Origin of the sequence: Sulfitobacter albidus (assembly GCF_018200035.1) — a bacterium.
In the GTDB taxonomy this organism is placed as follows: Bacteria; Pseudomonadota; Alphaproteobacteria; order Rhodobacterales; family Rhodobacteraceae; genus Sulfitobacter; species Sulfitobacter albidus.
This window is the reverse complement of record NZ_CP073581.1, coordinates 2164662-2220451: the sequence shown is the minus strand read 5'-3', so window position 1 is coordinate 2220451 and position 55790 is coordinate 2164662. Positions and strand designations below refer to the sequence as shown.

Sequence of the window (55790 nt, the reverse complement as noted above, 5' to 3'; positions counted from 1 at the left end):
CGGGTCGACCGGGCTGTGAATTCAAACCGCGCGGAAGGCCCCGAATTGATCGAACCCTTCGATCCGCCAGAGCCCTAAACGCCTGGCTTAGCCGTCGAGACCGATTTCCGGGGGCGCGTCAAACGTCAGTGCGCCGACAAAAACGTCGATTTCATCGGCTTCGGCATTCTCGTCGAAAACGTTATCGTTCGTCAGGTCGCCGTCCGTGCCGTAACCGACCTGATCCGTGTCCGCGCCGCCGCCATTGCCGCGCTGTTTGGCGACGAATTCGACGCTCATCTCGTCGCTAACCAGCATCGAGATTTCGATCCCGTCCTTAAACATGCCGGTGTCCCAGCTTTTGTCGAGCGCCGTCACCCGAGTGGGTTTGCCAGAGAGGTTGACGAAGGTGACTGTATCGCCTTCCTGGACATAGGTCGTTTCGGGGAAGAAAGCGTTGTCCATCAGCAGGATCTGGTAGCTTTCGGCGCTCACCGGGGCGGCGGCGAACGTCAGAAGGGCGGCCGCGGCCGCCGCGCGTGCGCGAAATGTCTTAAGCATCGTATGCTCCTCGTGTCGGCCCCACCCGGTCACTGCAAGGGTCACTAGCGCGCGATTGTGGCCGAAGTTTGGCGCGGGGGCCGGCGTTAACCAATTTTATGACCGTTCAACGATCCTGTGTCTGCGGGCGCAGCCAGTCACAAAAGGCGACAAGCGCGGCGGGGGGCGGGCGGTCGTCGGGCCAGACCAGAAAATAGCTGCCGATGCTCTCGTTTGTCTTGTCGGAGGCGAGCGTCAGCTGTCCGCCCTTGAGGTAGGGATCGGCCACGAATGTCGGCAGCAGGGCGATGCCCAGCCCATGCACCGCCGCCTGCGCCATTGTCGCGAATTGGTCAAACACCATGCCCTGCGGCGGCTCGCCCCCGTGGCCCACGCCGTCAAACCAGCGCGCCCAGGCGCGCGGGCGTGTCTCAAGATGCAGCAGCGGATGGGAGAGCAGGGCGCCCGCGTCCTCGAACGGGGCGCCGGGCAGATCGGGGGCGCAGACCGGCACCACGATTTCCGGCATCAAGGGCAAGTAATGCACGCCGGGCCAATCCTCGTGGCCGAAGTGGATCGCGGCGTCAAAAGGCGAGGGCCCAAGTGAGAAGGGGCGCAGCCGGGTGGACAGGTTCACCGTGATCTCCGGGTGCGCGGCAGAGAAATCCGATAGGCGCGGCGCCAGCCAATGCATCCCGAACGCAGGCAGGATCGCCAGCGTCAACTCGCCCGATTGGCGTTCCGTCGCCGCGTTGATCGAGGCTTGCGCCAATCGGCCCAGCACCTCGCGCACTTCGCGCACGTATTCCGTTCCTGCCTGCGTCAGCACCAGCTGGCGGCCCTGCCGTGACATCAGTTGCGCGCCCAGCTGCGTCTCCAGCGCCTTGATCTGGCGGCTGATGGCGGATTGCGTCAGCGACAGCTCTGTCGCCGCGCGTGTGGCCGATCCCAACCGCGCGCAAGCCTCGAACGCCACAAGGGCGGAAACAGAGGGCAGATACCGACGCGGTGCGATCATGTATGAGTTTTTCTCATGGGTTGAGGATTATCCATCGTTAGAATCTTTGCCACCGTTGTGCAATAGTGCCTACAAGCCAATGCAACCTCCGCATGAAAGGATTCTGCCATGAACGCCGAAGCCCCCATTCTCAAAGCAAAAGACGCCCCCGATCTGGGCACCTTCCAGTGGGATGACCCGCTGCGCCTAAACGATCAGCTGCACGAAGACGAGCGCATGATCATGGAGAGCGCCCGCGCCTACGCGCAGGAAAAGCTGCAGCCGCGCGTCATCAGCGCCTACGAGAACGAAGAGACCGACGCGGGCATCTTCCGCGAAATGGGCGAAATGGGCCTGCTCGGCGTGACCGTGCCCGAGGAATACGGCGGGCTTGGCGGCTCTTATGTGTCCTACGGGCTGGTCGCGCGCGAAGTGGAGCGGGTCGACAGCGGCTATCGCTCGATGATGTCGGTGCAGTCGTCGCTGGTGATGTACCCGATCTACGCCTACGGCTCCGAAGCGCAGCGCAAGAAATATCTGCCCAAACTGGCGAGCGGTGAGTTTATCGGTTGCTTTGGCCTGACCGAACCCGATGCGGGCTCTGACCCGGCGGGCATGAAAACCCGTGCGGTCAAGACGGCCAATGGCTATAAGCTCACTGGCTCGAAAATGTGGATCTCGAATGCGCCCATCGCGGATGTGTTCGTTGTCTGGGCCAAGAGCGAAGAGCACGGCGGCAAGATCCGCGGCTTTATCCTCGAAAAAGGCATGAAGGGTCTGAGCGCGCCGAAGGTCGGCAACAAGCTGAGCTTGCGCGCCTCGATCACCGGCGAGATTGTCATGGACAACGTCGAAGTGGGGGAGGACGCGTTGCTGCCAAACGTGCAGGGGCTGAAAGGTCCGTTCGGTTGCCTCAATCGCGCACGCTACGGCATCAGCTGGGGCGTGATGGGCTCGGCCGAGTTCTGCTGGCACGCCGCGCGCCAGTACGGACTGGACCGTCACCAGTTCAACAAGCCGCTGGCGCAAACGCAGCTGTTCCAGAAAAAGCTGGCCGATATGATGACCGAGATCACGCTGGGCCTACAGGCTTCGCTGCAGGTGGGCCGTTTGATGGATGAGGCAAACGCCGCACCCGAGATGGTCAGCATCGTCAAGCGCAACAACTGCGGCAAGGCGCTGGATATCGCGCGCCACGCCCGTGACATGCACGGTGGCAACGGCATCTCCGGTGAATTCCAGGTGATCCGCCACATGATGAACCTTGAGACGGTGAACACCTACGAGGGCACGCATGACGTGCACGCGCTGATCCTCGGCCGCGCCCAGACCGGTTTGCAGGCGTTCTTTTGATCCGCTGACGCTTCGGCGTCCCGCTCTATGAACCCGACCCGCGCGCCATCCGGTGCGCGGGTTTCTTTATGCAGCGGCTCAGGCCAGGTGACGGTGCGGCCAGAGGCGCACCACGGCCAACAGCCCCACGGCGACAAAGGGCAGCCCGGCGATAAAGATCCAGCGCGCCGCCGCTTCGGGCTGACCGTCGGCTAGTCCCGCCATATTCGCGACGATGCCAAGGAAGGCGGCCCCGACCGCGTAGCCCGTGCGCTGCACCGTGGGCACGGCGGCGGCGACGACTGCCTGATCCTGCGGGTGGCACAGCCGCGTGGCCATGCGCGGCATGAACGTGAAGGCCGCGCCAAATCCGATCCCCTGCGCCGCCGCCGAGGCCGCGATCAGCCAGATCGGACCACTGGCCACTGACAGCGCGAAGCCCACGATGCTCAGCCCCACAAGGCTGAGGCCGAGGGCGATGTTGCGCGCATCCTCCCGCTCGGGCCTGCCGGAGATCAGCGCGGCAGTTGTCGCCCAGAGGATCGCCTCAAGTGCGACGAGCGATCCGGCGGCGAGCGCGCTGAACCCATGCAGCACCGTCAGGAAATAGGGGGCAAAGGTGCCCACCGCGATGCCCGTCGCGGCGAAGAAAAAGATCATCGCCATGATCGCCGACACCCCGTCGCGCAGCAGCGGGTCAAAGCGCGGCAGCAGGCGGGTCGCGGGCGTCTGCGCGTCGCGCCACAGGAAGGCGGCCAGCAGCGCGATACCGCCCGCGATCAGCAGCGGTGTGGTGACCGGCGACAGATGTTCGCCCCCGTAGGCGATCATCATGATCGCCCCCAGCAGCAGGGCAAGGCGGGTGACGGGAAAGCGCGCCTCGCCCGCGTCATCGCCGCCCAGATCGGCGGGGATGCGCGTCCAGAGCCACAACGCGAGCAGCAACGCGACCGCGGTAAAGCTGAAGAACGCCGCGCGCCAGGTCGCGAACTCGACAAAGGCGCCGCCGATGAGCGGGCCCAGAAACGCGCTCGCCGCCCAGACGGTAGACAGCGCGCCGATGACGCGCGCGCGCAGATGCGGCGCAAACAGCAGCGTGAGTGCCACAAAGGCCATCGCCATCAGCCCGCCGCCGCCCAATCCCTGCAGCACGCGGCCCGCCAGCAGCACCGGCATTGTCGACGCCACGCCTGACACCAGACACCCCAGCGCAAACACGATCGCCGCCAGTGTCATCGGACCGCGCAGCCCGCGCCGGGCGATCAGCAGCCCGCAGGCCGCGCCCATCACGATGGACCCTACCTCATAAAGCATGACAACCCATGAAATCAGCCGCAGCCCGCCGATATCCTCCACGATCGTGGGCAGCATCGTCGCCGTGAGCAGCCCGTCGGCGGCGTGCAGAAAGACCGCCAGACAGGTGATCGCCAGCGGCGCTGCATTGGCGCGCGTCAACACATCGGACCAACGGGCAGTGGGGGCGGGGGTGTGGGTCATGAAGGCTCCGAGCGGTTCTGGTGCAACGTGCGGCGTGGCGCCGCGCAGGACAAGGGGTGAGTCGCGTGAGGACCGGACAATGGTCGGGCCGACCAGTCACACGCAGAACGACAGCCGCATGTGCAAAGGCCTTGAAATGAGGCGTATCCGGGGGGTGATATGGGTTATTTGCACACGTGTGCAAAAAATCATTGCCAAATGCGGCGGCCCGCCCCTACGCTACGATGATAAGCACCGGGGGACAGATATGGCCGAGATCCAACTGCGCAACGTGAACAAGCGTTGGGGCGATTTTGTCGGAGTTGAGAATTTCAACCTCACCATCGCCGACGAGGAGTTTCTGGTGCTGCTGGGTCCTTCGGGCTGCGGCAAAACCACGACCATGCGGATGATTGCGGGTCTTGAGGACGTGACCGAGGGCGAGATCGCCATCGACGGGCGCGTCATCAATGATCTCGACCCCAAGGACCGCGATGTGGCGATGGTCTTCCAAAGCTACGGCCTTTATCCGCACATGAATGTCTACGACAACATCCGCTTTCCGTTGAAGGTGCGCAAGGTCGACCCCGCGACCCACGACGAGCGGGTGCGCCGCGCCTCTGCCATGGTGGAGCTCGATGATTTCCTGCACCGCAAGCCCGCGGAATTGTCGGGCGGCCAGCGCCAGCGCGTGGCCCTTGCCCGTGCCATCGTGCGCGAGCCCAATGTGTTTTTGATGGACGAGCCGCTGTCGAACCTCGACGCAAAACTGCGAGTCTCCACCCGTGCGCAGATCAAGAACCTGTCCCACGAATTGAAGGTCACCACCGTCTACGTGACGCACGACCAGATCGAGGCGATGACGCTCGCCGACCGGGTCGTGGTGATGAAGCAGGGCCGCGTGCAGCAGGTCGGCACCCCGACCGAGATCTACGACAACCCCGCCAACACCTTTGTCGCAAGCTTTATCGGCTCTCCGGCGATGAACCTGATGGACGGCACGATCAAAGACGGCACGTTTGAGGGCAAACATGTGCGCATCGAAGGCTTGCAGGCCGCCGACGGTGCCGTCACGCTGGGCTTTCGCGCCGAGGATGCGTCCGTCACGCCCGCGGGCCAGACCGGCCAGATCACCGCGCCGATCTACACGGTCGAGCTGTTGGGCGATGCGGTTATGCTGGCGGTGCGCGCGGGCGGTCAACTGGTGTCGGTCAAGGCGCCAAAGGATTTCCGCGCGGAGATCGGGGAGGAGATCAGCTTTTCCGTGCCGACCGATATCTGCCACATCTTCGACCAGTCCACGGGCGAGCGCGTCTGAGACCATTGGTCCAATCCATCCCCGGCAAACCGGGGTTTCACCAGGGTGCAGGCTTGCAAGATGCACCCACCAAAATAAGCAAAACAGGGAGTTTGCACATGTTCAAGAAGTTCCTCCTCGCGGGTGTCGTGTCCTTGATGGGCAGCACGGCATTTGCCGCGTGTTCCTACGAGAACGAGACCGAGGTCAAAATGCTCTCCGCCGGGTTTGAAGCCTGGAAAGCAGTGACCGATGCCATGGCCGAGTGCGGCAATTTCCAGGCCGAGCTGGATCAGGAATTCCGCACCAAGCAGCCAGCGGCGTTTGAGGCGAACCCATCGCTTTACCACCTCGGTGGCGTGTCCAACGGCACGATCACGCCTTTGCTGAACGCGGGCACGATCCGTCCCCTCGATGATCTGGTCGAGAAATACGGTCAGAACCTCAAGCCAAACCAGCTGATCCGCATCAACGGTCAGATCATGGCCGTGGCGATGATGGTCAATACCCAGCACCTGATGTACCGCGAGGACGTTCTGTCGGATCTCGGCATCGAGACTCCCACGACATGGGACGAAATGCTGGCAGCGGCGGCCAAGATCGAAGAGGCCGGCGTGGTCGATCACGCGCTGGGCGCCACGCTGAAATCCGGCTGGAACCTCGCTCAGGATTTCAACAACATGTACGTCGGCTTTGGCGGTGAGTTCTTTAATGAGGACAACACCACAGCCGTCAACGGCGAAGCGGGCATGAAGGCGCTGGAGATGATCAAGGCGTCCATGGAATACATGGATCCCGAAGTTCTGGTCAGCGACAGCACCTACGTTCAGCAGCAGTTCCAGCAGGGCAAGATCGCCATGGCGAACCTCTGGGCCAGCCGCGCCGCCGCGATGAACGATGAGGCCGAAAGCCAGGTCGTCGGTAAGGTCAAGATGGCCGCAGCCCCCGCCGCGATGGAAGGCGGCATCCCCGCGACCACGCTGTGGTGGGACGGGATCGTCGTCGCCGCCAACATCTCTGACGAAGAGGCCGATGCCGCCTTCCGTCTGGCGATGGAGGGCATCGACAGCGAAACGGTCAAGGCCAACAACGACGCGGCCATTTGGCTGATCGAGGGCTATGAACCCACCGATCTGGCGGCTGGTGCGATTGCCACGGCGACGGCCCAGCCCGCACCGCCTGCCTATCCCTCGACCTCGCAGATGGGTCTGCTGCACACGGTTCTGGGCAACGAAGTGCCCGCGTTCCTGACCGGTGAGCGGGATGCGGCGGCGACGCTGGTCGCCATCGAGGAAGGCTACACCACCGCCGCGAAAGAAGCCGGCGTTCTGGAATAAGACCACCGGGGCCTGCGGCGGATGTCGCGGGCCCCAATCCGACAGGGGCGTTTTTCGCCGGGGGCACGGGCCCCTCGCCAAGACCGCCAGAGCCACCCTTGCCATCCTTGAGCGGGAGAGAGACCATGAAATTCAAGACATTCGCGGCCTTTGTCGGCCCTTCGGTCTTTATGATGATCCTGTTCATCGCGCTGCCGCTGGTGTCGGTGCTGATCCAGAGCTTTCAGATCACCCAGCCGGTGATGGAACGGATCGAGGTCGAGACCTGCACACCGGGATTTCTCACCCAGACCTGCGTAACCGAAATCAAGACCGTGCCGATCATCGGTGACGATGGCAAGACCGTGACCACAACCGAGTGGACCGGTTTTGAAAGCTACCGAAATGTCCTGCAGATGGATAAGTTCTGGGCGGCGATTTCGAACGGGACGCCGGGCGAGATCCTGCAGATCGATTTCTGGAAGGCGCTGCGCTTTACGCTGATGTTCACGCTGGTGACGCTGCCGCTGGTGATCGGCGTCGGGCTGCTGATCGCGTTGACGGTCAATAATGCCGTGCGTGCGGTGCGCGGGCCGGTCATCTTCATCTCGCTGTTGCCCTTCATCATCACGCCGGTCATCGGGTCGCTGTCGATTTACTGGCTGTTTGTCGGCGACGGCATCCTGACATCCATGATGGAGCGTTGGTCGGGGCAGAACATCTCGATGTTTGCGCAGGCCTGGACGGTCGAATTGCTGATGTACTTCTACCGGGTCTGGCACGTGGCGCCCTTTGCCTTTGTCATCTTCTACGCCGGGCTCCAGTCGGTGAACATGGACACGTTGGAGAGCGCCGTGATCGACGGAGCCAGCCGGTTTGAGCGATTGCGCCACGTGGTCATCCCGCATCTGATGCCGCTGATCATCTTCATCTCGCTGATCCACCTGATGGATTGCTACCGGGTGTTCGAAGAGATCGTGGGCTTTCGCGCCGAAGCGCATGTCAAATCGCTGCAATGGCTGACCTATGATTTCCTGCGCCCTGACGATGCGGGCAACCGCGCGATCAGCCGGGCCTCGGCCAGCGCGATGCTGACCATGATCGGGATCGTCTTTTTGCTGATCCTGCCGCTGCGCCGCACCTGGCGCGACCACAAGGGGGGATCGCACTGATGCAGCTTTATCCATTGAGCGGAGCACGGACATGAGCGCCACATCCAAGGCCATGCGGCAATCGTTGGGGCTGCGCCTCGCATCGGGCAGCTTTCTGGTGTTCTGGTGTATCCTCGCCGCCTTCCCGATCTTCTGGATCACGGTAATGAGCTTCAAATCCCCCGTGGATGCTTTTGCCGACAGCCCGCTTGATGTCATCATGGGGCCGGTGACGCGGGCGGGGGGCAACGGCCTGTCGATCATTGACATCCTGCTGGGCGGGGCGGTGACCTTTTTCGCGCTGCGCTGGGCCTTCACGCGGCTGCCGGGCCTTGTGGCGCGCCTGTCGCCTCCGGGGCTGATCGTGCTGGGCTGGCTGATTGGCGCGGCGGCCTATGCGGTTGTGTTCCTGACGGTGTTTTTTGGCGTGCTGCCGCTGATCCTGGGACCGTTGAACGCGGTTCTTGGCCCGCTGGGCGAGCCCGTGTTGGGCCTGACCACACAGCACTATGTCTCGGTATGGCGGGACAATGAATTCTATCGCAACTTCGGCAATTCGATGCTGGTGACGGCGGGAGTCGTGACCATCTCACTGACGGTCGGCACGCTCGCGGGGTACGGGCTTGCGCGCTCGGGCTCCGATCTGGCGTTCTGGCTGTTGATCCTTGCGCTGATCTTTCGCGCGCTGCCGCATTCGGTGCTGGTGGCGGGCTATCTGCCGTGGTTCATCAACTCCGCCGAGATCCTGCGCCCGATCTTTGGCGAGATTTCTCCCACGCTCTACGGCCAGCCTTGGGCGGTGATCGCGGTGCTGGTGTCGATCAACCAGCCGTTCACGATCTGGATGCTGCGCTCGTTCTTCCAGAACATCCCGAGCGAGCTGGACGAGGCGGCGCGCGTCGACGGCTGTTCGCATTTTCAGGCGTTCCGCCGCGTGATCATGCCGGTGATGTGGCCGGGGGTGATCACCACGGGGCTGTTCTCATTCCTGCTGGGCTATAACGACTTTCTCGTGACGTCGCTGCTGCTGGATGCGCAGAACCAGACGATGGTGCCGGCCATCGCGGGCTACTTCAACCGCGAGACGACGACGACCGATCAGGTCGAAGCGGTCGCGGCCGCCGTGTCGATCACCGCACCGCTGTTCCTGCTGGTGATGGTGTTCCAGCGCCAGATCGTCAGCGGCCTGACAGCGGGAGCGGTAAAGGGATGAGCCGCAACGCGCGCACCGGGGCCACGGCCCGGCATCCGGCGCTGAACCGGATGCCGCGCGATTTCATATCGGGCGGGGGTGCACGTGTTTCCCCCCAATATTTCCCGATTTGAAAGGAGCGATCCCATGAAAGGATCCAGACCAGAACAGGCCGTGCTGACCCGCGACACGGACATGAGCAAAACCGACGACACCCGCGCCGTGATCGAAAACATGGTCGACGGGCTCAATGACCATGCCATCGACGGGATCGGCGCGTTCTTTAACGAAAATTTCCGCTGGCTCGGCAATCAGGGCTGCGGGACCAAGAACGGGCTGACCGAGTTCCAGAACAACTGGCAACGCCCGTTTCAGGCGGCCTTTTCCGACAAGGTCTGCGTGGATGAGGCGCGCCTGTACATGGGCGAATGGGCCGCGGCCTTTGGCCGGCAAGAGGCCGTGCATTCCGGCCCCTTCATGGGCATCGCCCCCACCGGTAAGCGGGTCGAGATCCGGTACATGGATTTCTGGAAGGTCAGCGATGGCAAGATCGAGGATAACTGGGTGATGGTGGATTTCCCGCACGTGCTCGCGCAGCTGGGCGTGGACGTGTTCGGCGGCGAAGGCTGGGAGGCTTTTGACCGCGGCGAAAAGACGCCTCCACGCCCCGATGGAGGAGAAACCGAATGACGATTGAATACCTCAAACGCGGCAAATCCGACGCAGAGCGCGGCGAGGACGATGCCAAGACACGTGGCGTGGTCGAGGCGACGCTCAAGGATATCGAGGCGCGCGGCGACACAGCCGTGCGCGAGCTGAGCGAGAAGTTCGACGGCTACAGCCCCGAGAGCTTTCGCCTCAGCGCGGCAGAGATCGAAGCACTGATCGCCAAGGTCTCCCCGCGCGAGATGGCCGATATCGAATACGCACAGGCCAACGTGCGCAAGTTCGCGCAGGCACAGCGCGACAGCATGCTCGATATCGAGGTCGAGATGCAGCCCGGCGTGATCTTGGGCCACAAGAATATCCCCGTGCAATCCGTCGGCTGCTACGTGCCGGGGGGCAAATTCCCCATGGTCGCCTCCGCGCATATGTCCGTGGCCACGGCCAGCGTGGCGGGCGTGCCGCGCATCATCGCCTGCACCCCGCCCTTCAACGGGGAGCCGAACCCGGCGGTGATCGCCGCCATGCATCTGGGCGGCGCGCATGAGATCTATGTGATGGGCGGCATTCAGGCCGTGGGCGCCATGGCCATAGGGACCGAGACGATCGACCCCGTGCACCTGCTTGTCGGGCCCGGCAACGCCTTTGTGGCAGAGGCCAAGCGCCAGCTTTTTGGTCGTGTGGGCATTGATCTGTTCGCGGGCCCGACCGAGACGATGGTTATCGCGGATGAAACCGTTGACGCCGAGATTTGTGCCACCGATCTGCTGGGGCAGGCCGAGCATGGCTATAACAGCCCCTGCGTGCTGCTGACCAATTCGCGCAAGCTGGCCGAGGAAACGATGGCCGAGATCGCGCGCCTGCTCGACATCCTGCCCACTGCGGGCACCGCGCGCGTCAGCTGGGAGGACTACGGCGAGGTGATCGTCTGCGACACCTACGACGAGATGTTGGCCGTCGCCGATGACATCGCCTCCGAGCACGTGCAGGTGATGACCGACCGCGACGACTGGTTCCTGGAGCATATGACCTGCTACGGCGCGCTGTTTCTGGGCGCGCGCACCAATGTGGCCAACGGCGACAAGGTCATCGGCACCAACCACACGCTGCCCACCAAAAAGGCCGGCCGCTATACCGGGGGCCTGTGGGTCGGCAAATATCTCAAGACGCACAGCTACCAGCGGATCACCACCGACGAGGCCGCGGCCGAGATGGGCGCCTACGGCTCGCGCCTGTGCATGCTCGAAGGGTTTGTGGGCCACGCGGAGCAGTGCAATGTGCGCGTGCGCCGTTACGGCGGCATCAATGTGCCCTACGGCGAAGGCGCGCCCGCACGCGACGCCGCGGAATAGGCGGGCAAGCCCGAAAGGCTGAGCATGGACATAAATCAGCAAAACAAGGCGACGGCGCGGGCCCTTTGGGCCGCCCTCGACGCGGATCCCGCGTCGGCGGTGCCCTTGCTGTCGCACGTCGCCCATTGGCAGGGGCCCGCGCCCGTTGGCCTCCAGACCAGCGGTGCGGCCATTGTCGAGCGGATGTTCGCGCCGTTCCATGCCGCCCTCGAGGGGCTGACGCGGCAGACGCATATCTTTACCGCCGGTGTCTCGCAGGCAAGCGAGGCGGGCACGGGCGACGGCGCCTATTGGGTGGCGGGCACGGGCTATTACACCGGGCGGGCCACCGCGCCGGTATTTGGCATCCCCGCCACCGACACGCCCCTGCGCATCCGCTGGGGGGAGTTTCTGCGCTTTGACGCGGAGGGCCGCATCACCCACGCGCAGACAATCTGGGATCTGGTCGACTGGCTGGACCAGATCGGTCATCCGGTGTTGCCACGCCCGCGCGGGGCGGCCCATGTCTTTCCCGCGGCCACTGCCTACGACGCGGTGCTGCACGATGTGCAGGACGCGGAGGAGACGGCGGCCTCCATGGCGCTGGGGCGCGGTCTGATCTTTGGGGGGCTCAACAGCTTTGACAAGGCGGACCTCAAGAGCATGGGCATGGCCGACTATTTCCACCCGAACCTCAAATGGTACGGGCCGGGAGGCATCGGCGCCTGCCTCAGCCTCGCGGAGTTCGAAACGCTGCACCAGCAGCCGTGGTTGATTGCCTTTCCCGACCGCAAGGTGATGCATCTCGAAAGCCTCTTTGCCGAAGGTCGCATCGTCGCGGCCTCGGGTCCGATGGGCGTGGTCGCGCATCAGACGGGGCCGTATCTGGGTCACGCGCCTTCGGGCAAGCCGGTCGACGTGTCGGGGCTGGATTTCTGGCTGCGCACCGGCGGGCAATTCACCGAGAATTGGGTGTTCGTCGATATGATCCATCTGTTCGCGCAGATGGGGGTGGATTTGCTGGCAAAGGTGGGCGCAGATGACTGACCGGCACAGCGGGCACAAGGCCCTGATCGCGCCGCTGCGCGCGGCACTGTATGACTTTGACCTCGAAGCCCTGCGCGCGGCCTTGCACGCGGCCTGCGCGCCGGAGGTGCAGTTCAACCTCAGCTTCCCGTTCGAGACGATCACCGGCGTGGACGCCTACGTTGACCGGGTCTTTGCCCCGCTCGCGCGCGCCTGGCCGGATATCGAGCGGCGCGACTACATCGTCATGGCCGGCCCCACGCCCGAGGGGCACGATTGGGTCGGCGCGGGCGGCACCTATCTGGGCAGCTTTACCGCGCCCTGGCTCGACATCCCGCCGACGGGTCATCCCGTGCACATGCGTTTTCACGAATTCTACCGCATCGTGGACGGCAGGATTGTCGAGATGCAGGCGCTGTGGGATATTCCCGAAGTCATGATGCAGGCGGATGCCTGGCCGCTGGCGCCATCGCTGGGCCGCGAATGGTTCGTGCCGGGACCGGCGCGCAACGACGGGATCGTGCCCACCCCCTATGATCCGGCAGAGGGGCAGGCGACGTGCCAGCACATCATCGACATGCTCGATCACATGAAGCGCCACCCCAGTCAGGGCGGCGAAGAGGTGATGGAGATGCCGCGCTTCTGGCATCCGCGCATGAACTGGTACGGGCCCGCGGGCATCGGCACCGGGCGCGGCATTCAGGGGTTCCGTAACTGGCACCAGATCCCGTTTCTCAGCGCCATGCCCGACCGCGGTCAGTACCTTGACGAGATCAACTATCATTTCTTCGGGGATCGCAACTACGCCGCCGTCACCGGCTGGCCCAACATGGTGCAGACACTGTCGCACGGCGGCTGGCTGGGCATCGCGCCTGCGGGGACCAAGATCACCATGCGCAGCCTCGATTTCTGGCGGCTCGAGGGGGGCTCATTCGCGAAAACTGGGTGCTGGTGGATCTGCTGCATATGTACGATCAGATCGGCGTGGACGTCTTTGCGCGCCTGCGTGAATTCAACAAGGCGCGCGTGGGCTTTGACCCTGACACGGGGAGGGCGCCATGAGCCTGCCGCGCACACCGTCGTTTGATCTGACCGGCAAGCGCGCGCTGGTAACGGGGGCCTCCTCCGGGATCGGACTGGCCTGCGCGGCAGCACTGGCGCAGGCGGGGGCGGCGGTCACGCTGGCCGCGCGCCGGGGCGATGTGCTGGCCGATTGCGTGGCCGAGATGCGCGCCGAGGGCTGGCAGGCCGAGGCGCTGACGTTCGATCAAAGCGACACCGGGGCCATCGACGCGGCCTTTGCCTCGCCCTTCGATATCGTCGTGAACTCCGCCGGGGTGGCGCGCCACGGGCTGGCGGTGGACGCGGCGCCCGATGATTTCGACACCGTGTTCGACCTTAACGTCAAGGGCGCCTATTTCCTCTCTGCCGCCGCTGCGCGCGCGCTGATGGCGGCGGGCAAGCCCGGCGCGATCATCCATATCTCCAGCCAGATGGGGCATGTGGGCGGGGTCGAGCGGTCGATGTATTGCGCCTCAAAACACGCGGTCGAGGGGATGGTCAAAGCGATGGCCATCGAATGGGGAAAATCCGGTGTGCGCATCAACACCGTCTGCCCCACCTTCATCCGCACCGCACTGACCGAGGCGACATTCGACAATCCCGAGCGGCTCGCCTGGATCCTCGACAAGATCAAACTGCCCCGCGTGGGCGAGGTAGAGGATATCATGGGCGCTGTGCTGTTTCTGGCCTCGGACGCGAGCGCGATGGTCACGGGCACGGCCATGATGATCGACGGCGGGTGGACGGCGGGATGAGCGGGCAGGTGACCTCTGCGCAGGTGGCGGCACACGCGGGCGTCAGCCGCTCGGCGGTGAGCCGGGTGTTCACGCCGGGCGCGTCGGTCAGCGCACAGACCGCGGCCAAGGTGCGCGCGGCGGCGCGCGAGCTGGGATATCGCCCCAATCCGTTGGCGCGCAGCCTCATCACCGGGCAAAGCCGGATCATCGGTCTGGTCGTGGCCTATCTGGAAAACCAATTCTACCCCGAGGCGGTCGAAAAGCTCTCGAAGGCGTTGCAGGAGCGCGGCTATCACGTGCTGATCTTCATGGCCGACAACGCCCGTGAAGCGTCGGCCAAGGTGATCGACGAGTTGATGGACTACCGTGTGGCGGGGATCGTCATGGCCTCGGTCAGCCTCAGCAACGATCTGACGCGCCGTTGCGAGGCGGCGGGCATTCCGGTGCTGCTGTTTAACCGACATCAGGACGACGCACATCTGTCCAGTGTGACCTCTGACAACCGCGCGGGTGGGGCTGCGCTGGCGGATTTCCTGCTCGACGCGCGGCACGCAAGAATTGGCCATATCGCCGGATGGGAAGGCGCATCGACCCAGCGTGAGCGCGAGGCGGGGTTTTGCGCGGCGTTGCAGGCACGGGGGACCACCTTGGCCGCGCGCACGGTTGGAAACTTTCACTACGCCGATGCGCAGGCCGCCGCGCGCGAGATGTTCGGCGGTGACGCCCCCCCCGATGCGGTGTTCGTGGCCAACGATCACATGGCCTTTGCGGTGATGGACACGTTACGGTTCGAGCTGGGGATCGACGTGCCGGGCGAGGTGTCGGTGGTGGGCTACGACGATGTGCCGCTCGCCGCCTGGCCGAGCTATGCGCTCACCACGATCCGCCAGCGCGCCAATCGCATGGTGTCCGAGACGGTCGAGATCCTGCTGGAACGGATCGAGACCCCCGAAATGTCGCCCCGCCACGCACGGCTGGACGCGCCCCTGATCATTCGCGGCTCTGCCCGCACAACCAAAGGACCAACACCATGAAGGGTTTCGACCCCAAGTTCGCCGATTTTCCCGATTATATCATCGGGATCACCAAGGAAATCTGGGAAGATCGCGGCATCGCCACGCTGCACCGGTACTACAGCGACGACATCGTCGTCCGCTCGCCCGGATCGGTGGTGACGGGCAACGTTGGCGTGATCGCGGCCACCATGGCGACGCTGGCCGAATTTCCCGATCGCAAGCTGCTGGGCGAGGATGTGATCTGGTCCGGCACGCCGGAAGAGGGGATGCTGTCGTCACATCGCATCCTGTCCACGGCGACGCATCTGGGGGACGGTATGTACGGGGCCGCCACGGGCAAAAAGCTGCAATACCGCATCCTTGCTGACTGCCACGCGATCAACAACCAGATCAACGACGAATGGCTGATCCGCGATCAGGGCGCCATCGTGCGCCAGATGGGATGGGAGCCGAAGGCTTACGCCGCCGACCTGATCGCGCGCGAAGGCGGCCCGGAGGCCTGCGTGCGCCCGATGACCCCCGCCAATGACCGTGAAGGCCCCTACAAGGGACGCGGCAACGACAACGAATGGGGCGCGAAATACGCCGACATCCTGACGCGGATGATGGGGGCGGATTTTGCCGTTGTGCCTGCGGAGTACGACCGCGCGGTGCAGGTCGCCTATCCCGGTGGGCACGATGGACACGGGCGCGGAGAAGTCGACAGCTTTTGGATGGGGCTGCGCGCGTCCTTCCCGAATGCCAAATTCACGGTCGAGCATGTGATCGGGCGTGATGACCCGCTGATGCCGCCGCGCGCCGCCGTGCGCTGGAGCCTGCACGGCACGCACGACGGATGGGGCAGTTTTGGCACGCCCACGGGCAAGGAGGTATATGTGCTGGGGATCAGCCACGCCGAATTCGGCCCCTGGGGGCTGCGCCGGGAATATACGATCTATGACGATGCGATGATCTGGAAACAGATCCTGCTGCAGACCGGATAGGTCACATCCGCCGGAGGGAAAGCATGACGAACTACGCCGATCTGATGTTTACCGATGCCGTGCTGGCCGAACAGGCGCGCGAGGGCAGCGCGGGGATGTACGACAGCCGCTACGACGCGCGCCCCTTTGACGGGTTGGGCGAGGCGGAGCGCGAATTTCTGGCCGCGCGTGACAGCATCTATATCGCGTCCGTCTCGCAGACGGGCTGGCCCTACATCCAGCACCGGGGCGGGCCGCGCGGCTTTCTCAAGGTGACGGCGCCCGACACGGTCGCCTTTGCCGACTACCGCGGCAATCGCCAGTTGATCACCAAGGGCAATCTGGCGGGCGAGGACCGCGTGTCGATCTTTGCGATGGATTACGCGCGCAAGGCCCGGCTCAAGCTTCAGGGCCACGGGCGCCTCATCGACGCGGACGATGATCCCGCGCTTGCGGACACCCTCGCGACCGACGGGCAGGGGCGTGTTCAGCGCCTGATGATCCTACGCATCGCGGGGTTTGACTGGAACTGCCCGCAATTCATCACCCCCCGTTTCACCACCGATGAGATGACCGCCCTCATCGGACCCGAACTCACCCGGTTGGAAGCCGAGAACGCGGCCCTGCGCGCGCAACTCGCAGACCGGAACGCCCCTTAGAAAGAGAGACAAACGCCATGACGACCCTGACCGACCGCATCGTGCGCTACGGAGAGCTTCAGCCCTGCAAGACCGCCTTTATCGACGCCCATACGCCGGGCAGCGATCAAAAGGAAAACTTTACCATCATCGGGGGCGGCGTGTCGGAATCGCCCGATCAGCACGTGCATATCGGCATCCCGCACGGCTTCAACATCGGGGCGGCGGGCCAGCCGCCCAAATGCCGCAACTCCCTGCACAGCCACCGCACGGCGGAGGTGTTTTTCGTCCTCTCGGGCCGCTGGCGCTTTTTTTGGGGCCGCTGGGGGGACGCGGGCGAGGTCGTGTTGGAGGAAGGCGACATCATCAATATCCCCACCGGCATGTTCCGGGGTTTCGAGAATATCGGCACCGATTACGGAATGATCATGGCGATCCTCGGCGGGGATGATGCGGGCGGCGGCGTGATCTGGGCACCGCAAGTCATCGAGGATGCGCAGGCGCACGGTCTGGTACTCGGCGAGGATGGCAAGCTGTATGACAGCAAGATCGGCGCACGGCCCCCGGAAGGGGTCGGCCCGATGAAGGTGCTGAGCGAAGAGCAGCTCAAGGATTTTCCCGAACCCACCGCGATGGAGGTCGTCGGCGGCTACGTGCGCCGCTACTGGGATATGGTCGCACTTGCCGACAAAACGCCCTGTAAGGTGATCGGGCAGACCGGCATCATCCGCGACAAGCCCGGATTTGAGGTCGATCTGGTCACGCGCAAGAGTGCCAGCACCGAGATGCACAGCCACGATGTGCCTTCGGTCCTGATGCCGATGCGCGGGCATTGGCGGGTCGAATGGGCGGGCAATGATCAGCATCCCGCAGGCCATGCGGTACTCGCGCCGGGTGACACGATGTCAGTGCCCGAAAACCTGCCGCACAACGCCACCCCGGCCATGACCGGGGAGGCGTCGCTGTATCATGTGGTCTCTACCGGCGATCCGGCGGGCCTGACGTGGAGAGGCGACTGACCCCTAGGCAGGGTCCGTTTCAAGAAACGGATAGTCGGTATACCCCTCGGCCCCGCCGCCGTAGAAGGTATCGCTGTCCGGCGTGTTCAATTCCGCCCCGCGGCGGTAGCGTTCGGGCAGATCGGGGTTGGCGATGAATGGGCGGCCAAAGGTGACGGCGTGGGCATGGCCACTGTCGATCGCCTTGGCCGCACTCTCGGCGTCGTAATCGCCGTTGGCGATGTAAAAGCCGGTGTGATGGGGCCGCAGTGCGCTGATGGTGTCCTGCGCGCCCTCGTTGCCGGGGAACTTTTCGACGACATGCAGATACGCCAGCTTGCGCGAGTCGAGCATCTTGTAAATGGCGGTGAAATGGCCCAGCGGATCGCTGTCGGACATATCGTTCGCCTCGCCCAGCGGGGAGAGACGCACGCCGATGCGATTGGCGGGATAAACCTCGCCCACGGCGTCCAGCACTTCCTCGAGGAACCGCATCCGGTTCTCGATGCTGCCACCGTAGGCGTCGTCGCGGTCGTTCACCCCGTCCTGCAGGAACTGATCCAGCAGATAGCCGTTGGCCGCGTGCACTTCGATCCCGTCAAAACCTGCATCCTTGGCGTTGCGTGCCGCCGTCCGGTAATCGTCCACGGTCGCCTTGATGCCCTCGGCGTCCAGCGCTTGAGGTTTTGAGCAATCGACAAACCCGTCGGCGGTAAAGGTCTGCGCCTGTGCCGCGCGGTCGGTGGATGAGACGGGCGCGGCCCCGCCGGGCAACAGCGAGCTGTGGCTGATCCGGCCCACGTGCCACAGCTGGCAATAAAGGCGCCCCCCGCCGCGTGCACGACCTCGTTGATCGCGCGCCAGCCGTCGACGTGGCTGTCCGCGTGGATGCCCGGCGTGTCCAGATATCCTTTGCCCATCGCGGAAATCTGCGTGGCTTCGGTCAGGATCATCCCCGCGCTCGCGCGCTGCCGGTAATAGGTCTGCGCCAGCGGATCGGGCGTGCCGTCAGATTGTGCGCGATTGCGCGTGAGCGGCGCCATCAGCACGCGGTTGGGCAGGGTCACATCCCCCATCTGGATCGGATCAAAGAGGTTCGAGGTCATGGTAAGGCGCCTTTCGGTAATGTCTGGTCCGGGGCCAACGCCGCGCCCGCGCGATCCGTTCCGCCCCTTGTGCCGCCCGCCCGAATGGCGCATTCAGGAACGCAGTAACAAAGACGTGAGGGAAACGCCGCGATGGTCACGACAACGCACACGGGCTCCTTGCCGCGCAGCCAGAAAGTGGTCGATTACATCTTTGCCCGCGAGCGGGGGGAGGCGTATGACGCGGCCGGTTTCGATGCGGCCATGACCGAAGCGGTGGAGGCCACGGTCAAACGGCAGGTCGCGGCGGGCGTCGATATCGTGAGCGACGGCGAGACGTCCAAGATCAGCTATGCCACCTACGTCAAGGACCGCTATACCGGATTTTCCGGTGACAGCCCGCGCAACGCGCCCGGCGATCTCAAACAATTCCCGACCTTCCTGAAACGTCTAGCCGAGGGGGGCGGCACCCCGCAATACGCGCGCCCCATGTGCACCGGTGAGGTACGCTCCAAAGGGCAGGGGGAGCTGCAAAAGGACATCGCCAACCTCAAGGCCGCCATGGCGACCCACGGCGCACAGCGCGGCTTCATGAATGCGGCCTCGCCCGGTGTGATTTCGCTGTTCCTGCAAAACGATCACTACAAGACGCGCGATGCCTATCTGGCGGCCCTCGCGGAGGCGATGGCCGAGGAATACCGCACCATCGTGGACGCGGGCCTCGATCTGCAGCTCGACTGCCCCGATCTCGCGCTGTCGCGGCATATGCTGTTCAACGATCTCAGCGACGCCGAATTCCTCAAGATCGCGGGCGCCCATGTCGAGGCGCTCAATCACGCGCTGGCGGACGTGCCGGAGGATCGCGTGCGCATCCACATCTGCTGGGGCAACTACGAGGGGCCACACACCTGTGACATCGGCATGGACAAGGTGTTCGATACGCTGATGTCGGCCAAGGCGCGCTATGTCCTGTTCGAGACGTCCAATCCCCGCCATGCCCATGAATGGACGGTGTTCCGCGACCGCCGCGCGGATATCCCCGAGGATAAAGTGCTGGTGCCCGGTGTCGTCGACACCACCTCGAACTTTGTCGAACACCCCGAAGTTGTGGCCCAGCGGATCGAGCGCTTCACCGGGATCGTGGGCACGGACCGGGTGATCGCGGGCAGCGACTGCGGCTTTGGCACCTTCGCGGGCTTCGGCGCGGTCGACCCGGAAATCGCCTATGCCAAGATCGCGGCACTCAGCGAAGGGGCCCGCATTGCGGAGGCGCGCGCATGACCAACAGCCTGCTCGCCCTGCTCGCCCGCGTCGACACGCCGACCGTTTGCAACGCCATCGAAGTGGCGCAGGGCAAACGCGGGTTCAACGCGTTCACGCGGGGCACGATGCTATGCTCGGCCCCCGGTGAGGCGATGGTCGGCTACGCCCGCGTCGCGCGCATTCAGGCAGTGTCCGCGCCCACCGCCCCAGCGGAAGAAATCCGTGCCCGCCGCATGGGATACTACGAACACATGTCAAAAGGGCCACGCCCCGCCGTGGCCGTGGTGCAGGACATGGATGTGCCCAACGCGATCGGCGCCTACTGGGGCGAGATCAACACGAATGTGCACAAGGCACTGGGCCTGAACGGCGCGCTCACCGATGGGGTGATGCGCGATCTGGGAGATTTGCCGGAAGGGTTCCCGGTGGTGGCAGGCTCCATCGGGCCAAGCCACGGGTTTGTGCATGTGGTGGACTATGGCACGCCGGTGACAGTACACGGCCTGACGGTTGCGGACGGTGATCTGGTGCATGCGGATCGCCACGGCGCACTCGTCGTCCCGCCAGATGTCATCGACACGCTCGAAGCGGCGATTGAACAGCTTTTCGCGTCAGAGCGGATCGTGCTCGACGCCACGCGCGACAAATCCATCGACTTTGAGGAATTCAAAGAGATATGGGCTAGGTTCGAGAACTCACGCACATAGGACAGTGATCATGATCAAGACCCTCCCGGCATTCTTCATCCTCGCGGCGCTTGCCGCCTGCGCCGCGCCTGGCATTGACGCCAATGCCGTTACCTTCACCACCGAGGGCAAGACGTTCAAGGGCGAGGCCGGCGCCGACATCTCCGTGGATGCGCTGCAAGACGACCGTCTTTACGGTCTGTGTCCGGGCACGCCGGAAGTGCGCGACCTCACGATCACGCGCCGCCCCGATGGCAGCGTGGCGTTCTCCGGCCGCTGCGCCTAGTCGCGCGGTGCGGGCGCGCCGCCCTCGAAATCATTGCCGTTGACGTAGTCGCAGGGCGCCTCCTGCATCTGCAAATGCAGACCGTCGCCGGTGTAGGGGTGCGCGCGCGCCAGATCCTCATCCACCTCGATACCCAGACCGGGGGCCTCGGGCGGGGTGATGAACCCGCCCTCGACCCGGATACTGCCCTTGATCAGTGCATCGTGGAACGGCGTCTCGATGGTCTCGGCCATCAGCAGATTGGGGATGGAGGCGGCAAAATGCACGTTCGCCGCCCATTCCACGGGGCCCGCGTAGAGGTGCGGCGCCATCTGCGCGTTATAGACCTCCGCCATGGCGGCAACCTTTTTCATCTCCCAGATGCCCCCGGCGCGGCCCAAGGCAGGCTGAAGGATCGTCGCGGCGCCGCTGCGCAGCACGGGCGCGAATTCGGCCTTGGTCGTCAGCCGCTCCCCGGTCGCGATCGGAATGCGCACCGCGCGGGCGACCTTGGCCATCTCCTCGACGGCATCCGGCGGGATCGGCTCTTCGTACCACAGCGGCGAATAGGGCTCCAAAGCTTGCCCCATGCGGATCGCGCCTGCGGTCGTGAACTGCCCGTGCGTGCCAAACAGCAGATCCGCCCGGTCGCCGACCGCCGCACGGATCGCCGCGCAAAACGCTACCGATTGCGAGATGTCGCGCATCCCCGGCATATGCCCGCCGCGCAGGGTGTAAGGCCCCGCCGGATCAAATTTCACCGCCGTATAGCCCCGGTCGACGGCCTCAAGCGCTGATTCCGCGGCCATCTCGGGTGAGGTCCAGAATGCCCCCAGATCATGCTGCGGCAAGGGGTAGAGATAGGTATAGGCCCGGATACGCTCATTCATCCGACCGCCCAAAAGCGCCCAGACGGGCCGTCCGCGCGCCTTGCCGAGGATGTCCCAGCACGCGATCTCGAGCCCCGAAAACGCACCGATCACCGTCAGATCCGGCCGCTGCGTAAATCCAGACGAATACGCGCGGCGGAACATCAATTCGATATTCTCAGGGTTTTCGCCCGCCATATGACGCGCGAACACATCCTCGATCACGCCCCGCATCGCTTCCGGCCCGACAGAGGCCGCATAGCATTCGCCCCAGCCCACGATCCCGCAGGCCGTGGTCACTTTCACGAGGATCCAGTACCGCCCCCCCACCCGGGTGCGGGCGGCGCGGTCACGATCACATCCAGATCCCGTAGCTTCATCTGATCTCTCCCCCGGCATCAGGGCAGTGCGCCAACACCCCCTGCACCCTTTTCAAAATACCTAAATCCCGCGCCCGCCAAGGTCGCGGCGCCAGCGACAACGCGCCTACCGGTCAAACACTATCACGTTGCGTCGTGCCGATCCGGTCTTTGTATCCGCGATCGCCTCGTTGATCTGGCCCAGCTCCCACCGCCCGGAGATCAGCTCATCGAGCTTCAAACGACCCTGACCGTACAGATCCACCATCCACGGAATATCGCGCTGGATCACCACATCGCCCATTTTGGAGCCGACCATGCCTTGTCCGACGGCGGCCATCATCACCGGCGCGTAGGTCGAGGTTTCGTCGATATGCGGCATGCCGACCATGATCACCTTGCCACCGTAGGCAAGATACTGCGGCGCACTGTCATAGGCCGCCGTCACGCCCACGGTGACGATCACCGCATCCGCGCCGCGCCCCATCGCCTTTTTCGCCGCCCGCCAGGGTTTGCCCTCCGAGGCGAGCACACCGTCGGTCGCGCCGAATTCCCGCGCGATCTCCAGCTTTTCGGCGCTCATGTCGACGGCCACGATCCGCCGGGCGCCGGCGATCCGCGCGCCCTGAATGGCGTTCAGCCCGACACCGCCCGCGCCGATCACCACCACATCCTGTCCCGCGCGCAGCTTTGCCGCGTTGACCACGGCGCCCACGCCGGTGATCACGCCGCAGGCGACAAGGGCCGCGGCTTCCTTGGGGATGTCGTCCGCGATCTTCACGACTTGGCGCTGGTCCACCACCACCGCCTCGGCAAAGGCACCGCAGGCCATCGCCTGGTGCAGCTTGCCCCCGTCGGCGGTCCTGATCGGCCCGTGATCCCCGTCATAGGGCGTCTCGCAAAGGGTCGGCGTCCCGCCCGCGCAGGACGCGCATGTCCCGCAGGAGCGGATGAGCGTCACGATCACGCTGTCGCCTTCTGCGAGCCCCGTCACGCCACTGCCCACGGCGGCGACCCTTCCGGCGGCCTCATGCCCATAAACCGCCGGCAGCGACCCGCCCCAGGCGCCCTCGGCGTAGGAGATATCGGAATGGCAGATTGCCACGGCATCCAGTGTCACCTCGACTTCGCCGGCTTCCGGCGGACGCAGGCGAATGTCCTCGACCGAAAGAGGGGCGCCAAAGCTGTGGCAGACGGCGGCTTTGATGGTTTTCATGACAGGCTTCCCGGTGCAGTTTTGCGCAGCGCACCACGGATCCGGAATTCCTGCAAGCCCAATGTCAACACCTGCGTGGAACGTGGCGTCACCCGCTCTGGCGGGCCGCACGCAGTACGACGAACAGCCCCAGCGTGCTGAGCGCCGCGGCCAGCAGGAAGGGGGCGCCGGGCAGGTGCAGCGGCGCCTGCGCTCCGGTAAACCGGGCAAAGACCATCGTCATCACCAGCGGCGACAGGATCATCGCCATCGCCGAGGCAGACGTCAGCGCCCCCTGCAACTCCCCTGCGCATCATCCGATACCCGCGCCGACATGATCCCCTGCAACGCGGGCGGGATGATCCCGCCAAGGGCCGCCAGCGGCGTCAGCACCAGAACCACCGTGCCCGAGGGGATCACGGCAATCCCGATAAGGCTTGCGATGCTGAAAAGATGACCCACGATCACCGTGCCCCGCTCACCAAAGCGGCGCAGCATCGCGCCGATCAGACCGCCCTGGATCACCGCCATCATCGCCCCGAACAGCCCCAGCGACAGCCCGATCGTGGCCGGTGACCAATCAAAGCGCGCGATCCCGAAATAGGACCAGACCGCCGGGTAGACCGCAAATTGCACATAGTAGATGAAATAGACCAGCAGCAGCGTCGTCACCCCCGGGAGACGCCCCAGGCTGCGCAGCGCGCCCAATGGGTTCGAGCGCCGCCATGAAAATGCGCGCCGTGTCGCATCCGTCACCGTCTCGCGCAGCACGAACCAGCCAAACACCGCGTTCGACAACGCGAGCCCGGCGGCCAGCCAGAACGGCGCGCGGGTGCCGAATTCGGCCACCAGACCGCCCAGCAGCGGCCCCAGCACGAACCCCGCCCCAAAGGCGGCGCCGACCAGCCCGAACCGTCGGGCGCGCTCGTGCGGGGCAGAGATATCGGCCATGTAGGCGGCAGCGGTCGATTGCGTGGCCGCCGTGATCCCGCCGATCACCCGGCCCAGCAGCAGCAACCACAGCGCACCCGCCACGGCCATCAGCACGTAGTCCGCCGCCATGATCACCAGCGTGACCAACAGCACTGGGCGGCGGCCAAATCGGTCGGATAATCCTCCCACCACGGGGGCAAAGAGGAACTGCATGACCGCGAATGTGGTCGACAGGATCCCGCCCCAGATCGCGGCCTGACCCAGCGTGCCGCCGCCAACCTCCTGAATGAGATCGGGCATCACCGGCACGATCAGACCGATACCCATCGCATCGATCATCACGTTGAGCAGGATGAAAAGGATCGGCAGGTTGAGCTTCACGCAGACAGGCCCCGGACCCGTGCGGCAAAGGCACGGGCCTCTGCGGGGGCCTGTCCCAGCGATTGCGCGGGATCAAAGAGGCCCGCATCAAGGCCGGGATGGGCCGCGCGGGCGACCTGCTCAAGCGTCTGACCGCTCTCAGCGGCGGCGCGGCAGAGCGCCTTTGTCTCGGCCTGCGCCTGCGGGCGGGGCAGGCGCGCCGCCAGCGCAAAGCTGAGCGCCTCGGCGGCAATCAGGCCCCCGGCGGCGTCGAGATTGGCGCGCATGCGGGGCGGGTCGGGCTGCATCCCGGCGACGAGGGTGCACGCGATCTGTGCGCCGCTCGCCGCGCCGAGGCAAAGCTGGGGCAGCACCATCCATTCAGCAAACCACGCCGCGCCGTCGCGCTGGTGCATGTGGGCGGTGGACGGCGCCAGCGCCGCGCGCAGGCCGGTCGCCGTATGCGCCAACGCGTGCAGCGCGCTTGGCCCAACGGGGTTTTGTTTCTGCGGCATGGTCGATGAGGCGCCCGCAGCGCCCAGCCGCACCTCGCCGACGTCGGTCGCGGTCAGCGCCACGAGCGTCGCGCCCATTCGCCCCAGTATGGAACTCAGCGCGCAGAGCCAATCCGCGATCCGCGTGATCGGCCCGCGATCCACGTGCCAGCTGCGCCCCGGATCGCCCAGGCCCAGGCCTTCGGCCAGCGCCGCGCGCAGCGCCGCCGGGTCATCGCCCAGCATCGACGCGGTCCCCGCCGCCCCGCTGAGCGAGACCATCAGCGACCCCGCGCGCAGCGCCGGCAGCGCGTCCAGCAGATCGGCCAGCGCGTGACCCCAATCGGCCAGCACGGCCCCCAGCTGATGGGCGTGGCGTGCTGCGCGTAGGTGCGCGCAGGCATCGGCGTGGCGGCATGGGTCTGCGCCTGATCGGCCAATGCGGCGAGGATCGCGCGCAGATCGTCCTCCAGCAGGGCCAGCAATTGGCGCAGGCGCAGCATCAAACCGGTGTCGAGGATGTCCTGACTGGTCGCCCCCCAATGCACGTATTGCGCATGCTCGGGCGCGTTCATCTCGGCGCGGAAGGCCGCAACGAGACCCGGCACGCTCACGCCGTTCTCGCCTGTGGCCTTGGCAATCGCGCCGGGGTCGATCGCGATCTCAAGGCTGGCGCGCTGGATCGCCGCTGCGCTGATTTCGGGGATCAGCCCCTGCGCGCCCTGAACCTTGGCCAGCGTGCCCTCCACGATCAACATCGCGCGCACGGCGGCGGTGTCGCTGAACAGGCGCCCCGCCTCTCCGGTCGGGAAAAGCCGCGCGTAGAGCGGGCTGTCGAACACGCTTGCCGCCATCAGATGTGGCCGGTGTCGCGGAGGAAATCGCTCAGCACGCGGGCGAATTCCTGCGGTTGCTCGACGCAGGGCAAATGGCCCGCGCGGCGGATCAGGTGGAATTTGCTGCCCGGGATCAGATCGGCGGTCTCGCGCACCAGATCGGGCGGGGTCGATCCATCCTCCGATCCCGCAATCGCCAGCGTGGGCAGTCGCAACCCGCTGGTGGGAGTGTAGAAATCCGTGCCCGAAATCGCCGCCGAGCAGCCCGCATAGCCGTCGTCGGCCTGTTGGGTGAGCATGTTGCGCCACAGCTCCAGCTCGGGCGTGCGGTGGAAATCGCGCGAGAACCAGCGGTCCATCACGGCGTCGGCAAGGCTTTCGATCCCGCCCTGATCTACGGCGGCGATGCGTTCGTCCCAGAGCTGCGGATTGCCGATCTTGGCGGCGGTATTGCTCAGCACCATCGCGCGGATCAGGTCGAGCCGTTTGACCGCCAATCCCTGCGCGATCATGCCGCCGATCGAAAGCCCCACAAAGAGGCAATCGCGCACCTGCAAATGATCCAGCAGACGCTCGCAATCGCGAATGAGCGCGCCCATGGCGTAGGGGGCGGGCGGGACCGACGACAGCCCGTGCCCGCGTTTGTCCCAGCGGATGATGCGCAGCCCTTCGGGCAGCAGCGGCAGGATCGGATCCCACAGGCGCATGTCGGTGCCCAGTGAGTTGGCAAAGACCACCGGCGCGCCCTCTGCTGGCCCGTCCACGCGGTAGTGGATCCGGGCATCGCCCGCGTCAAACATCTTCATCGGGGGGCTCCTTTCAGCGACAGATGGGCCATGATCTGCCCGTGATCCGAGGCGAGTTTGTTATACGGCGCCTCCGGGTGGCTGCCGTCGGTCAGATGATCGTTGAGCACCGAGAAATAGGTCATTTCGCCGATGCTTTGCGGGCCGGGCAGGAAATGCGGTGACAGGTAAATCTGGTCGATACTTTCGTAAACGCCACCAAAGGCTGCGGTAAACACCATGTCGCGCAGGGATTTCTGCACGAAGAGTTTTTCGGCAGAGCGCAGCCGCACGGCCTCGATGTCGGCGGTGATCTGCGCGGCGTCCTCGGCGGAATAGCGGTCGCCGCGGTGTTCTGCGTCGTGGCGCAGCATCCACTCGTAATTCTTGAACGGCACCTCGCCGCTGATGATTTCCGAACTCACGGCATTTTCGGCGTCGTTGAAATCACCCAGAACGATCACCGGATTGCCCGCGCGCAGCTCCTGCACGATGGCACCGCGCAGCACCCACGCCTCGGCCATGCGCCGCATGGCGGCGCGCGCCGATCCCAGCGCGCGGCCCACGGGATCATAGGCGGTCAGGTCCGCCTCGGGCGCGGTGCCGTCGTCGCCGCGGATGAATTCGCCCAGTTTCGATTTCAGATGGGTGTTGAACACGGTGATGACATGGCCGCCCACCGGCACGCGCACCTTGAGGATCGGACGGCTGAGCCGCGTGATGCGGAAAAATCCGCCATCCTCGCCCCCGTCCTGAAATGGAATATCCAGCGCCTGACCCAGATCCTGAATGATCTCGGGCTCATCGACAAAGCCGAACCGCGACAGCACCGCCAGACCGGGGCGGCGGTGGCCCGGCTCCCCATCGTTGGCATTGGGGGCAAAGGCGATCTCCCCCTCGCGGTAGCTGCCATAGGCGAGCTTGCGAAAAATTGCCCGCTTGCGGTAGCGTTTGGAGGCATCGGGGATCGCAAAGTCGTTCTGTGCCTCGCCGTAGCGGTCCGCGAGCGAGATCACCTCGCTGAGCGCCTCTTCCTCGAAAATCTCCTGAAAGCCCACGATATCGGCGTCCAGCGTGACCAGCTGGTCGGCCAGCCAGTCGCGTTTCCACGCGTATTCTTCCGGCGTGTAGGAGTGAAAGCGGTAGTATTCGCGGTCTGCGCGGATCAGGTTCTTGACGTTGAAACTGCCGATGGTGAAATCGGTCATAGGCTGTCCAATGCGCGGGCGAACATGGCCGGATCGACGTTGCCGCCCGAGATGGTGACGATCACGTCGTCGCCCACGATTTCGTCGGTGCGGAAGAGGGCCGCGGCCAGCGCCACCGCGCCGCCCGGCTCTGCCACGACCTTGAGGCGCAGGAACGCGTGGGCCATGGCGCGCAGGGCCTCGTCCTCGCTCACGATCAGGCCGGGACCGCAAAGGCGGGAGAGGATCGGAAAGGTCAGGTCACCCGGCTGCGGCGTGATGATCGCGTCGCAGATATTGCCCGAGGTGCGCGCGTTGCGCTCGATCCGGCCCGACTGCAGCGAGCGGGCGACGTCGTTGAAACCCTCCGGCTCGGCGGGGCGGGCGCGCAGGCCCGGTGCGTCCGCCTCCAGCGCCAGCCCGATGCCAGAGGTCAGACCCCCGCCGCCGCAACACACGATTACATCAGCCTCGCGGATGCCGAGGGCGTTGGCATCCTCGGCAATTTCCAGCCCGGTGGTGCCTTGGCCCGCGATGACCTCCGGCTCGTCGTAGGGGCGGATCAGGGTCAATCCGCGCTCGGCGCTCAGCCGGTCACCGATCTCTTCGCGGCTCTCGCCCGCACGGTCATAGAGCACGACCTCGGCGCCCAGTGCCTTTGTGTTAGCGATCTTCAAGGCCGGCGCGTCCGAGGGCATGACGATCACCGAGGATGTGCTGTGCAGGGCGGCGGCATGGGCCACGCCCTGCGCATGGTTGCCCGAGGAAAAGGCGATCACGCCACGTGCACGGACCGTTGGCTCCAACGCGGAGAGCGCCGCATAGGCGCCGCGAAACTTGAAGCTGCCGGTGTGTTGCAGACATTCGGGTTTGATCCAGACGCGGCGGCCCGCGATCTTGTCCAGAAACGGCGCATTCAGCAGCGGCGTGCGCCGTGCGTGTCCCGCGATACGGTCGGCGGCGGCGCGGATCATTTCGATATTCATACCATGGCCTCGATCCATTGGTGCAGGGCGGTGACGGCCTCAGGCTCGTCGAGGAAGGGAATATGCCCCGGTCAGGCACAGTGCCGAGAATCATGTCGGGGCGCCGCGCCTGCATGGCGCGCACGGTGCTCTCGGCGAGCAGGTTCGATTCCCGCCCCCAGATCAGGGCCAGCGGCAGACCCTCCAGCGCGTCGAAATAGGGCCAGAGGTCAATCTGCGCGTCCGCCATCGCCAGCGTCGCGTCGCGCAGGTGCGGATCATAGGTGATCGCCAGCCCGCCCTCGGTCTGCACAAAGTGCTTGCGCGCCTCTTCCAGCCAGCGCCCGTCGGGCAGGTTGCGAAATTCGGGAAAGGCGCGGGCCATGGCGGCGGCGGCGTCCTCATACGTTTTTGCGGCGGGGGGGCGGCCGATATAGTCCTTGATGAGCGCGAGCCCGGCGGGCGCGATCTCTGGCCCCACGTCGTTGAGCGCCACGCCCAGCAGCCGGTCCTTGGCTCCGGCCGCCAACCCCATCGCATTGAGCCCCCCGCGCGAGGTGCCTAGGATCGCGACCTGCGCCAGCCCCAGATGATCCAGTAGCTCTAGCACGTCGCGGCATTCCACGGGCAGGGTATAGTTCTGCCAATCGGCATCGAAATCAGAGCGGCCCCGCCCCCGATAGTCGAGCTTGATCAGCCGCTGACCGCGCAGATGCGGGGTGACATAGTCGAAATCGGCGGTGGTGCGCGTCAGCCCCGCAAGGCAGAGGATCGGCAGACCGGCGCCTGCGTCCTCATAGTACAGGGACAGCCCGTCTGAGGTTTGAAACGTCGCCATCACAGACCTGCCAGACCGGGGATGCCGGTGAGATCGCTCAGCACGGTCTTGGGGGTCCAGGGCAGGCGGTCCATCGGCTCCCGCGCGCGGTTGACCCAGACGGTTTCAAACCCATAGCCGGTGGCGGCGGCCACGTCCCATCCGTTGGAGGAGACGAACAGTACCTCATGTGCCGCGCAGTCAAAATGCGCACCGACCAGATCATAGACCCGCGCGTCGGGCTTGAAGATGCCGACACTCTCGACGCTGAGCGATATGTCGAGTGTCCCCTCAATGCCCGCCGATTTCACCGCGCCCGCCAACATCGCGGGCGATCCGTTCGACAGGATGCCGGTGTTCAGCCCGCCATCTTTCAGCGTCTGCAACATTTGCGGCACCTCCGGGTAGGCGCCCAGCTCCCAATAAAGCTGCAAGAGCCGTTCGCGCAGGGCGCTGTCGCCGTGGTGCCCGGTTTTCTCAAGCGCCCAATCCAGCCCGTCCTGCGTCACCCGCCAGAAATCACAATGCGCGCCCGCCACCGCACGGATCCAGCTGTATTGCAGCTGCTTGAGGCGCCAATGCTCGGCCAGCTGCATCCAATCGTCCTTGATCGCGGCGGTGTCTGGCTCGCTTGCGGCCTGCCGCGCGGCAGAGGCCACATCGAACAGGGTGCCGTAGGCGTCAAAGATGCAGGTGGTGATGGGCATGGCGCGTGCTCCGTTGGAATGTCCTTGGTGCAGACTGGCACGCGGGGCAGGGGCGGAAAAGGGCGAAAAGGGGGGTTGAGGTTGCCGCTCTGAGTTGAAAGGGTGTCAACCATCTTGGAGCACCCGCGCAGATACGCGGCCTCCGCCCTTCTTTCCCAAACATATTGGAGACGACACATGGCCGAAGTGAAGCCAGGCGATACCGTGCAATTGCACTACACCGGAACCCTCGCGGACGGGACCACCTTCGACAGCTCGGCGGGCCGCGATCCGCTGCAATTCACCGTAGGCTCGGGCCAGATCATCCCCGGCCTCGACACGGCGATCCCCGGCATGAAGGTCGGTGAGACCAAAAAGGTCGAGATCGGCGCCGATGACGCCTACGGTCAGGTCAACCCCGAGATGCGCCAGGCCGTCCCGCGCGAAGGCATCCCCGCCGACATCCCGCTGGAGATCGGCACGCAGTTGCAGATGCAGACCCCGGACGGGCAGGCGATGCCGGTCACGGTCGTCGAGGTCGAAGAGGCCACCGTCACGCTTGACGCCAATCACCCGCTGGCGGGCAAGGATCTGACGTTTGATATCGAGCTGGTCAACATCGACGCCGCCTGAGCGGGCGTGATCCAAAGGCCGGCTGACGCCGACATGATTTTGTGAAAAAGGCCCGGATGCTGTCGCATCCGGGCCTTTTGCCTGCCGCACCTGCCGTATGCCAGATCAGCCGGGTAACAAGACGGGAAACCAATCCTCGCGCAGACGCTGGCCTTGCTGCATGTTGTGGCCCGGAAAGGGGGGCGACGTGGGGCCGGGGCGTTCGGTGTAGCGGGCATCGTCGCCCAGCAGCCGCAATGAGAACGCGCGCCGCCGCTGGTCGCTGTGATTGCCCCGCGCGCCGTGCAGGGTGTGGTAATTGAACGCGACCGCGTCGCCCGGCGCCATCTCCCATTCCAGCACGCGCATGCCTTCGGCGTCGGGATCCGGGACGGGCTGGTAGGGTGCGGGATCAAAGAACGCGTCGCCCTTGGCCCACCGGGTCGGCAGCACGGGCTTCTCCCAAAGATGCGATCCGGCGACACAGCGCAGCGTGGCGTCGGTCACCGGATCAAGCGGCGACCAGAAGCTGACGGTCTGGCGCCCCTCGACAAAGTAGTAGGGCCCGTCCTGGTGCCAGGGGGTTGCCATCGACGTGCCCGGCTCTTTCACCAGCACATGATCGTGGAAAAGCTGCACGCTGCGCGACTCCATCAGATCCGCGGCGACCGCCGCGGCGGGGGAGGTGCGGATCACCTTTTCGAATTCGGGGATGCGCTGCCAGTTGCAGTAGTCGTCAAAAAACAGCCCGGTCTCGCCCGCCTTGTCGTTGGTCGAGGCATAGGGGCCGGGGGTGGCCATATTGCGGGCCACACCCGCGCGCAGATCATCGAGGTGATCGGCAAACAGGCCGCGGATCACCACGACACCGTCGCGTAGGAATGCGGCAACGTCGTCGGCGCTCAGCAGCGGGTGCATCAGGTCTTTTTGCGCAGGCGGATGACCACGTCGACGCTGGCGATCTCCGCGCCCTCGGGCGCGTCGGGCAGCTGGGCTATCACCAGATCCTCGGACGGGGCATCAGACAGACGGCCCTCGTCCTCCCAAAAGAAATGGGGGTGATCGTGGGTGTTGGTGTCAAAATAGCTGCGCGAGCCATCCACCGTGACCTCCTGCAACAGCCCTGCCTCGCAGAAGGCGCGCAGGGTGTTATAGACCGTGGCCAGCGAGACAGAGGCGCCGTCACTGCGCGCAGCCTCAAACAGGCTTTCGGCGGTGACGTGGCGGTGGCGCCCGTCGCCGACCAGCAAACTGGCGAGCGTCAGCCGCTGGCGGGTGGGCCGGAGCCCTGCCGTGGCGAGCCATTTGGTGCCGGTTTCAATCTGCGTGTCGATCATTGTGCGCCTCGTGCCATACACATCGCAATATAGGGGACGGGCAGGGGGGTTTTCAAACGAATTCCACCCGATTGGCCCGTCGCGCAGCCGCGCGCGTCGTGTTTGTCGCAGGTGGGCGCGATGTTCGGTGCTCTTGCACTGTGCCAAAACCCGGTGTTAGGTGCCCCCTCACGATGGAAATTCCCCCGCGAGGAGAGCACAGATGGCCCAATTTCCCACCAGTTTCGACAAGGACGATCTGCTCAAATGCGCGCGCGGAGAGCTCTTTGGCCCCGGAAACGCGCAATTGCCCGCGCCGCCGATGCTGATGATGGACCGGATCACCGACGTCTCCGCCGACGGTGGTGCACACGGGAAAGGGCACATCACGGCCGAATTCGACATCACGCCGGATCTTTGGTTTTTCGAATGCCACTTTCCCGGTAACCCGATCATGCCCGGCTGCCTTGGCCTCGACGGTCTTTGGCAACTGACGGGTTTCAACCTTGGCTGGCGCGGCTGGCAGGGGCGGGGCTATGCGCTGGGCGTGGGCGAGGTGAAACTGACCGGCATGGTACGCCCCGAACGCAAGATGCTGACCTACAAGATCGACTTTACCAAGGCGATCCAGACCCGGCGCCTGACCATGGGCGTCGCCGACGGCATCGTGGAGGCCGACGGCGAGGTGATCTATCAGGTCAAGGACATGAAGGTCGCTCTAAGCGAGAGCTGATCCACGCAGGCTTTTCAGAGGAATTCGAAATGATCGGCGCTGCGCAGGTCTGACCAATCCTCACCCTCGTCGAGCCCGACCAGAAGGCGCTGGTTGGTTGAGGTCACTGTGACCTGCACCCAATCGCGCCCGTCAAAGGTGACGGTGCGTCCGCCCAGATCAGACAGCCCGTCGACCCCGCGATACCCCTTGAGCGTGATCTCGTCGCGGCCGATCTCGAAATCCTCGATCCGGTCGAGCCGGGACAGCCGCTGCTGCGCGCCGCCCGACAGGCTGTCCCAATCGACGAGATGTTTGGCAAAAAAGACAAAATCATCCGCCCCCGCCCCGCCGATGGCAATGTCGGCCTCCTTTCCGCCCAGCAGGGTGTCGCGCCCCCCACCGCCGTGCAGCAGATCGCGCCCGGTGCCGCCCATCAGCCGGTCGTTACCCGCCCAGCCGAACAATTCATCGTCCCACGCGCCCCCGCTCAGCCGGTCATTCCCGGCACCGCCGCCCAGCGTGTCGCGCCCGCTACCGCCGTTGAGCGTATCGTCGCCGCCCTGACCGTAGAGTGCATCGCTCCAGCCGCCGCCGGCGATGTCGTCATCGCCGTTGCCGGCCCAGACCGTATCGCGCCCCGATCCGCCGCGCAGGCGGTCGGCGCCATCCCCGCCCGAGAGCAGATCGTGGCCGCTGCCCCCGTCGATCCGGTCCCCGTTGGCCGCGCCGATCAGCTGGTCGTTGCCTGCGCCGCCGTTCAGCGTATCGCGCCCGTGCCCGCCGTGCAGCGCATCCGCCCCGGCATGGCCGTCGAGCCTGTCGTTGCCGGTGCCGCCGCGCAGCGTGTCGTTTCCCGTCCCGCCGGTGAGGGTGTCGTGCTCACTGCCACCGTAGAGACGGTCGTGCCCGGCCTCCCCGTGCAGCACGTCCCTGTCGATGCCGCCCGCAAGGCTGTCGTTGCCAGCCCCGCCGAATACCGTGTCGTCCCCTTTGCCCGCGTTGACCAGATCGTTGCCCGCCCCGGCGGTAAAGCGCCCGTCGGTGATTCGTTCATCCAGCGAGGCGCTGCGCACCCGCGTGTCGTTGATGACGTCGTTGCCCGCGGTGCCCGCAATCCTGCCATCCCCATCGTAGCCGCCAAGCGATACCGAATTCACCCGCCCGGCAGCGGGGGTGATGTCGCCCAGCGGCACCTCGTTTTGCTGGTCGATAAAGGCGACGGCCGGCCCCTTGCTGGCCTTGAGCATTCTGTCCAGGTTGTCGGCGTCCAGAAAATGCCGCTCCCCGCCGCCCTCGCGCGCGCCCTCCATGGCGTAATAGGCATTGGCGCCGACCTTGATCCATTGCTGGTCCAGGAATTCGAAGAACTTCACATCGGCGCCGGGTCGCGCCAGATCGATGGCACGACCGTCTACGGTCAACCAGTCTTCGGCGGCGTTGAAGTCGTCGATGCGTCCGATGATGACACCACGCGCGGCACCGCTGTTGACAAAGGCAAAGGTGTCGCGCCCCGTGCCGCCATAGACGTGGTGGCCCATGTAGGCGATTTGATCCCCGCCGCTGAACCGGTTGGCGTCCTTGGTCAGATCCATCTGAAGGGTGTCGTTGCCGTCCATGCCAAACTGGTGCACCTGCCCCGCGCCGCGCATGCTTGCCGCCAGGAAATCGTTTCCGCCGCCGCCGCGCAGACCCGTGGTGCCTGCGCCGTCCGACGCAACGAGCCGGTCGTTGCCTGCGCCGCCCACAAGCGTATCGGCACCCGCGCCGCCGATCAGCGTATCATTGCCATTCCCGCCTTCCAGTCGCTCCGCATTTGCTGTGCCTGTGATGCGGTCATTGCCGCCGGTGGTCTGGCCTCTGATCATATGGGTCTCCGAACTGAAAATGAGAACCCTGTCGTCCCGCGACGCTCTGCTGGCGCGTTTGGGGGTGTACGACCCGTATGGCGAAACATCCTTTTCAAACCGTTGAAAATCCCTTGCCAAAGGGTTTAGAAAGCGGGCCGCCCTTGCACCCGCGCGCGGCCTTGGCCTAAGTAGGGTCAACAACCAAAGGGAGTGTTGGTATGCGCCGTGTCGTAGTCACCGGATTGGGCATCGTCTCATCGATCGGGAACAATGCCGATGAGGTGCGCGCCGCCCTCAAAGCAGGCACCAGCGGGATCGAAGCCGCCCCCGCCATGGCCGAGCACGGCTTTCGCAGCCAGATCGCGGGCACGCTCAAGATCGACGTGGCCGCGCATATCGACAAGCGCACACTGCGCTTCATGGGGCCGGGCGCGGCTTACGCCTTTCTGGCGATGGAGCAGGCGATTGCCGACGCAGGGCTGGGCGAGGACACGGTGAGTAACCCGCGCACCGGGCTTGTCGCAGGCTCGGGCGGGCCGTCCACCTCTGCCATGAAGGCCGCGCATGATACGGTTGAAAAGACCGGGGCGACCAAACGCATCGGCCCCTTTGCGGTGCCCAAGTGCATGTCGTCCACCGTCAGCGCGAACCTGTCCACCGCCTACAAGATCAAGGGTATCAACTATTCCATCACCTCGGCCTGTTCGACCTCGCTGCACTGCATCGGCAACGCGGCAGAGCAGATCATGCTGGGCAAACAGGACGTTATGTTCGCGGGTGGCGGCGAAGAGCTGGACTGGACGCTTTCGTGCCTGTTCGACGCGATGGGCGCGATGTCGTCGAAATACAACGACACCCCCGACCGGGCGAGCCGCGCGTTCGATCAGGACCGCGACGGATTCGTGATCTCCGGCGGTGGCGGCATGGTCGTGCTCGAAGATCTCGAACACGCGCTGGCCCGTGGCGCAAAGATCTACGCCGAGGTCACCGGCTACGCCGCGACCTCTGACGGGCACGACATGGTCGCCCCCTCGGGTGAGGGCGGCGAGCGCGCGATGCGCCTCGCGCTCGAAACCCTGCCCGAAGACCGCTCTGTGAGCTACATCAACGCCCACGGCACCTCGACCCCCGTCGGCGACGTGGGCGAGATCGAGGCCGTGCGTCGCGTGTTCGGCCAAGGGTCCACACCGCCCGTCAGCTCGACCAAATCCATGACCGGCCACGCGCAGGGTGCGGCCGGCGCGCTCGAGGCGATCTTTTGCCTGCTGATGCTGGAGGATGATTTCATCGCCCCCTCGATCAACGTCGAAACCCTCGACGAGCGGCTGGACCCGGCGGAAATCGCGACCACGCTGGTCGAGGACGCCGGGCTGGACTCGGTGATGACGAACTCATTCGGGTTCGGCGGTACAAACGGATCCATGATCCTGTCGAAATACAAAGCGTAAGGATCACGAGGATGACCGGGATGTTGCAGGGCAAGCGCGGGCTTATCATGGGCGTCGCCAACGAACGTTCGATCGCGTGGGGCATCGCCAAAGCGATGGCCGGGCAGGGGGCGGAGCTGGCCTTTACCTATCAGGGCGAGGCCTTTGGCACCCGTCTCAAGCCGCTGGCCGAAAGCGTCGGGTCGGATTTCATGGTGGACGTGGACGTCACAGACGACGCCTCGCTGGACGCCGCGTTTGCGGCGCTTGGCGCGCGGTGGGAGACGCTCGATTTCGTCGTGCACGCCATCGCGTTTTCCGACAAATCCGAACTGACGGGCCGGTTCCTGAATACCTCGCGCGCGAATTTCAAGCATTCGATGGACATCTCTGCCTACAGCTTTATCGAGGTCGCGCGGCGCGCGCATCCGATGATGGTCGCAAATGGCGGCACGCTGCTGACGCTGACCTATCAGGGCTCCAACAAGGTCGTGCCGAATTACAACGTGATGGGCGTGGCAAAGGCCGCCCTTGAGAGCGCCACACGCTATCTGGCCAATGATCTGGGCCCCGAGGGCATCCGCGTGAACGCAATCTCGCCCGGCCCTATGAAAACGCTCGCCGGTGCGGCCATCGGCGGCGCGCGCAAGACCTACAAGCACACCAACCAGAACGCACCCCTGCGCGCCAACGCGACGCTTGAGGCGGTGGGCGGCACGGCGGTCTACCTCGCCTCGGACGCCGGCGCCTGCACCACCGGAGAGATCATCCACGTCGACGGCGGCTATCATGTGCTGGGCATGCCGCAGGCCGAAAATCTGTAACGGCACGTCGCAGGTTCCGACCCCGCCGCAACCGCGCTTTTTCTGGCGACGCCTGATTGCCGTGGGCGTTGACGCATTGCTCGTCAGCTTGTTGACGACGCTGCTGCTGCTCCCGTTTCTGCGCCCGGACGAGACGCGTTTGCGCCTGTCTGGCGGGGTCTCGTACACGCAATGCCTGCCCGTCAAATCCATTTCGCAGGAACTCGCCGATCTGGTTGCGCCATCACCGCCGGATGCAGCGTCGCTGTGCACGAATAGGTCTTGGGGCCTCTACAACGGGCGCACGCTGACAATCATCTTTGATCGGCGGATCTCCCAAGACGGGGCCGTCACGACCTCCAGCCAGCGCTCAATCACCGTAGCACTCGACGGAAGCGACAGCCCCACGACGATCCTCACCCCGCAAAGCGCTCTCAATCCGCTTGTGCTGATGCTTGCCAGTGCGCTGTTGCTTGCCCGACGGGGTCGCACGCCGGGAAAACGGCTTACCGGGCTGAGGATCACGGGTCAGGGATGTGCGATGTGCCGGGAGGTGCGGCGGCTTGGGCCATTCGTGCTTTTGGGCATCGGATCGACCGTTCTGAGCGTCCTGCCGCCCGACAGCTTGGCCGACCTGCCGCCCATGGCGCAGATCTGGGTCTACGTCGGAGGCGGGGTCATCGTGCTCTTGGCGTTCGTGTGGCTCTACGTCTGGCCTTTGCTGCGCTGGCGTGGTGCGATGCCCTACGACCGCGCGACGGGGTTCCGGGTGGTGAGCGCGCGCTAGCGCAGCGGCGGCGTCTGCCACAGCCAGACTTTCAACCCGCCGTGCGCAATCGCCGGGCCCTGCGGGCCAAAGGGCAGCCCGGCGGTTTTGGCCAGTCCGGGATCGGACGTCACCATCGCCACGCGCCAGCCCGTGAACCGCGCCTTGAGCGTCTCGCCCAGCGATCCGTAGAGCGCGTAGAGCGGTTTCTTGTTGCCGATGCGCGCGCCATAGGGCGGGTTGACCATGACCAGCCCGGGCGGCCCGTCGGGCGCCACAAGGTCGGACGCGGGCGCCATCGCAAACGCCGTCATCCCCGCCACGCCCGCGCGCTCGGCATTCTGCTGGCTCATCCGCACCGCGCCTGCATCCCGGTCGGACCCGTAAAACCGCACCGGCCCGTCGGGGGCGGCGGGCATCCCGGCTTTCATCGCCGCATAGGCGCCCGCGTCAAAGCTTGCCAGATCCTCGAACGCAAAGCTGCGCGAGCGACCGGGCCACAGCCCCGCCGCGATCTCTGCCGCCTCGATCGGGAAGGTGCCCGAGCCGCACATCGGATCGACCAGCGGCGCATGGCCGTTAAACCCCGCGCGCGCCAGCATAAGCGCCGCAAGCGTCTCGCGCATGGGCGCCTTGCCCACGGCCAGCTTGTGCCCGCGCTTGTGCAGGCTCTCCCCCGAGGTATCGAGGCTGAAGGTCACGGCATTGTCGTCGATGCGCACCTTGAGCGTCAGGGCCGCCTCCGCATCCAGCGTCAGCCCGTGGGTGTCGGTCAGCGCCGTCTCGACCCGCTGCTGCGCGGCCTTGGCGTGGTAGATTTTCGAGGCTTTGGTCGTGACCTGCACGCGCAGCGGCACATCGCGGCGCAGGATCTCGCCAAAGGGGAACTTGCGGCTGCGTTTGTCCAACTGCGCAAGGTGAAACGCCATGAACCCGCCGATGCGCGCCAGCACGCGGGTTGCGCCGCGCAGTTGCAGATTGGCGCGCCAGACCTCGGGCCAGCCGCCGGTCACCGTCACGCCGCCGGGGAGGGCGGTGACATCCGCGAACCCCGCTGCCAGCGCTTCGGCGCACAGCATGTCCTCCAGCCCCGGCGCGCAGGCCAGAAAGATCTCAAACGATGTCTCCATCCCGCACAGGTAGCCGCGCCCCGCCGCAGGCGCGAGCGGTTTTTTGCCGCGCGCCCTAAATTGGCCCCGATTATCCGGCACACTACCGCACATGAGCTTTGCAGAAACATACCGCGAAGAACGCCTGATGAGCCGCCGATCCCGCGCGCGAAAGGCCCGCATCGTGGGCCGCGTACTGGCGTTCGCGATGATGATCGGCCTGGCTGCGCTGATCCGCACCGACCCGCAAGTGCGTGCCGCCGTCGATGGCATCGTGACAGAGCTGGTGGCAAAGGCCATGGGCACCCCCGCCGATCCGGCAAGGCAGGGCGATCCGGCCAGGGCCGCCATCGACGATCTTGGCTACGCGCCGGGCAGTGACGAGGCGCAGGCGCTTGAGCAACTGGGCCTGACCGAAACCGGTGGCGCGCCCGCACGCAGCAGCCTGCCGCCCAGCAAGGTCAAGGTGAACCGCGGCACCGGCGGCTAGTTCAGCGGTCTATCCTAAAACCACTGCCCCGGCTCCATCAGCCCCAGATCCAGCAATTGCCGGGAATGCCATTCAAACGGGGCCGAGTTGTGCCACGTGAACGTGTCGATCTCGTACCGGCTGCCTGAATTCAGCTTCAGCGCCTTGGCCGTGCGGAACGAACAGACCGTCGCGGTGATATTGTGGTGCCACGGGCAGGCGTAGGTATTGTATTCTTCGTCGTTAAACGTGTGATCCTCGCGCAGTTCCAACCCGGGCTTAGCGCGGAAAATCGCGATGCGGTCGATCTTGCGGCGGGCGGGGGGCACGTGTTCCTCGAACCGCCAGCGCAACCCGCCGAAGAAATCAAGCTGCCGTTCTTTGGGGTGCCCCTCATTGGCGGGATCGGGGCGGGCGAGCGCGTAGTACCCCGAACGGTCCAGATGCGCGGCATCCAGCGAGACCGCCAGCGGGTATTGCCCCAGATCGTCGGCGTAAAGATCAATGATATAGGTCAGCATCGCGTCACGCCGTTCTTCGGTGTGAAAGGCCAGCATTTCGCCGACACTGCGCGTCTCGCAGAAGGGAAAGAACAGGTATTCGGCGTTGTAGCAGTAATAGATCCACTGCCCCGGCGCGATCGCGATAAGGGCATTGACCGCCCGTTCGGTCGCCCCTTCGGCGGTGCAGTCATAGTCGATGCGGTGCACCGTTTCCTGCAAATCGCGGGGCAGGGTAAAGCTTTGCGGCATCAGGGCGATGACGTGTCTGAACCCCGATTGCATGTGGTGCCGCAGGGTCGTGTCGACCTCCACGTCATCCTCGATCAGCACGATGGCGATAGGGCCGCGCAGGCTGGCCCCCTTGTGCCGGGCAATGAATGTATCGAGGTCTGCGTACTGCATGGGATCCTGCATCGGGCTGCTTTGCCGCAGAATCGGTTAATTCGGCGTGCATTGCAAGATCGCCGTAGCGCTGCTAGGTCGCGGCTGACCCCGAAAACCACTTCCAGCGGAACCTTTCCCATGTCCCGGACCCCCACCGACGCGCCAAAGAAGCTCTTTATCAAGACGTATGGCTGCCAGATGAACGTCTACGACAGCGAACGCATGGCCGAGAGCCTTGAGGGCTACGTCACGACCGAGCGTGCGGAAGATGCGGATATGATCCTGCTCAACACCTGCCACATCCGCGAGAAGGCCGCCGAAAAGGTCTATTCCGAACTGGGCCGGATGAAGAAGCTCAAGGCCGACAAGCCCGATCTCAAGATCGGTGTGGCGGGCTGCGTGGCGCAGGCCGAGGGCGAAGAGATCATGCGCCGTCAGCCCGCCGTCGATCTGGTCGTCGGCCCGCAAAGCTATCACCGCCTGCCGCAGATGGAGGCGCGGGTGCGCGCGGGCCACACCGCGCTCGACACCGATTTCCCTGAAGAGGATAAATTCGCCCACCTCAAGGGCCGTGGCACGCAGGCCAAACGCGCGCCCGCCGCGTTCCTGACCGTGCAGGAAGGCTGTGACAAGTTCTGCGCCTTCTGCGTCGTGCCCTATACCCGTGGCGCCGAAGTCTCCCGCCCCGCCGACCGCGTGCTGACCGAGGCGCAGGAGCTGGTCGCGCGTGGCGTGCGCGAGGTCACGCTGCTGGGCCAGAACGTCAACGCCTACCACGGCGGCATGACCCTCGCGCAATTGATCCGGGAACTGGCGCAGATCGACGGGCTGGCGCGCATCCGCTACACCACCTCGCACCCCAACGACATGACCGACGATCTGATCGCGGCCCACGCCGACACGCCCGCGCTGATGCCCTATCTGCACCTGCCGGTCCAATCGGGCAGCGACCGCATCCTCAAGCGAATGAACCGCAGCCACACCGCCGAAAGCTACCTGCGGCTGATCGAGCGGATCCGCGAGGCCCGCCCCGACATCATGATGTCGGGCGATTTCATCGTGGGCTTTCCCGAAGAGACCGAGGCGGATTTCCAGGCGACCCTCGATCTGGTGGCGCAGGTCCGCTACGGCTACGCCTACAGCTTCAAATATTCCACCCGCCCCGGCACCCCGGCGGCGGAGCGTGCGCAGGTCGACAGCGCCGAGGCCGACGAACGCCTGCAACGCCTGCAGACGCTCATCACCCGCCAGCAGCGCGAAATCCAGCAAGAGATGGTGGGCCGCGATCTGCACGTGCTTGTCGAAAAGGTCGGGCGCGAGCCGGGGCAGATGGTCGGCAAATCCGAATACCTGCACGCGGTGCATATCAACGACTGCACGGCGCAAATCGGTGATCTGGTGCCCGTCACCATCACCGAAGCGGTGACCAATTCGCTTGGCGCACGGCTACGCACCGGCGCGTGATCCGGGTCAATTGTGCAAAATTGGCGCTTTCTCTAGCGGCCAAGGGCTAAAACCCCACTACATCTGCGAATATTCCCTTCCCAGCGGGGCGTTTTCTGCCTACGCTGACGAGGTGGAGTCGCGCCAAAAGGCCCGCTGCCGGGTATCGGCGCCTCCGGGGGAACAAGATAAGGAAAAGAGCTGTGGCAAACACACTTTTCAAAGCCATGCGTGCCGCGGCGTCCGTCGCGCTGGTGGCGGCCCTTGCGTTGCAGGGCACGGCGGTGGACGCACAAACGAGATCTCAGCAGGACCGTGACGGCGGTCAGTACATTCCAACGATCTGGGTCGATCCCGACGGGTGCGAACACTGGGTCATGGACGACGGTGTCGAGGGCTACATGACCCCGCACACCAACCGTCAGGGCATTCCGGTCTGCCGCCGGGGCAACGTCTGCGGCGTGATGCAAAGCGACCAGTTCTTTGCCACCAACTCCGCACGCATCTCCAAGCACGGTCAGGCCCGTCTGCGCGACTTCTTCACCAAGGCGCAGGCGACAAGCTTCATCATCACCGGCCACACCGACAGCCGTGCCTCTGACGCCTACAACATGCGCCTGTCGCTGAACCGCGCCAATTCGGTCGCCAAGGTGGCACAGGCGTCTGGCGTGCGCATCGCCGACGTGCGTGGCTACGGCGAGCGTCAGCCCGCTGCTTCGAACCAAACCGCATCGGGGCAGGCCAAAAACCGCCGCGTCGAAATCATCTGCATCCGCTGAAGGGCCTGACATGAATACTCTGAAAATCGGCCTCGCACTCGTCGCGATCACCGCGCTCGCCGCCTGTGAGGATGCGCAATTCACCAAGAACGGCCCGGACAAGACCGTCGACCGGGGCATCGACCGCAAGCACCTCAGCCAGCTTGAGGCGGGGATCTGGGTCGATCCGAACGGCTGCGATCACTGGATTATCGACGACGGGGTCGAGGGCTATCTTTCCGCCCGTCTCGACAAATACGGCAAGCCGGTGTGCTCCGGCGTCGCACCGCCCACACAGACCGTGGGTGATTTCAAGAAAGGATCCACCCGGATCATCGGGGATCCGATCTGATCGCCGCGCCTGCAACAATACGCGACAAAAGGGCCGGGGTGCGACGCACCGCGGCCCTTTTTGCCTGTGGCCACTGGTCCCCGGCGCTTCCTACGCCTATCTGATCCCCTTCCGCGCGCAACTACAGGAGCCGCCCTTGCCCGCATCCGATACCGTAACCGACACCGCCGCCCCACAGGTGCTCGACCTGCCCGACAACCGCCTTTTGATCGACCTGTGCGGTCCCTACGATCAGAATCTCGTCGCGATCGAGAAGGCGCTCGAAATCCAGATCATCCGGCGCGGCAACCAGCTGACGCTGCACGGGGATCCCGCCGCGACCGAACGCGGGGCGGCGATCCTCAACGCGCTCTACGCCCGTCTCGAAGGGGGGCGCGGGGTCGAGCCTGCGGATGTGGATATGATCTTGCGCATGGGCAACTCCGACGCGGGCACCGGCGTGCGCAGCGGTGACCAGATCGAAATGCCCATCGGCGGCGATGTCGAGATCCAGACCCGCAAGAAACGGGTCGAACCGCGCACACAGGCGCAGAAGGCCTACGTGCAAGCGCTCTTCGATCACGAAATGGCCTTTGGCATCGGCCCCGCGGGCACGGGCAAGACCTACCTCGCCGTGGCCGTCGGTGTCAGCATGTTCATCGCAGGCAAGGTCGACAAGATCATCCTGTCCCGCCCCGCCGTCGAGGCCGGTGAAAAACTCGGCTTTCTGCCCGGCACCCAGGACGAAAAGGTCGATCCCTACATGCAGCCGCTCTACGACGCGCTCAACGACTTCCTGCCGGGCAAGCAACTCGCAAAACTGCGCGAGGAGAAGACGATCGAAATCGCCCCGCTGGCCTTCATGCGCGGCCGAACGCTCTCCAACGCCTTCGTGGTACTGGACGAGGCGCAGAACGCCACCACCATGCAGATGAAGATGTTTCTCACCCGGCTCGGCGAAGGCTCGCGCATGGTCATCACCGGCGACCGCACCCAGATCGACCTGCCACGCGGTCAGGCCTCGGGCCTCGCCGATGCGGAACGGCTGCTCAAACACATCCCCAAGATCAGCTTCAACTACTTCACCTCCAAGGATGTCGTGCGCCATCCCCTCGTCGCCGCCATCATCGAGGCCTATGAGGAAGAAGCCGCCCGCAGCACCCCCGGCAGCGACCGCTGACCACAGGCGCGCCTGATTCGCACGGGCGCGCCTCCCCTCTGCACCCTTTTCCAAATACCTGAATCCTGTCCTATCCTCCGGCACGCCGCCCGCAATTGAAAAGCTCCATGAACACCCTCGACCTTCTCATCGAATGCCCCGCGTGGGCCGGTTGCGATCTGGACGCGCTGGCGCCCCGCGCGGTCGCCGCCACCCTGCGCCATCTCGATCTGGACCTTGACAGGTGCGAGGTTTCGCTGCTGGCCTGCGACGATGCGCGTATCGCCACGCTCAACGCCGATTTCCGCGGCAAGCCAACGCCGACGAATGTGCTCAGCTGGCCCGCGCAGCCGCTCGCGCCGCCCGCGCCGGGGCAGGCGCCGCCGCCGCCCGAGCAGGGCTTTGATGGCATGATCGAGCTGGGCGATATCGCGCTCAGCCACGACACCTGCGTGCGCGAGGCCCGCGAATCGGGCCTTCCCGTCAAGGCCCATCTGACCCATCTCATCGTGCACGGCACCCTGCACCTGTTGGGTTTTGACCACATCACGGATGCCGATGCCGCCCTGATGCAGGGGCTTGAGGTCGAAATTCTTGGCAATCTTGGCCTTGATGACCCATATAATGGCGAGCATACCGCACGCGCGCCCCTCTAGGGGACGCGCATTGATCAAAGACAGGACCCAATGGGCGACACAGACGGCTCTTCTGGCGCAGCGCATGGCGCGCGGCCCCAGACCACTCCCGACACCGATGCTTCGGCGCCGGATGCGGATGAAACCAGCAAGGCAGGCTTTTTCAGCCGCGTGATCGGCGCGCTCAGCCCCGCCGAAACGCCCGGCAGCGTTGAAATGGTACACGCCACCCCTGACCGCGCCGCCACCGGCATGGGCAACCTGCGCCGCATGCGCGTGGATGACGTGATGGTGCCCAAGGCCGATATCACCGCCGTACCTGTAACCGCCGACATGGATGAGCTTGTCGCCGTGTTCAAGGACAGCGGCATGACCCGCTTGCCGGTCTATGAGGGGACGCTGGATACCCCCGTCGGCATGGCGCACCTGAAGGATCTGGCGCTCACCCACGGCTTCAACGGGAAGCCGCGCAATTTCAACCTTGCCGATATGGTGCGCCCGCTGGTTTACGTACCGCCGTCGATGACCATCGGCGTGCTGCTGACCAAGATGCAGGCCGAACGCCGCCACATGGCGCTGGTGATCGATGAATACGGTGGCGTCGACGGGCTGGTCACCATCGAGGATCTGATCGAACAGGTCGTCGGCCAGATCGAGGATGAGCACGACGTCGAGGAAGACCAACTCTGGACCGAGGAAAAGCCCGGCCAATATCTGGCATTCGCCAAGACCCCGCTGCGCGATTTCGAGGAAGAGATCGGCCAGTCCCTCACCGATCACGACACGGTCGATGAGGAAGAGATCGACACGCTGGGCGGTCTGGTCTTCATGTTGTCCGGCACGGTGCCCGCGCGCGGCGAAGTCGTTGTGCATCCCGACGGGCCGGAGTTTGAAGTGCTCGAAGCCGATCCGCGCCGGATCAAACGGTTGCGCGTGCGCGTGAACGGCGCCGCCGGCGGATGACGTCGGCCCGCGCGGCCTGGGCGCGTGCGCTTGGCGTTGCGGCCGGCCTTGGCGCGGTGACGGCCCTGGGGCAGGCGCCCTTTGGCCTGCCCATCGCCATGATGATCGGGCTGGCCGGAGCGATCTGGTACTTCGCCGCCGCGCGCAGCCCCAAGGCGGCACTGCTCTATGGCTGGGCCTTCGGGTTTGGCTATTTCGCGCTGACGTTGCACTGGATCGTCTCGCCCTTTCTGGTCGATGTCGCGCGCCACGGCTGGATGGCGCCCTTTGCCGTCGTCCTTATGGCGCTGGGCGGCGGCGCGTTCTGGGCGCTGGCCTTCTGGACGGCGCGGCGGCTGTCGCCGCAGGCCTGGCCGCTGATCCTGACGCTGCCCACGGTCGAGTTGATCCGCGCCTATATCTTCACCGGCTTTCCCTGGGGCACGCTGGCGCAGGCCACCGTTGACAGCCTCGCGGGCCAGTCGCTGGCGCTTTGGGGGCCCTATGCGCTCACGCTCTGGCTGGTGGCCGTGGCCGTCGCCGTGGCACGCAGCGGCGCGCATCCGCTGCCCCGTGTGTTGCTGGCCATCGGGGCCGCCGCGCTCCTGTGGATCCCGCCGCAGGTGCCGCCCGCGCCGATGACCGATCAGACCTGGCGCATCGTGCAACCCAACGCGCCGCAGCATCTGAAATGGGATCCCGCGATGATCCCGATGTTCTTTGACCGCCAGTTGGAATTCACCGCCGCCCCCACCACCGGCCCGCAGCCCGACGCGATTCTCTGGCCAGAGACGGCGATCCCCTGGCGGCTGGACCGCGCGGGCGCGGCACTGTCCGAAATCGCCGTCGCGGCCAATGGCACGCCCGTAATCCTCGGCGTGCAGCGTGCTGACGGGGAAAGGTACTTTAACGCGCTGATCGCGCTCGACGGGGACGGACAGATCACCCAGACCTACGACAAGCACCATCTTGTGCCGTTTGGTGAATACATCCCCCTTGGCGATTTCATGGCCCGCTTTGGCGTCACGGCCATGGCGCCGCAGCACGGCGCAGGCTTTTCGGCGGGGCCGGGGCCGCGCACGTTGGATCTGGGGCCGCTCGGCCGCGCGCTGCCGCTGATCTGTTACGAGGCCGTCTTTGCCCATGACCTGAACGCGCCAACGCGCGCCGACTATATCCTGCATGCCACTAATGACGCGTGGTTCGGCACGTTTGCGGGGCCGCAACAGCATCTCGCACAGGCCCGGATGCGCGCAATCGAACAGGGGCTGCCGGTGATCCGTGCGGCCAATACCGGCATCTCTGCGATGATCGACCCTTGGGGCCGCCTGCGCGACAGCCTGAAGCTGAACGTTGCGGGGTATCTGGATGCCGGTCTGCCCGCACCGCGCGCGCCCACGCCCTACGCGCGCACGGGCGATTTGCCGCTGGCGGTGCTGCTGCTTGCAGGGCTCATTGGCGCTGCGGCGCAACGGCGCCGTACGTTGCGCCGCCCCAAATAGCGATTGACCCCCAGACCCCTGCGGCCTATTCGCGGATGGATGCGCGCCACAACGGCTTCCTGACGTGGCGCTAGGTTTTTATTGGAGCGTTCCCCATGTCCCGCCAGTCCTATGTCTTTACGTCCGAATCCGTGTCCGAGGGGCACCCCGACAAGGTCTGTGACCGGATCAGCGATGCGGTGCTCGACGCGCTGATCGCCGAAGAGCCCGAAGCCCGCGTCGCCGCGGAAACCTTTGCCACCACCAACCGCGTCGTCATCGGCGGGGAGGTCGGTCTGGCCGACAAGGCAAAGCTGGGCCAGTACATGGAGCGGATCGAGGATATCGCGCGCGCCTGCATCAAGGACATCGGCTACGAGCAGGAAAAATTCCACCACGCCACCTGCAAGATCACCAATCTGCTGCACGAGCAATCCGCGCATATCGCGCAAGGTGTTGATGCGGGCGCGGACAAGGACGAAGGCGCGGGCGATCAGGGCATCATGTTCGGCTATGCCTCCGACGAGACGCCCGAGCTGATGCCCGCGCCGATCCATTATGCCCACGCGATCCTGCGCCGTCTGGCCGAGGTCCGCAAGAACGGGACCGAGCCGACCCTGCGCCCGGACGCGAAATCCCAGCTGTCGGTGCGCTATGAGGGGGGCAAGCCCGTGGGCGTCAGCTCCATCGTGCTGTCCACCCAACACGCCGATGCCAGCCAGACAAGCGCCGACATCCGCGCCATTGTCGAGCCCTACATTCGCGAGGTTCTGCCCGAAGGCTGGATCGACGAGAGCACCGAATGGTGGGTGAACCCCACCGGCACCTTCGTGATCGGTGGCCCCGACGGGGACGCAGGGCTGACGGGCCGCAAGATCATCGTCGATACCTACGGCGGGGCCGCGCCGCACGGCGGTGGTGCGTTTTCGGGCAAGGATCCGACCAAGGTTGACCGCTCGGCCGCCTACGCGGCGCGCTATCTGGCGAAAAACGTGGTCGCCGCCGGTCTGGCCTCCAAATGTGCGATCCAGTTGAGCTATGCCATCGGGGTCAGCAAGCCGCTGTCGATCTACTGCGATACCTACGGCACGGGGCAAGCGGATGAAGAAGCGATCGAACGGGCCATCCGCAAGACGATGGATCTTACCCCCCGCGGCATCCGCGAGCATCTGGCGCTGAACAAACCCATCTACCAGCGCACCGCCGCCTACGGCCACTTTGGCCGCGCCCCGGACGCGGATGGTGGTTTCAGCTGGGAGCGGCGCGATCTGGGCGAGGCGCTCAAGGCTGCGATTTCCTAGGCCAAATTCGCAGCCTGTCAGGGATTGCACGACCGGCGTGCCATCCGCAGGAAAAGCGCCGGCACCGCAAGGCGCGCCGCGATGTGCGCCGCCACATGCTCCGGACCCGGTCGCCTCCGGATCCTGACCGGAAACCGGATTTTGGTATTTCTGTGGTCAATCCTGTACCGGCCCCGACCGCCTGTGCCCCTCGCAAGCGTCATTCTCGCCAGACGGACCGCCGCGCGCGGGGGACTTCAGTGCGTTTTGCGCGGATAGGGCCGTGCCCAGCTGAAGGGGGAAGGGGGGGCCGCCCCCGACGCGCCCTTGCGGGGGGATGACGCAGGCGGGGGGCGTTCCGCGAACCTTTGCAAATCATCGAGAAAGCCGTGCAGCGTGCGGCACGAGTCTTCAAGCCGGGCGATCTGCGCGTCGGCCTGATCGGCGGGCAGATGCCGGAGTGCCCGCATCTGGCGCATCATGCGGCTGACGATCGGTTTCATCTCCGAGGCGCAATCGCGCGAGAATCCTTGCAGGACCGCATCCGTCTCCTCGGCCCGCGCGCCTGTAATCGTGACTGTCGTGCTCAGTCGTGATTTCTGGATCGCGGTAATGGCGGCCCGCTGCAAGGTTTCCGCCGACAATTCATCCTTGGTCAGATAGTCGCTGAACCCCATCCGAAGGGCACGGTCGGCCACGCGCGCCTCGGCGGTGCCGGTTATCATGATCGTCGCCGTGAGTGCATTGAGCGTGCTGTCGCGGATCATCTCGACTCCCTGCAATCCGCTGCCGTCCGGCAGGTGGTAGTCGAGCAGAACCAGATCATAGCTCTGCGCCTCCAGCCGGTCGATCATCCCGGCGAGCGTGCTGGCTTCATCCATCTGCACCGCAAAATCGAATGTCTTGCACATCCGCTCAAGGCGCACGCGGTCAAATCGCTGGTCTTCCACGATCAGAATGCGCGCCAGTGGCGGCAGTGTTTGCGCGACGGAGGATCGGCTGGCGGCGACGGGGGTGAAATGGCTCATGGTCGGGCGCTTCCTTGGGTGGCTGCATGACCTGTCTAGCGGCGCGGGGTTAATCGAAGGTTAGCCCCATTGAACCGCCCGCGCCGCCGCGCTAAAGCGCGGGCCATGAGTACTCCTGACCGCCCCCGCCGCAATTTCTACGGTCGCCTCAAGGGCAAATCCCTCAAGGCGTCGCAAAAGACCTACTTGGCCGAGGATCTTGCCGATCTGTCGCCCGGCCCGGTCGATTGGGAGGCAAACCCCGATCGCACCCCACTGGATCTTGACGCACTGTTCGACGGGCGCGAGGCGTGGCTCGAAATCGGCTTTGGCGGGGGGGAGCATCTGGTGCATCAGGCCACCGCAAACCCTAATGTCGGCATTATCGGTTGCGAGCCCTACATCAACGGTGTCGCCATGCTGCTGGGCAAGATCCGGCGCGCGGGGGCGGACAATATCCGCGTGCATCCCGGCGACGCGCGCGATCTGTTTGACGTGCTGCCTGCGCAGTCGATTTCGCGTGCGTTCCTGCTCTATCCCGATCCATGGCCCAAGGCGCGCCACCACCGCCGCCGCTTTGTCACGCCCGAACACCTTGCACCGCTGCACCGCACGCTGAAACCCGGTGCAATCCTGCGTGTGGCCACGGACATCGAGGATTACGTGCGCCAAACCCTCGAAGAGGTGCCGCGCGCGGGCTTTGAGTGGCTGGCGGAGCGTCCGGGCGACTGGCGCGATCCGTGGGATGACTGGCTGTCCACCCGCTACGAACAAAAGGCGCTGCGCGAGGGGCGCACCCCGCATTACCTGACCTTCCGCCGGGTCTGAGCGGGGAACCTCGCGCCGCTCCGGTGCGTTGGCGTGCAACGCCAATCTGCACCGGAGACCCCATGCGCCGTCTTTTCCTCGCTCTGCTTGCCTGCCTTGCCACCCTCACCGCAGGGTTTGCCGCCGCGCAGGAGCAGGTGTTCGAGGTCGACGCACTCAACGCAGGCCTGCCCGCCCCGCAGGGCGATCTGGACCTTTCGACGCCGCAGACCGCGATGGAAAGCTTTTTGTTCGCGCTCGAAGACGGGCTGCCGGGGGATGCGGCCCATGTGCTAAACCTCAATGACATCTCGGTTGGCGATCAGGCGACCGTGGGGCCGATGCTCGCGCAGCGGCTGGGCACGGTCATGGACCGCAAGGTCGTGATCTCCTGGCAGCAATTGCTGGAACGGCCCGATGCGCTCGACACCACGGCTGCCGACAGCAATCCGATGGCCGGCACCGCGCGCAAGAGCCTGCTGATCGGGATCCTTGATCTGGACGGGCGCGGCGTGGCGCTGCGGCTCAACCGCGTGCAGGCCGAAGGGGGAGAGGCGGTCTGGGTCTTTTCACGCCAGACGGTTGCGCGCATCGACGCGCTGTTCGCGCGCTATGGCCCGTCCGAATTCGAGCGGGCGTTGCCGGCTCCCCTGCGCCGCGATGCCATCCTTGGCCTCAAATGGTGGGAGATCATCGGCCTGCCTCTCGTCGCGCTCGCCGCGGGTCTGGTGGCGGTCCTGTGCTGGCGGATCCTGGGGCGTGCGGGCGGCAGCGGCGGGTTTGGCGCTGTGGTCAGCGGGTTGCGCCTGCCGGTGACGATCTGTGTCATGGCGCTGACGATCTGGGTTGCCACGCGCTATCTCTTTGTGGTGTCGGGCACCGTCTCGACCTTTCTGGAGCCGTTGCTGATCCTCGCCTTCGTCGCCGCCGGCGTGATGCTCTCGGTCAATGTGATCGACGCCGCGCTGGCGCGGGTGGTGGCGGTCGATATCGACACGCTCGCCGCGCCGGAGGAGGAGGACCGCCGCAACCTTGCCGCCACGCTTTCCGCCGCGCGTCGCGTTCTGGTGGTGATCGCGGTGCTTGCGGGGGCGGGGATCCTGCTGAGCACGGCCAAGATTTTCCAGACACTGGGCTTCTCGCTGCTGGCGGCGGCGGGTTCGCTCACACTGGTGCTGGGCTTTGCCGCGCGCGAGGTGCTGGGCAACATCATGGCAAGCCTTCAGATCTCGCTCAACCGGACCGCGCGGGTGGGCGATCAGCTGACGTGGGAAGGGACGCTGTGCACGGTCGAGCGGGTGCATTTCACCTTTGTGCAGCTGCGTGCCTGGGACGACACCCGCATCATCGTGCCGGTGTCGCAGTTCGTGTCGGAGCCCTTTGTCAACCGCAACATCGTCGACAGCGGCATGGTGCGCACTGTGACGCTGACCCTCGCGAATTCCGTGGATATTGCCGCCCTGCGCGCTGAATTCAACGACTGGATCGCGGCGGATGACCGCTGCGATCCCGATGGGGCCGAGGCGATGGTGACGGGTCAGGACGGCTACGGGCTGCAGATCCGCTTTGCCGTGCCGGTGCCCGATCCGCGCGACGGCTGGGATGTCGAATGTGCCCTGCGCGAGGCGATGCTGGGCGCCGCGCGCGATCAGGAAACCGGTGATACCGAAATCCTGCCGCACATGGGCACCGACGCCGCGCGGCGCGACCCGGATGCCGATGCCGATGCCGCCTGAGCGTGCCGCGCCCATGGACGCGCCGGGGCGGCTGGTCTAGAACCGCGGCGCAGACCATTTTGCGAAAGGCGCACCCATGTCCGGCCACGGCACTCCCATCCCGATGACCTCCACCCCCTGCGGCGCGTTGACCGGTACGGCGCAGGTGCCGGGGGACAAGTCGATCTCGCACCGCGCGTTGATTTTGGGCGCGATGTGCGTGGGCGAGACGACGATTACCGGGCTTCTCGAAGGGCAGGATGTGCTCGATACCGCGCAGGCGATGCGCGATTTCGGGGCCGAGGTCACCGACCACGGTAGTGGGCGCTGGTCGGTGCGCGGCGTGGGCGTCGGCGGCTTTGCTGAGCCCGAGCGCGTGATCGACTGCGGCAACTCCGGCACGGGTGTGCGGCTCATCATGGGCGCGATGGCGACGCAGCCGATCACGGCGACGTTTTCGGGCGATGCCTCGCTCAACGGGCGGCCCATGGCGCGGGTCACCGATCCGCTGGCACTGTTCGGCTGCCAGACCGTGGGCCGCAGCGCGGGGCGTTTGCCGATGACACTGGTGGGCGCGCGCGATCCGATCCCCGTGCGCTACACCGTGCCGGTGCCCTCGGCGCAGGTGAAATCCGCTGTTCTGCTGGCGGGCCTCAACGCGCCGGGCGAGACGGTCGTGATAGAACAGGAAGCCACCCGCGATCATACCGAGCGTATGCTGGCGGGTTTTGGCGCAGAAATCAGCGTGCGCGACACCGATGCGGGCCGCGAGATCACGCTCACCGGCCAGCCCGAGCTTGTGCCACAGCATATCGACGTGCCGCGCGATCCCAGCTCGGCGGCGTTTCCGGTCTGTGCCGCGCTCATCGTGCCCGGATCGGACGTGCTGGTGCCCAATATCGGCCTCAACCCCACGCGTGCGGGCCTTTTCACCACCCTGCGCGAGATGGGCGCCGATCTGACCTATGAGAACGAACGCGAAGAAGGCGGTGAGCCTGTCGCCGACCTGCGCGCCCGCTACTCCCCCGATATGAAGGGGATCGAGGTGCCGCCCGCCCGCGCCGCCTCCATGATCGACGAATACCCCGTGCTGTCGGTCGTGGCGGCCAACGCCACCGGGCAGACCGTCATGCGCGGCGTCAAGGAACTGCGCGTCAAGGAAAGCGACCGGATCGAGGCCATGGCCAGCGGGCTGCGCGCCAATGGCGTTACGGTCGAGGACGGGCCGGATTGGTGGATCGTTACCGGCCTTGGCGCCGGGAAGGTACCGGGCGGCGCCACCTGCGCCAGCCACCTCGACCACCGCATCGCGATGTCGTTTCTGATCCTCGGCATGGCCGCCCAGTCGCCGGTGCACGTCGATGATGGCGGCCCCATCGCCACGTCGTTCCCGATCTTCGAGCCGCTGATGACGCAGCTTGGCGCGGATGTGCAGCGTGACTGAGGGGTTTACCGTCGCCATCGACGGCCCCGCCGCCGCAGGCAAAGGCACGGTGTCCAAGGCCGTGGCCGCACATTTTGGCTTTGCGCATCTCGACACCGGCCTTTTGTACCGCGCCGTCGGGGCCAAGGTGCTGGCGGGTGCCGATCCCGTTGACGCGGCCCGCACCCTTATCCCGGATGATCTGGAGAATGACAGCCTGCGCACCCCGGAGGTCGCGCAATCCGCGTCGCGTGTCGCCGTCATCGCCGAGGTGCGTGCCGCTCTGGTGGATTTCCAACGCAGCTTTGCCGCGCGGGCGGGCGGGGCTGTGCTTGACGGGCGCGACATCGGGACGGTGATCTGCCCCGACGCGCAGGTCAAACTGTTTGTCACCGCCTCGCCCGAGGTGCGGGCGCAGCGCCGCTTTGCCGAGCTGTCGGGCAAGGGGATCGGGGATAGCTATGATCGGGTGCTTGCCGATGTGCGTGCCCGCGATGCGCGCGATATGGAGCGGGCAGAGGCGCCGCTGCGCCCCGCCGCCGACGCGCATATGATCGACACCTCGACGCTTACCATTGATGCGGCCGTGGCGCAGGCTGTCGCACTCATCACGAAAGCACGCTGATCCGCTCACCAAAGGGTGTTTCGCAAAATCCGCGCCAGCGGTTACTCTCATAGGGGCACCCACGAAGGAGACCCCGATGAAACTGCGCGCTTTGAGCCTTGCCCTTGCCCTCACGCCCGTTGCCCTCTGGGCGCAGGAGGCCGATCCCACACCGCAACCGGACCCATTGCCCGAGGCGCAGATCGAAGGGCCCATGACGCTGGAGCGTATGGCCCTCATCATTCAGACCATCGACGCCGATGTGCGCGCGCAGGGGCCAACGCTGCAATTCACCCTCGACGGGATCCCGGTGATGATCGTGGCCGACGCCGCAGCCGACCGCATGCGCGCCATGGTCCCGATCGCCAGCGCCGAGGGGCTGAGCGAAGCGGACTTGCTGCGCATGATGCAGGCCAATTTCGACACCGCCCTCGACGCGCGCTATGCCGTGGCCAACGGGCGGCTCTGGGGCGTGTTCATCCACCCGCTGTCGCCGCTGGAAAAGGACCAGCTGCTCAGCGCGCTCATCCAGACGGTGAACGTCGCGCGCAGCTACGGGCGGACCTATTCGGGCGGCGCGCAGACCTTTGGCGGTGGGGACAGCGCGGGCATCTACCGCGAGCTTTTCGAGGAGCTGAAGAAAAAGGGCGAAGCCCTTTGACGCACCGCCGGCCGCGGGCGGGATAAATTCCTTTCAAAGGAATTTGCCAAAAGTTTTTGAAAAACTTTTATCCCCGCCGGCCCCGCGCGCATCGCATTGACCTTTGTCGCCCGGTCGCACAGGCTGCACGTCAATTCACCGGAGCGCGGCTGTGCAAAAACAGATCATCTGCATCAACTGGGGCACCAAATACGGCGCGCCCTACATCAATCGTCTCTATGCCATGTGCGCGCGCAACATCACCGGCGATTTCACATTCAACTGCTATACCGACAGCCGCGCGGGCGTGCGCGCCGAGGTCATCTGCCGTGATCTCCCGCCCAGTGACATCGTCATGCCCAAATCCAAAGGCATCTGGCCCAAATCCCGCCTCTGGAACGAAACGCTCGAAGGGCTGAGCGGCCCGGTCCTTTTTCTGGACCTCGATCTGGTGGTCACCGGCAGCCTCGACGATTTCTTCAGCTACGGCGATCCTGACGACGTGATCCTCGCCCGCAACCCGACCACGCCGCTGGAAAAGCTCGGCCAGACCTCGATCTTCCGCTTTCCCGTGGGCAAGCTTGCGCCGCTGCTGGAGATGTTTCGCGCCGACCCCCAAGGCATCGCGGATGAATACACGTTCGAGCAGCGCTTTGTGACCCGTAACGCGCCCGGTGGCGTAACCTTCTGGCCCAAACCCTGGGTCCGCCATTTCCGCACCCAATGCGTGCCGCTTTTCCCGATGAACTACTTTGTCGCCCCGCGCCTGCCCGCGGATGCGCGCGTAGTGATCTTTCCCGCCACCCCCAACCCGCCCGACGCACTTGTGGGCCGCTGGGTGCCCGAAGAGGGCGAGGGCGTCACCCGCCGCGAGCATCTGATGCGCGCGATCCGCGGTCCGCGCCACTTCGGCAAACGCTTTCGACACCTGCGCCGCTTTCTGCTGCCCACCCCGTGGATCGCCGATCACTGGCGCGAATAACCCCAACCCCAAGGAGACCCCCATGAAAACCGCAAAAGACTACCTCGACGCCGCCAACAACGACGTGCCCAAACTGGACGCCGAGGCGGCCATTGCCAAACACGCCGCCGGGCAGGGCACCTTCATCGACGTGC

The 55790-nt window shown here is 65.3% G+C and carries 52 protein-coding genes, 6 pseudogenes and 1 riboswitch (2 of these 59 cut by a window edge); of the genes and pseudogenes, 39 read left to right on the top strand and 19 right to left on the bottom strand.

What is annotated here, in order from left to right; genetic code table 11:
• Positions 1-78, top strand: the final stretch of a protein-coding gene (locus tag KDD17_RS10735) for an SOS response-associated peptidase (RefSeq protein ID WP_212703654.1). It extends 606 nt beyond the left edge of the window; the window shows 78 of its 684 coding nt (coding positions 607-684); the start codon falls outside the window, past its left edge; it ends in the stop codon at positions 76-78.
• A gap of 9 nt (positions 79-87) precedes the next feature.
• On the opposite strand, the gene KDD17_RS10730 is transcribed toward KDD17_RS10735, so the two are convergent.
• Both KDD17_RS10730 and KDD17_RS10725 read right to left on the bottom strand, forming a co-directional pair.
• Positions 88-540, bottom strand: a complete 453-nt coding sequence (locus KDD17_RS10730) for a cupredoxin domain-containing protein (protein ID WP_212703653.1) — start codon at positions 538-540, stop codon at positions 88-90.
• A 106-nt stretch (positions 541-646) separates the two neighbouring features.
• Positions 647-1537 carry a LysR substrate-binding domain-containing protein gene (locus KDD17_RS10725; protein WP_212703652.1) on the bottom strand — a complete coding sequence of 297 codons (891 nt, stop codon included), beginning with the start codon at positions 1535-1537 and terminating at the stop codon, positions 647-649.
• Positions 1538-1645: 108 nt separating this feature from the next.
• Between KDD17_RS10725 and KDD17_RS10720 the strand changes: the two genes are divergently transcribed.
• Positions 1646-2869 carry an acyl-CoA dehydrogenase gene (locus tag KDD17_RS10720; RefSeq protein ID WP_212703651.1) on the top strand — a complete coding sequence of 408 codons (1224 nt, stop codon included), beginning with the start codon at positions 1646-1648 and terminating at the stop codon, positions 2867-2869.
• Between the two features lie 78 nt (positions 2870-2947).
• On the opposite strand, the gene KDD17_RS10715 is transcribed toward KDD17_RS10720, so the two are convergent.
• Complete coding sequence (locus KDD17_RS10715) at positions 2948-4345, bottom strand: MFS transporter (RefSeq protein ID WP_212703650.1); 1398 nt, start codon at positions 4343-4345, stop codon at positions 2948-2950.
• 247 nt (positions 4346-4592) lie between these two features.
• On the opposite strand from KDD17_RS10715, the gene KDD17_RS10710 reads away from it, so the two are divergent.
• The 13 genes and pseudogenes from KDD17_RS10710 (at position 4593) to KDD17_RS10650 (ending at position 17734) form a co-directional block, all read left to right on the top strand.
• Positions 4593-5642, top strand: a complete 1050-nt coding sequence (locus tag KDD17_RS10710; protein ID WP_212703649.1) for an ABC transporter ATP-binding protein — start codon at positions 4593-4595, stop codon at positions 5640-5642.
• 98 nt (positions 5643-5740) lie between these two features.
• Positions 5741-6958, top strand: a complete 1218-nt coding sequence (locus KDD17_RS10705; protein WP_212703648.1) for an ABC transporter substrate-binding protein — start codon at positions 5741-5743, stop codon at positions 6956-6958.
• Between the two features lie 125 nt (positions 6959-7083).
• On the top strand, positions 7084-8109 hold the full coding sequence (locus tag KDD17_RS10700; RefSeq protein WP_212703647.1) for a carbohydrate ABC transporter permease: 1026 nt from the start codon (positions 7084-7086) through the stop codon (positions 8107-8109).
• 31 nt (positions 8110-8140) lie between these two features.
• Positions 8141-9301 carry a carbohydrate ABC transporter permease gene (locus KDD17_RS10695; protein ID WP_212703646.1) on the top strand — a complete coding sequence of 387 codons (1161 nt, stop codon included), beginning with the start codon at positions 8141-8143 and terminating at the stop codon, positions 9299-9301.
• A 126-nt stretch (positions 9302-9427) separates the two neighbouring features.
• Entirely contained in the window at positions 9428-9970 is a 543-nt protein-coding gene (locus KDD17_RS10690) for an ester cyclase (RefSeq protein WP_212703645.1), read from the top strand.
• Entirely contained in the window at positions 9967-11295 is a 1329-nt protein-coding gene (gene hisD, locus KDD17_RS10685; RefSeq protein ID WP_212703644.1) for a histidinol dehydrogenase, read from the top strand. The genes KDD17_RS10690 and hisD overlap by 4 nt, the downstream gene beginning before the upstream one ends.
• A gap of 24 nt (positions 11296-11319) precedes the next feature.
• On the top strand, positions 11320-12321 hold the full coding sequence (locus KDD17_RS10680; RefSeq protein ID WP_212703643.1) for an ester cyclase: 1002 nt from the start codon (positions 11320-11322) through the stop codon (positions 12319-12321).
• Positions 12314-13362: pseudogene (locus tag KDD17_RS10675) on the top strand (ester cyclase). The gene KDD17_RS10680 and the pseudogene KDD17_RS10675 overlap by 8 nt, the downstream one beginning before the upstream one ends.
• The gene (locus KDD17_RS10670; RefSeq protein ID WP_212703642.1) at positions 13359-14117 is read left to right on the top strand and encodes an SDR family NAD(P)-dependent oxidoreductase; all 759 of its coding nucleotides are present in this window, start codon (positions 13359-13361) and stop codon (positions 14115-14117) included. The pseudogene KDD17_RS10675 and the gene KDD17_RS10670 overlap by 4 nt, the downstream one beginning before the upstream one ends.
• Entirely contained in the window at positions 14114-15133 is a 1020-nt protein-coding gene (locus KDD17_RS10665; protein WP_212703641.1) for a LacI family DNA-binding transcriptional regulator, read from the top strand. Before KDD17_RS10670 ends, KDD17_RS10665 begins: the two co-directional genes overlap by 4 nt.
• Positions 15130-16098: a nuclear transport factor 2 family protein gene (locus KDD17_RS10660; protein ID WP_212703640.1), complete on the top strand. Its 969-nt coding sequence runs from the start codon at positions 15130-15132 to the stop codon at positions 16096-16098. Before KDD17_RS10665 ends, KDD17_RS10660 begins: the two co-directional genes overlap by 4 nt.
• 23 nt (positions 16099-16121) lie before the next feature.
• The gene (locus tag KDD17_RS10655) at positions 16122-16736 is read left to right on the top strand and encodes a pyridoxamine 5'-phosphate oxidase family protein (RefSeq protein ID WP_212703639.1); all 615 of its coding nucleotides are present in this window, start codon (positions 16122-16124) and stop codon (positions 16734-16736) included.
• 17 nt (positions 16737-16753) lie between these two features.
• Positions 16754-17734 carry a cupin domain-containing protein gene (locus KDD17_RS10650; RefSeq protein ID WP_212703638.1) on the top strand — a complete coding sequence of 327 codons (981 nt, stop codon included), beginning with the start codon at positions 16754-16756 and terminating at the stop codon, positions 17732-17734.
• A gap of 3 nt (positions 17735-17737) precedes the next feature.
• Here the strand turns inward: KDD17_RS10650 and KDD17_RS10645 are convergent.
• A pseudogene (locus KDD17_RS10645) lies at positions 17738-18819 on the bottom strand (alkene reductase).
• 132 nt (positions 18820-18951) lie between these two features.
• Here KDD17_RS10645 and KDD17_RS10640 point away from each other — a divergent pair.
• Genes KDD17_RS10640 through KDD17_RS10630 form a run of 3 tightly spaced genes read left to right on the top strand, consistent with a single transcriptional unit; the run spans position 18952 to position 21033 of the window.
• The gene (locus KDD17_RS10640) at positions 18952-20079 is read left to right on the top strand and encodes a cobalamin-independent methionine synthase II family protein (RefSeq protein ID WP_212703637.1); all 1128 of its coding nucleotides are present in this window, start codon (positions 18952-18954) and stop codon (positions 20077-20079) included.
• Positions 20076-20768 (top strand): RraA family protein, encoded by a 693-nt coding sequence (locus KDD17_RS10635; protein WP_212703636.1) that lies wholly within the window; start codon positions 20076-20078, stop codon positions 20766-20768. The genes KDD17_RS10640 and KDD17_RS10635 overlap by 4 nt, the downstream gene beginning before the upstream one ends.
• Before the next feature lie 10 nt (positions 20769-20778).
• Positions 20779-21033, top strand: a complete 255-nt coding sequence (locus KDD17_RS10630; RefSeq protein WP_212703635.1) for a hypothetical protein — start codon at positions 20779-20781, stop codon at positions 21031-21033.
• Here KDD17_RS10630 and KDD17_RS10625 read toward each other — a convergent pair.
• The 9 genes and pseudogenes from KDD17_RS10625 to KDD17_RS10585 form a co-directional block, all read right to left on the bottom strand.
• Positions 21030-22261: pseudogene (locus KDD17_RS10625) on the bottom strand (mandelate racemase/muconate lactonizing enzyme family protein). The gene KDD17_RS10630 and the pseudogene KDD17_RS10625 overlap by 4 nt on opposite strands.
• 106 nt (positions 22262-22367) lie before the next feature.
• A complete protein-coding gene (locus KDD17_RS10620; protein ID WP_212703634.1) occupies positions 22368-23456 on the bottom strand; it encodes a Zn-dependent alcohol dehydrogenase in 1089 nt (362 codons plus the stop codon).
• 88 nt (positions 23457-23544) lie between these two features.
• Positions 23545-24707, bottom strand: a pseudogene (locus tag KDD17_RS10615) (TCR/Tet family MFS transporter).
• Positions 24708-24745: 38 nt separating this feature from the next.
• Positions 24746-25980 (bottom strand): annotated as a pseudogene (locus tag KDD17_RS10610) (lyase family protein).
• A gap of 95 nt (positions 25981-26075) precedes the next feature.
• Complete coding sequence (pcaD, locus tag KDD17_RS10605) at positions 26076-26864, bottom strand: 3-oxoadipate enol-lactonase (protein WP_212703633.1); 789 nt, start codon at positions 26862-26864, stop codon at positions 26076-26078.
• Entirely contained in the window at positions 26861-28051 is a 1191-nt protein-coding gene (locus KDD17_RS10600) for an endonuclease/exonuclease/phosphatase family protein (protein WP_212703632.1), read from the bottom strand. Before KDD17_RS10600 ends, pcaD begins: the two co-directional genes overlap by 4 nt.
• On the bottom strand, positions 28048-29016 hold the full coding sequence (locus KDD17_RS10595; RefSeq protein WP_212703631.1) for a threonine ammonia-lyase: 969 nt from the start codon (positions 29014-29016) through the stop codon (positions 28048-28050). The genes KDD17_RS10600 and KDD17_RS10595 overlap by 4 nt, the downstream gene beginning before the upstream one ends.
• Positions 29013-29833, bottom strand: a pseudogene (locus KDD17_RS10590) (alpha/beta fold hydrolase). Before KDD17_RS10590 ends, KDD17_RS10595 begins: the two are co-directional and overlap by 4 nt.
• Positions 29833-30519, bottom strand: coding sequence for a haloacid dehalogenase type II (locus KDD17_RS10585; RefSeq protein ID WP_212703630.1), 687 nt, complete (start codon positions 30517-30519; stop codon positions 29833-29835). Before KDD17_RS10585 ends, KDD17_RS10590 begins: the two are co-directional and overlap by 1 nt.
• 177 nt (positions 30520-30696) lie before the next feature.
• Here KDD17_RS10585 and KDD17_RS10580 point away from each other — a divergent pair, with 177 nt between their 5' ends.
• Positions 30697-31131, top strand: coding sequence for an FKBP-type peptidyl-prolyl cis-trans isomerase (locus KDD17_RS10580; RefSeq protein ID WP_212703629.1), 435 nt, complete (start codon positions 30697-30699; stop codon positions 31129-31131).
• Between the two features lie 105 nt (positions 31132-31236).
• On the opposite strand, the gene KDD17_RS10575 is transcribed toward KDD17_RS10580, so the two are convergent.
• Positions 31237-32028, bottom strand: coding sequence for a phytanoyl-CoA dioxygenase family protein (locus KDD17_RS10575; RefSeq protein ID WP_431358121.1), 792 nt, complete (start codon positions 32026-32028; stop codon positions 31237-31239).
• Positions 32028-32447, bottom strand: a complete 420-nt coding sequence (gene irrA, locus KDD17_RS10570) for an iron response transcriptional regulator IrrA (RefSeq protein WP_212703628.1) — start codon at positions 32445-32447, stop codon at positions 32028-32030. The genes KDD17_RS10575 and irrA overlap by 1 nt, the downstream gene beginning before the upstream one ends.
• 202 nt (positions 32448-32649) lie before the next feature.
• Between irrA and fabA the strand changes: the two genes are divergently transcribed.
• On the top strand, positions 32650-33159 hold the full coding sequence (gene fabA / locus KDD17_RS10565; protein ID WP_212703627.1) for a bifunctional 3-hydroxydecanoyl-ACP dehydratase/trans-2-decenoyl-ACP isomerase: 510 nt from the start codon (positions 32650-32652) through the stop codon (positions 33157-33159).
• A gap of 14 nt (positions 33160-33173) precedes the next feature.
• Here the strand turns inward: fabA and KDD17_RS10560 are convergent, their stop codons facing one another.
• Complete coding sequence (locus tag KDD17_RS10560) at positions 33174-35006, bottom strand: calcium-binding protein (RefSeq protein WP_212703626.1); 1833 nt, start codon at positions 35004-35006, stop codon at positions 33174-33176.
• Between the two features lie 200 nt (positions 35007-35206).
• Here KDD17_RS10560 and fabB point away from each other — a divergent pair, with 200 nt between their 5' ends.
• From fabB to KDD17_RS10545, 3 genes are all read left to right on the top strand, one after another.
• The gene (fabB, locus tag KDD17_RS10555; RefSeq protein WP_212703625.1) at positions 35207-36436 is read left to right on the top strand and encodes a beta-ketoacyl-ACP synthase I; all 1230 of its coding nucleotides are present in this window, start codon (positions 35207-35209) and stop codon (positions 36434-36436) included.
• 11 nt (positions 36437-36447) lie between these two features.
• Positions 36448-37239, top strand: coding sequence for an enoyl-ACP reductase FabI (locus KDD17_RS10550; RefSeq protein WP_212703624.1), 792 nt, complete (start codon positions 36448-36450; stop codon positions 37237-37239).
• Positions 37240-37300: 61 nt separating this feature from the next.
• The gene (locus KDD17_RS10545; protein ID WP_212703623.1) at positions 37301-38005 is read left to right on the top strand and encodes an RDD family protein; all 705 of its coding nucleotides are present in this window, start codon (positions 37301-37303) and stop codon (positions 38003-38005) included.
• Here KDD17_RS10545 and KDD17_RS10540 read toward each other — a convergent pair.
• Positions 38002-39114 carry a THUMP domain-containing class I SAM-dependent RNA methyltransferase gene (locus tag KDD17_RS10540; RefSeq protein WP_212703622.1) on the bottom strand — a complete coding sequence of 371 codons (1113 nt, stop codon included), beginning with the start codon at positions 39112-39114 and terminating at the stop codon, positions 38002-38004. The two genes, KDD17_RS10545 and KDD17_RS10540, sit on opposite strands and share 4 nt — an antisense overlap.
• A 127-nt stretch (positions 39115-39241) precedes the next feature.
• On the opposite strand from KDD17_RS10540, the gene KDD17_RS10535 reads away from it, so the two are divergent.
• Positions 39242-39583: a hypothetical protein gene (locus KDD17_RS10535; RefSeq protein WP_212703621.1), complete on the top strand. Its 342-nt coding sequence runs from the start codon at positions 39242-39244 to the stop codon at positions 39581-39583.
• 14 nt (positions 39584-39597) lie between these two features.
• Here KDD17_RS10535 and KDD17_RS10530 read toward each other — a convergent pair whose 3' ends face one another.
• Positions 39598-40467 carry a hypothetical protein gene (locus KDD17_RS10530; RefSeq protein WP_212703620.1) on the bottom strand — a complete coding sequence of 290 codons (870 nt, stop codon included), beginning with the start codon at positions 40465-40467 and terminating at the stop codon, positions 39598-39600.
• Positions 40468-40587: 120 nt separating this feature from the next.
• Between KDD17_RS10530 and miaB the strand changes: the two genes are divergently transcribed.
• The 8 genes from miaB to metK all read left to right on the top strand — a co-directional run bounded on the left by miaB (position 40588) and on the right by metK (position 48499).
• On the top strand, positions 40588-41913 hold the full coding sequence (gene miaB / locus KDD17_RS10525; protein ID WP_212703619.1) for a tRNA (N6-isopentenyl adenosine(37)-C2)-methylthiotransferase MiaB: 1326 nt from the start codon (positions 40588-40590) through the stop codon (positions 41911-41913).
• Between the two features lie 206 nt (positions 41914-42119).
• On the top strand, positions 42120-42671 hold the full coding sequence (locus tag KDD17_RS10520) for an OmpA family protein (protein ID WP_212706212.1): 552 nt from the start codon (positions 42120-42122) through the stop codon (positions 42669-42671).
• A 10-nt stretch (positions 42672-42681) separates the two neighbouring features.
• The gene (locus tag KDD17_RS10515) at positions 42682-43002 is read left to right on the top strand and encodes a hypothetical protein (RefSeq protein ID WP_212703618.1); all 321 of its coding nucleotides are present in this window, start codon (positions 42682-42684) and stop codon (positions 43000-43002) included.
• A gap of 136 nt (positions 43003-43138) precedes the next feature.
• Positions 43139-44161, top strand: a complete 1023-nt coding sequence (locus KDD17_RS10510) for a PhoH family protein (RefSeq protein WP_212703617.1) — start codon at positions 43139-43141, stop codon at positions 44159-44161.
• A 107-nt stretch (positions 44162-44268) separates the two neighbouring features.
• The gene (ybeY, locus tag KDD17_RS10505; RefSeq protein WP_212703616.1) at positions 44269-44796 is read left to right on the top strand and encodes an rRNA maturation RNase YbeY; all 528 of its coding nucleotides are present in this window, start codon (positions 44269-44271) and stop codon (positions 44794-44796) included.
• Between the two features lie 30 nt (positions 44797-44826).
• The gene (locus tag KDD17_RS10500) at positions 44827-45738 is read left to right on the top strand and encodes a hemolysin family protein (RefSeq protein ID WP_212703615.1); all 912 of its coding nucleotides are present in this window, start codon (positions 44827-44829) and stop codon (positions 45736-45738) included.
• On the top strand, positions 45735-47219 hold the full coding sequence (lnt, locus tag KDD17_RS10495) for an apolipoprotein N-acyltransferase (protein ID WP_212703614.1): 1485 nt from the start codon (positions 45735-45737) through the stop codon (positions 47217-47219). The genes KDD17_RS10500 and lnt overlap by 4 nt, the downstream gene beginning before the upstream one ends.
• A gap of 40 nt (positions 47220-47259) precedes the next feature.
• A riboswitch (SAM-SAH riboswitch) is annotated at positions 47260-47308 on the top strand.
• A 6-nt stretch (positions 47309-47314) separates the two neighbouring features.
• A complete protein-coding gene (gene metK / locus KDD17_RS10490; RefSeq protein WP_212703613.1) occupies positions 47315-48499 on the top strand; it encodes a methionine adenosyltransferase in 1185 nt (394 codons plus the stop codon).
• Positions 48500-48735: 236 nt separating this feature from the next.
• On the opposite strand, the gene KDD17_RS10485 is transcribed toward metK, so the two are convergent.
• Positions 48736-49506, bottom strand: a complete 771-nt coding sequence (locus KDD17_RS10485; RefSeq protein WP_212703612.1) for a response regulator — start codon at positions 49504-49506, stop codon at positions 48736-48738.
• Between the two features lie 105 nt (positions 49507-49611).
• On the opposite strand from KDD17_RS10485, the gene trmB reads away from it, so the two are divergent.
• The 7 genes from trmB to KDD17_RS10450 form a co-directional block, all read left to right on the top strand.
• A complete protein-coding gene (trmB, locus tag KDD17_RS10480) occupies positions 49612-50313 on the top strand; it encodes a tRNA (guanine(46)-N(7))-methyltransferase TrmB (protein WP_212703611.1) in 702 nt (233 codons plus the stop codon).
• A gap of 62 nt (positions 50314-50375) precedes the next feature.
• The gene (locus KDD17_RS10475) at positions 50376-52028 is read left to right on the top strand and encodes a mechanosensitive ion channel family protein (protein ID WP_212703610.1); all 1653 of its coding nucleotides are present in this window, start codon (positions 50376-50378) and stop codon (positions 52026-52028) included.
• A gap of 76 nt (positions 52029-52104) precedes the next feature.
• Complete coding sequence (gene aroA / locus KDD17_RS10470; protein ID WP_212703609.1) at positions 52105-53451, top strand: 3-phosphoshikimate 1-carboxyvinyltransferase; 1347 nt, start codon at positions 52105-52107, stop codon at positions 53449-53451.
• Positions 53435-54055, top strand: coding sequence for a (d)CMP kinase (locus KDD17_RS10465; RefSeq protein ID WP_212703608.1), 621 nt, complete (start codon positions 53435-53437; stop codon positions 54053-54055). Before aroA ends, KDD17_RS10465 begins: the two co-directional genes overlap by 17 nt.
• Positions 54056-54131: 76 nt before the next feature.
• The gene (locus KDD17_RS10460; protein WP_212703607.1) at positions 54132-54695 is read left to right on the top strand and encodes a hypothetical protein; all 564 of its coding nucleotides are present in this window, start codon (positions 54132-54134) and stop codon (positions 54693-54695) included.
• Positions 54696-54846: 151 nt separating this feature from the next.
• Positions 54847-55656 (top strand): glycosyl transferase, encoded by an 810-nt coding sequence (locus KDD17_RS10455; RefSeq protein WP_212703606.1) that lies wholly within the window; start codon positions 54847-54849, stop codon positions 55654-55656.
• Positions 55657-55678: 22 nt separating this feature from the next.
• A protein-coding gene (locus KDD17_RS10450) for a rhodanese-like domain-containing protein (protein WP_212703605.1) crosses the window boundary here: on the top strand, positions 55679-55790 show its beginning. It continues 266 nt past the right edge of the window; the window shows 112 of its 378 coding nt (coding positions 1-112); the start codon lies at positions 55679-55681; the stop codon falls past the right edge of the window.

What these genes read in the sequence shown, in the direction of transcription:
- pcaD (WP_212703633.1), bottom strand. Translation starts at nt 26,864, where the DNA reads ATGAAGATGTTTGACGCGGGCGATGCCCGGATCCACTACCGCGTGGAC.
- KDD17_RS10530 (WP_212703620.1), bottom strand. Translation starts at nt 40,467, where the DNA reads ATGCAGTACGCAGACCTCGATACATTCATTGCCCGGCACAAGGGGGCC.
- KDD17_RS10670 (WP_212703642.1), top strand. Translation starts at nt 13,359, where the DNA reads ATGAGCCTGCCGCGCACACCGTCGTTTGATCTGACCGGCAAGCGCGCG.
- KDD17_RS10730 (WP_212703653.1), bottom strand. Translation starts at nt 540, where the DNA reads ATGCTTAAGACATTTCGCGCACGCGCGGCGGCCGCGGCCGCCCTTCTG.
- KDD17_RS10720 (WP_212703651.1), top strand. Translation starts at nt 1,646, where the DNA reads ATGAACGCCGAAGCCCCCATTCTCAAAGCAAAAGACGCCCCCGATCTG.
- KDD17_RS10460 (WP_212703607.1), top strand. Translation starts at nt 54,132, where the DNA reads ATGAAACTGCGCGCTTTGAGCCTTGCCCTTGCCCTCACGCCCGTTGCC.
- aroA (WP_212703609.1), top strand. Translation starts at nt 52,105, where the DNA reads ATGTCCGGCCACGGCACTCCCATCCCGATGACCTCCACCCCCTGCGGC.
- hisD (WP_212703644.1), top strand. Translation starts at nt 9,967, where the DNA reads ATGACGATTGAATACCTCAAACGCGGCAAATCCGACGCAGAGCGCGGC.
- KDD17_RS10725 (WP_212703652.1), bottom strand. Translation starts at nt 1,537, where the DNA reads ATGATCGCACCGCGTCGGTATCTGCCCTCTGTTTCCGCCCTTGTGGCG.
- KDD17_RS10595 (WP_212703631.1), bottom strand. Translation starts at nt 29,016, where the DNA reads ATGAATATCGAAATGATCCGCGCCGCCGCCGACCGTATCGCGGGACAC.
- KDD17_RS10700 (WP_212703647.1), top strand. Translation starts at nt 7,084, where the DNA reads ATGAAATTCAAGACATTCGCGGCCTTTGTCGGCCCTTCGGTCTTTATG.
- KDD17_RS10640 (WP_212703637.1), top strand. Translation starts at nt 18,952, where the DNA reads ATGGTCACGACAACGCACACGGGCTCCTTGCCGCGCAGCCAGAAAGTG.
- KDD17_RS10585 (WP_212703630.1), bottom strand. Translation starts at nt 30,519, where the DNA reads ATGCCCATCACCACCTGCATCTTTGACGCCTACGGCACCCTGTTCGAT.
- KDD17_RS10705 (WP_212703648.1), top strand. Translation starts at nt 5,741, where the DNA reads ATGTTCAAGAAGTTCCTCCTCGCGGGTGTCGTGTCCTTGATGGGCAGC.
- KDD17_RS10635 (WP_212703636.1), top strand. Translation starts at nt 20,076, where the DNA reads ATGACCAACAGCCTGCTCGCCCTGCTCGCCCGCGTCGACACGCCGACC.
- KDD17_RS10680 (WP_212703643.1), top strand. Translation starts at nt 11,320, where the DNA reads ATGGACATAAATCAGCAAAACAAGGCGACGGCGCGGGCCCTTTGGGCC.
- miaB (WP_212703619.1), top strand. Translation starts at nt 40,588, where the DNA reads ATGTCCCGGACCCCCACCGACGCGCCAAAGAAGCTCTTTATCAAGACG.
- KDD17_RS10540 (WP_212703622.1), bottom strand. Translation starts at nt 39,114, where the DNA reads ATGGAGACATCGTTTGAGATCTTTCTGGCCTGCGCGCCGGGGCTGGAG.
- KDD17_RS10535 (WP_212703621.1), top strand. Translation starts at nt 39,242, where the DNA reads ATGAGCCGCCGATCCCGCGCGCGAAAGGCCCGCATCGTGGGCCGCGTA.
- KDD17_RS10550 (WP_212703624.1), top strand. Translation starts at nt 36,448, where the DNA reads ATGACCGGGATGTTGCAGGGCAAGCGCGGGCTTATCATGGGCGTCGCC.
- metK (WP_212703613.1), top strand. Translation starts at nt 47,315, where the DNA reads ATGTCCCGCCAGTCCTATGTCTTTACGTCCGAATCCGTGTCCGAGGGG.
- KDD17_RS10475 (WP_212703610.1), top strand. Translation starts at nt 50,376, where the DNA reads ATGCGCCGTCTTTTCCTCGCTCTGCTTGCCTGCCTTGCCACCCTCACC.
- KDD17_RS10515 (WP_212703618.1), top strand. Translation starts at nt 42,682, where the DNA reads ATGAATACTCTGAAAATCGGCCTCGCACTCGTCGCGATCACCGCGCTC.
- irrA (WP_212703628.1), bottom strand. Translation starts at nt 32,447, where the DNA reads ATGATCGACACGCAGATTGAAACCGGCACCAAATGGCTCGCCACGGCA.
- KDD17_RS10665 (WP_212703641.1), top strand. Translation starts at nt 14,114, where the DNA reads ATGAGCGGGCAGGTGACCTCTGCGCAGGTGGCGGCACACGCGGGCGTC.
- KDD17_RS10485 (WP_212703612.1), bottom strand. Translation starts at nt 49,506, where the DNA reads ATGAGCCATTTCACCCCCGTCGCCGCCAGCCGATCCTCCGTCGCGCAA.
- KDD17_RS10465 (WP_212703608.1), top strand. Translation starts at nt 53,435, where the DNA reads ATGTGCAGCGTGACTGAGGGGTTTACCGTCGCCATCGACGGCCCCGCC.
- KDD17_RS10560 (WP_212703626.1), bottom strand. Translation starts at nt 35,006, where the DNA reads ATGATCAGAGGCCAGACCACCGGCGGCAATGACCGCATCACAGGCACA.
- fabB (WP_212703625.1), top strand. Translation starts at nt 35,207, where the DNA reads ATGCGCCGTGTCGTAGTCACCGGATTGGGCATCGTCTCATCGATCGGG.
- lnt (WP_212703614.1), top strand. Translation starts at nt 45,735, where the DNA reads ATGACGTCGGCCCGCGCGGCCTGGGCGCGTGCGCTTGGCGTTGCGGCC.
- KDD17_RS10660 (WP_212703640.1), top strand. Translation starts at nt 15,130, where the DNA reads ATGAAGGGTTTCGACCCCAAGTTCGCCGATTTTCCCGATTATATCATC.
- KDD17_RS10520 (WP_212706212.1), top strand. Translation starts at nt 42,120, where the DNA reads ATGCGTGCCGCGGCGTCCGTCGCGCTGGTGGCGGCCCTTGCGTTGCAG.
- KDD17_RS10630 (WP_212703635.1), top strand. Translation starts at nt 20,779, where the DNA reads ATGATCAAGACCCTCCCGGCATTCTTCATCCTCGCGGCGCTTGCCGCC.
- KDD17_RS10620 (WP_212703634.1), bottom strand. Translation starts at nt 23,456, where the DNA reads ATGAAAACCATCAAAGCCGCCGTCTGCCACAGCTTTGGCGCCCCTCTT.
- KDD17_RS10655 (WP_212703639.1), top strand. Translation starts at nt 16,122, where the DNA reads ATGACGAACTACGCCGATCTGATGTTTACCGATGCCGTGCTGGCCGAA.
- KDD17_RS10710 (WP_212703649.1), top strand. Translation starts at nt 4,593, where the DNA reads ATGGCCGAGATCCAACTGCGCAACGTGAACAAGCGTTGGGGCGATTTT.
- KDD17_RS10575 (WP_431358121.1), bottom strand. Translation starts at nt 32,028, where the DNA reads ATGCACCCGCTGCTGAGCGCCGACGACGTTGCCGCATTCCTACGCGAC.
- ybeY (WP_212703616.1), top strand. Translation starts at nt 44,269, where the DNA reads ATGAACACCCTCGACCTTCTCATCGAATGCCCCGCGTGGGCCGGTTGC.
- KDD17_RS10650 (WP_212703638.1), top strand. Translation starts at nt 16,754, where the DNA reads ATGACGACCCTGACCGACCGCATCGTGCGCTACGGAGAGCTTCAGCCC.
- fabA (WP_212703627.1), top strand. Translation starts at nt 32,650, where the DNA reads ATGGCCCAATTTCCCACCAGTTTCGACAAGGACGATCTGCTCAAATGC.
- KDD17_RS10695 (WP_212703646.1), top strand. Translation starts at nt 8,141, where the DNA reads ATGAGCGCCACATCCAAGGCCATGCGGCAATCGTTGGGGCTGCGCCTC.
- trmB (WP_212703611.1), top strand. Translation starts at nt 49,612, where the DNA reads ATGAGTACTCCTGACCGCCCCCGCCGCAATTTCTACGGTCGCCTCAAG.
- KDD17_RS10500 (WP_212703615.1), top strand. Translation starts at nt 44,827, where the DNA reads ATGGGCGACACAGACGGCTCTTCTGGCGCAGCGCATGGCGCGCGGCCC.
- KDD17_RS10580 (WP_212703629.1), top strand. Translation starts at nt 30,697, where the DNA reads ATGGCCGAAGTGAAGCCAGGCGATACCGTGCAATTGCACTACACCGGA.
- KDD17_RS10600 (WP_212703632.1), bottom strand. Translation starts at nt 28,051, where the DNA reads ATGACCGATTTCACCATCGGCAGTTTCAACGTCAAGAACCTGATCCGC.
- KDD17_RS10715 (WP_212703650.1), bottom strand. Translation starts at nt 4,345, where the DNA reads ATGACCCACACCCCCGCCCCCACTGCCCGTTGGTCCGATGTGTTGACG.
- KDD17_RS10690 (WP_212703645.1), top strand. Translation starts at nt 9,428, where the DNA reads ATGAAAGGATCCAGACCAGAACAGGCCGTGCTGACCCGCGACACGGAC.